We start from the raw sequence: 54781 nt of genomic DNA on the forward strand, positions 1-54781 counted from the left end.
AAACCGCGACCGCAGCGGTCTCTACGGCGTGGCCGTGCAGGAACTCTACCGGCCCGATCCCGGCAACCCGCTGCGCAACCTCTCCGCCTTCGTCCGCGTCACGCTGGCCAACTCCTCGACGTCGCTCATCGACAGGCAGGAGACCATCGGCCTCGTCTACAAGGGCTTCTGGGCCGAGCGGCCCTTCGATTGGATCGGCGTCGGCATCGGCCAGTCACATGCCAGTCGGGCCCTGGCGCAGAGCGTCCAGATGGCCAACCTGCTCGATGGTGGCGTCCGCGCGCTCCCCGGATACGAGCGCGCGTTGGAGGTCTTCTACAGCCTCGCCCTCTCTCCCGACGTGGTGGTCCGGCCCAACATCCAGTTCATCAACCGTCCCGGCGGCGTCGGCGGGCGGGACGACATCCTGGTCTTCGGCGTCAAGAGCGGCGTCACGTTCTGACCCGGACAGGCATGGGGCCAGCGCAGCAATGCGGCCCGCGCCGACGCAAACGCCCCGCCCTTCCACGATCAAACTCCATTCGGACCCGTCCTCCTCAAAGGTTCGCCGCCATGCCGATCAGCAAGAGAATTCGCTCGATCAATCTACGATCCATCAAGTCGAAAATCATCGGTACGTTCGCGATCCTGGTTGTGTTGTCCGGCCTGACCGGCGGCTTCGCGATCCTCAAGGTCGATCAGGTCTCGGCGATCGGCGCGGCGCTGGCCCGTCAGGTCGAGGCCGTGACCTTGCTGGGCGACCTCGCCCGGCTCAGCCAGCAGCTCCGTGCGCTGACGGCGCTGCAGCACTACAGCCCGAACGAGACGCAGCGCAGCGCCTATGCGCGGGAAGCCGAGGAGGGCCGCGTCGCCTTCTCGAAGGCCTGGGGCGACTACGCGACCCTGATCGAGGGCGCGCGCGAGACCCAGCTCGCCGAAACCCTGCGTAACGCGTGGCAGCACTTCCTGGCGATCGAAGAGGAGATCCTCATCCTCGACCGGGCCGGCCTGAACGAGACCGGAACAGCTGTGCTGCAGGGTGACATGCTCTCGGAGGCCGCCAACTTCTACACCGCGGTGCGGGCCGTGCAGGCCTATCGTCAACAGGAGGTCGAGATCGCCACGGCCGCCGCCCAGGAGATCCGCGCCTCGGCCCGCTTCTGGATCGTCTCGGCCTTGGCCTGTCTGCTGACGCTCTGCACGCTGGCCGGCTGGCTTCTGACGATGACGATCTCCCACCCGATCGGGCGCATGACCGGCGTGATGGGCCGGCTCGCGGATGACGACATCGGCGTCGAGGTCCCCGATCAGCGCCGCTCCGACGAGATTGGCCTGATGGCAGCCGCGGTTCAAGTCTTCAAGGACAACATGATCCGCAACAAGGCTCTCGAGGCCGAAGTGGCCGCCCAGCGCGCCGGGGCGGAGGCGCAGCGCCGGACCGCCATGCGCGAGTTGGCGGACGCATTCGACCAGTCGGTCGGCGGGATCGTCACGGCCGTCTCCTCGGCGGCCGTTCAGATGCAGACGACCGCCCGCCACCTCTCGGTGTCGGCCGAGGCCACCTCGGTGCGCGCCGTGGCGGTCTCCGCGGCGGCCGAGGAAGCCTCCGTCAACATCCATTCGATCGCGGGCGCTGCCGAGGAACTCGATGCCTCGGTGACGGAGATCGGCGTCCAGGTCGAGCGCTCCTCGGCGATGTCGCAGGCCGCCGTTCGGGAGACCGAGGGAATGACTGCGCTGGTGCGCGAGCTGACGGGCGTGGCCGCCAGCATCGGCGACGTCGTCGACACCATCGCCGGCCTTGCGGGCCAGACCAACCTGCTGGCGCTCAACGCCACGATCGAAGCGGCGCGGGCCGGGGAAGCCGGCCGCGGCTTCGCGGTCGTGGCCACGGAGGTCAAGGAACTCGCCAACCAAACCTCCCGTTCGGCCAGCGAGATCACGGCCAAAATCGAGGCGATCCAGTCCTCGACGGGACGGACCGCCACGGCCATCGATGGCATCTCCGCCTCGATCCGCTCGATCAACGAGACGGCGACCGCCATCGCGTCGGCCATCGAGGAGCAGGGGGCGGCGACGCGCGAGATCGTTCAGGCCATTGCCCAGGCCTCGAGCGGCACCGGCGAGGTGACCGCCAACATCTCCGGCGTGGCGAGCAACGTCGAGGAAACCGGGACCGGCGCCGCGCAGGTTCTGAGTGCCTCGGGCGAACTCGCCCAGCAATCCGATCTGCTGCGCCGACAGGTGCAGTCGTTCCTCGACACCGTCCGTGCCGCCTGACGTCCGCGCTTCCACCGAGGCTTGCCATGAAGCAACTCACCAGATCCCTGCCCGCCGCCCTGCTGCTGATCGCTCTCGCCGCACCGGCCGCCGCCGAAACGAAATTCACCCTCTTGATGTCGGAGGTGGGCGATCCCTTGCTCGACAGCCTGCAGGCCTCCGTCCTCAACACGGCCACCTCCAAGTTCTCCGCCTCGGTCGATGTGGCGCAGGCGGCCGGTAACGGGGGAACCCAAGTGGTCCAGGGTCGGGCCGCCCTCGACGCGAAGCCGACAGCCCTGATCGTCAATCCCGTCGACGACGCCAGCGCCAGGACGATCACCGAGATGGCCGCGGCGGCCGGGATTCCGGTGGTGTTCGTGAACAAGCGCCCGAGCGGTCCGGTGGCCCATAGGATGGCGATCGTCAGCGCGAACCACCTCGTCGCAGGTCGGGTTCAGATGCGATTGCTCGCGCAGGGTCTCGGGGATCGCGGCAACGTGGCCATACTGCGCGGCAAGGACAGCGACAACGCCGCCCAGGAGCGCACCGCCGGCATGAAGGAGATCCTCGGGCAACGGCCGGGGCTGAAGCTCCTGGCGGAGGCGAGCGCCGATTGGAGCCGGCGGCGGGCGCAGGATCAGGTGACGGCATGGCTGCGCAGCGGCCTGAAGCCTGACGCCATCGCCGCCAACAACGACGAGATGGCGCTCGGTGCGGTGGCCGCCCTCAAAGCGGCCGGCCTGTCGGGCAAGGTCTTGGTCGGCGGCGTCGACGGAACCTCGGACGGGATTGCGGCCGTGAAGAGCGGCGAATTGTTGGTCAGCGTCCTTCAGGATGCGCCGATGCAGGGGGCCCAGGCGGTGAACGATGCCGTGAAGCTCGCCCGCGGAGAGTACGTGCAGCCCTACGACTGGGTGCCCCATCGATTGATCCTGCCGACGCGCGGCGACTTGGCAAACGGACGATGACGTGTGCAGTTCATAGAATCGAAACCAAGCCAAGGCGTTGCGTTATCTGAGGGTCTGTGACTCTTGACCCCGATTCGCCAGATTGGCCGCGCCGGGCGAAAGTTGTCGATGCGATCGCCTTCTACCGGGCGCAGGAATTCGAACGCTGTTGGCCGATCAACATCGCCGATCGGCTATCGGTCAGGTCGGATCACCTCCATCGCGGCTGAAGCGCGAACGATCTCCCGATCGCCCACGCAGGTCGCGATGCCAATCGTCGATTGAACCGCGCCGGGTTTCCCGGCAACTGTAATCACGCAACGGTGGCGGGATCGTAATCGGTGCCGGTGGCGAGCATGGCGTTGAGCGTGATGAGGAGCTTGCGCGCAGTCGCGATCAGGGCCGCCTTGGTCGGCTTGCCGGCCAAGGCCAGACGCTCGCGGAACGTGCGGAAGACGGCGGAGCGGCGCGAAGCCTGGAGCGCCGCGAGATAGAGGATCGTTCGCACGACCGGCCGCCCTCCGCCGATGTTACGCGGGCCGACGCGCTTGCCGCTGTCACGGGCGATGGGGGCAAGCCGGCCAAGGCTGCGATGCGGCGTCGGTCGAGTTGCCCGAGTTCCGGCATCTCGGCAATCAGTGTCGCGGCGACGATAGGGCCGACGCCCGGCGCAGTCTGGAGCCGGCGGCCGATGGCCTGTGTCTCGGGATCGGCGTCGACCAAGGCGGCCATCAGCGCCTCGACCTTGGCGATGCGCCGGTCGAGAAGAGCGATCAGGCTGGTGATGTCGGCACGGGCCTGCTTGTCTGTAGTCTGCTGGAGCCGCGTGGCCTCCTGCTTGCGGATCTCGACAAGCTGACGGCGGCGCGTCGCCTGGGCCTGGAGCACGCGACGCGCCGCCGTTACCGGCTGCGTGGGTGCCGGTCGCAGCCGGGCACCCAGCTCGGCGAGCATGCGCGCGTCCACGCGGTCGGTCTTTCCGATTACCCCCATGGCCCGTGCGAAGTCGCGGGCTTGGCGCGGGTTCACGCGGCTGGCTCAAGCAGCATCGCCGCATCGCCACCCGCTAAGAGAAACGGGCCGCCAACTACCTCGCCATGGTCACGCTTGGCATCACCATGCTCTGGCTCACATGGCTTTGCAGAGACCGCCAAGGATCGAATTGCGGCAACAAATTCGACAAGAAAAGGCTCCTTCAAACTATCCAGCGGCATGTCAGCGGTTTACTTTGCAACAAATGTCGCATTCGAGCTTGAGACAAGTGTCGCAAGTTAGAGTCCGTCCGATAAGTCATGATGCTCGCCCGAGCCTTCGGACGAGGATCATGACGGCGGCGGCGTAGAGGAAGGCCTGGGCCGAGGCGAGGGTCGCTTCCGGGTCCTTCCAGAGGCGTCGGTTGCGGCTGATCCATCCGAAGAAGCGTTCCACCACCCATCGGCGTGGATGCACGGCGAAGCCGACCTGATCCTTCGGTTTGCGCACGATGTCGATGGTGATGACGGTGGCGGTCGCGGGTCTGTCGCCGGCATAGCCTGCATCGGCGAAAGCTCTGACGATGAACGGGAAGGTCCGCCGCGACAGGCGCAGCACCGGTCCAGCCCCATCGCGATCCTGAATGTCGGCGGTCTGCGGATCGAGCACGAGGGCGCGCCCGTCCGTGTCGACCAGGGCCTGACGCTTGCGGCCCTTGACCTTCTTTCCAGCGTCGTAGCCGCGCGGGCCGCCGCTCTCGGTGGTCTTCACGCTCTGGCTGTCGAGCACGGCCGCCGTCGGCGAGGCCTCGCGACCGGCCCGCTCCCGGTCGGCCATGACCAGGGCGTGGTTGATCCGCCCGAACAATCCCTCGTCCCGCCAGCGGCTGAAGTAGCCGAACGTCGTGCTGCGCGGAGGGAGATCCTTTGGGATCAACCGCCATGCGATGCCGCCGCGCAGCACGTAGAAGATCGCGTTCAGGACCTCCCGCATCGTCCAGACAGGCGGACGACCACGCGAGGCGGGCTCTGGCATCATGGGCGCGATCACCGCCCATTCCGTATCCGTCAGGTCGGTTTCGTATCGAAGGCGCGCACGGTTATGCTGCCGGCGAGTGGTCGGGGTCCACATGGCACGTCCAGATGAGGCTTCAGCACCCTTCTGGAATCACCGCCATTCCGGCCACTCAACCCCTGCCGGACGTTATCGGACGGGCTCTTAGGTGCGGGGCGCACCGAACGCATGATTTTGCTTCGATCGACCGGCTGACGATGTCGCAACAGCCGGCCGATCACGTTCGCGGGCTCCGATCCTCCGTAGCCCGCCCTGTACTTGATGCTAGCCCCGCCTTCAGCTCATCGTCGGCATGACGAAGTCGGCGCCGGCCCGGATGCCGGTCGGCCAGCGGGTGGTGATGGTCTTGAGCCGGGTGTAGAACCGGACGCCCTCGGGGCCATGCATGTGGTGGTCGCCGAACAGCGAGGCCTTCCAGCCGCCGAAGGAGTGGAACGCCATCGGCACCGGGATCGGCACGTTGATGCCCACCATTCCGACCTCGATCGCGTGGGCGAACTCGCGCGCGGCGTCGCCGTCGCGGGTGAAGATTGCCGTGCCGTTGCCGAACTCGTGTTCGTTGATGAGGCGCGCGGCGGTGGCGTAGTCGGGCGCCCGGGTCACGGCGAGGACGGGGCCGAAGATCTCCTCCCTGTAGATCGTCATGTCGGGCGTCACGCGGTCGAACAGCGTGCCGCCGAGGAAGAAACCGTCGTCATAGCCCTGGAGCTTGAGGTCGCGCCCGTCGACGAGGAGTTCGGCGCCTTCGGCCACCCCCTGGTCGATGTAGCCGCGCACCTTGTCGTAGTGCTGGCGCGTCACCAGCGGACCCATCTCGGAGTCCGGGTCGGTGCCGGGGCCGACCTTCAGCGCACGCACCTTCGGGATCAGCCGCTCGATCAGTGCGTCGGCGGTCTTCTCACCCACCGGCACCGCCACCGAGATCGCCATGCAGCGTTCGCCGGCCGAGCCGTAGGCCGCGCCCATCAGGGCGTCCACCGCCTGGTCGAGGTCGGCATCGGGCATCACGATCATGTGGTTCTTGGCGCCGCCGAGGCACTGGGCGCGCTTACCCTGGGCGGTAGCCGTGGCGTAGATGTATCGGGCGATCGGGGTCGAGCCGACGAAGCTGACGGCGGCGATGTCGGGATGGCGGAGGAGGGAGTCCACTGCCGCCTTGTCGCCGTGGACCACGTTGAACACGCCGTCGGGCAGGCCCGCCTCCTTGAGCCAGGCGGCCACCAGCAGGGCGGGGGACGGGTCGCGCTCGGAGGGCTTCAAGACGAAGCAGTTGCCGCAGGCGAGCGCCAGAGGGAACATCCACATCGGCACCATGACGGGGAAGTTGAACGGCGTGATGCCGGCCACCACGCCGAGCGGCTGGCGCAGGGAGTGGCTGTCGACGCGGGTGCCGACGTTCTCCGTCACCTCGCCCTTGAGGAGTTGCGGCGCGGAGGTCGCGAACTCCACCACCTCGAGCCCGCGCTGGATCTCGCCGCGCGCGTCGGAGAGCACCTTGCCGTGCTCGGCGGTGATGAGGGCGGCGAGCTCGTCGGTGCGGTCCTCGGCGATGCGCAGGAAGGCGTTGAGGATGCGGGCGCGGCGCAGGGGTGTGGTCTTCGCCCAGCCGGGGGCGGCGGCCTTGGCGGCCGCGACCGCGGCGTTCACGTCCGCCGTGTCGGCGAGGGCGACGCGGCCGGTCTCCTCGCCCGTAGCGGGGTTGAAAACGGGAGCGCTGCGCCCGCTGGTGCCGGCGACGGTTCTCCCGCCGATGTAGTGGTTGATCACAGTGGTCATTGAAGAATCCTTGAAGGGCAGAAACTGACGAAAGATCAGGCGGCGCGGGCGATGGCATCGCCCAGCATCGACGCCATCGTGTCGATTTGCTCGGGGTCCACGATCAACGGCGGCGACAAGGCGATGATGTCGCCCGTAACGCGGATGAGCAGGCCGCGTTCGAAGCAATCGACGAAGACGTCGTAGGCCCGTGCGCCCGGCGCACCGGGCCGGGGCGCCAGTTCGATTCCGGCGACGAGGCCGATGGTGCGGATGTCGATGACGTGGCCGGCGGCGCGCAGGCCATGCATCGTGCCGGCCCACGCGTCCGCAAGCTCGGCACCGCGCGTCAGCAGGCCTTCCCGCTCGTAGATGTCGAGGGTGGCGAGGCCGGCGGCGCAGGCCACCGGGTGCCCCGAATAAGTATAGCCATGGAACAGCTCGATCACCGCCTCGGGGCCGTGCATCATCGCATCGTGCACCGCCCGCGCGCAGAACACGGCGCCCATCGGCAGGGCGCCGTTCGTGAGGCCCTTGGCGGTGGTGACGAGGTCGGGAACGACGCCGAAGTAATCCGTGGCGAAGGGCGTGCCGAGGCGGCCGAACCCGGTGATGACCTCGTCGAAGATCAGCAGGATTCCATGCCGGTCGCAGATCGCCCGCAGACGCTCGAGATAGCCCTTGGGCGGCAGAAGCACGCCCGTGGAGCCGGCGACGGGCTCGACGATGCAGGCTGCGATGGTCTCGGCCCCGTGAAGGGCGACGAGGCGCTCGAGGTCGTCTGCGAGGTCCGCCCCATGCTCCGGCAGGCCATGGGTGAAGGCATTGCGCTCCAGGTCGTGGGTGTGGCGCAGGTGATCGACGCCCGGCAGAAGCGGAAAGACGCGACGGTTGTTGACGAGGCCCCCCACCGAGATGCCGCCGAAGCCGACCCCGTGATAGCCGCGCTCGCGCCCGATCAGTTTGGTGCGCGTGCCCTGGCCGATGGCGCGCTGGTAGGCGAGCGCGATCTTGAGGGCGGTATCAACGGATTCTGACCCCGAACCGGTAAAGAATACCCGGTCGAGCTTCGCTTCGGGGCCGCCCGGCGCGATGGCGGCCAGTCGCTCGGCGAAGTCAAAGGCGGCGGGGTGCCCCATCTGGAACGAGGGCGCGAAATCAAGGGTGGTGAGTTGGCGCTCCACCGCCGAGGCGATGTCCTGGCGTCCGTGCCCGGCATTGACGCACCAGAGGCCGGCGGTTCCGTCGAGAACGCTGCGCCCGTCTGTAGCCGTGTAGTGCATGTCCTTGGCGGATGCGAGCATCCGGGGTGCCGCCTTGAACTGGCGGTTGGCTGTGAACGGCATCCAGTAGGCGTCAAGGCCCGGTGAATTCGTAGCGGTGTGCGGGTCCATGGCAATCCTTCGGGTTGACGTCGATGGGCTGGGAAAAAGCACCGATCGTGCATCGCGAACAAGTCCTTTTCTCTGCCGCGCCATGTGCTTGAAAAGCTTGGGCCGCCATGACAGATGTTTGCAAATCCTGAACATCCCTAACACGGCTGCGGCTCAGCGAGGTTTCAATGAGCATCGATCTCGGTGCACGGCTTCGTTACGTTCGCGGCCTTCACGGCCTCTCGCAACGCGCCCTCGCCAAGCGCACGGGTGTGCCGAACTCGACGATCTCCCTCATCGAGTCGAACGGGGTGAACCCTTCCGTCGGCGCCCTGAAGCGCATCCTCGACGGCATCCCCATCGGATTGTCCGAGTTTTTCGCGGTCGAGCCGGAGAGCCCGCGCAAGGCCTTCTACCGGGCCGATGAACTCACCGAGATCGGCAAGGGACCGATCTCCTACCGTCAGGTCGGAGATACGTTGTTCGGCCGATCGCTGCAGATCCTCAGGGAACGTTACGAACCCGGCGCCGATACGGGCCGGGTGCCCCTCGTCCATGACGGCGAGGAGGGCGGCATCATCCTATCGGGCCGGCTCGAAGTGTTCGTGGACGACGAGCGGCGGATTCTCGGTCCCGGCGACGCCTACTTCTTCGAGAGCCGCCGTCCTCATCGCTTCCGCTGCATCGGTCCGGTCGCCTGCGAGGTGGTCAGTGCTTGCACGCCGCCAACGTTCTGATTGTTTCTCACAAAACTCCTGTTGCGCTGTCGTGTTCAGGGCAAGCGGCGATGATCGGGAGTTTTATGAGGCACTCTGAATCAATACGAACCACTTTGAACTTTTCGGCACCTTTGATCCCGGAGTGGGTGAGGCAATGAAGGAATGCCACCTTCGGCCGCCACGACCGTAGCCCGGCAGTTCGGCTCGGGCGCCAATCGGAACGCCCGTGCCGTATTGATAAAAGCGGATGCTATATTTGTTTTGACGCCGATTTTTTCGGATTTGCCGCCTGCAAGGGCGACCGTGCCTGAAATCAGAGCAATCGCTCAAATTTCATACTACTGGGGTGCCATACATAGCCTCCCCGCTTGACGGAGCGGAGCAAACATCATTCTATGCGTATAGTTCGAATCATTTCATAAAATTCAGAGTTCGAGGGAGGTGGGATGCAAGATCGTCGCGCATTTTTAAAGGGTTCCTTGGTTGTCGGTGCCGGCGCCGTTTCCGGCGTCGCGCTTCCTGGTTTGCTGCGAAGTGCCCGCGCGGCCGATGGGCCTCTCGTCATCGGGGCACCGCTGCCCATCTCCGGAGCTTTCGCCGCCAACGGCAAATTCGCATCCCTTGGCGCTGCGTTTGCCGCCCGGAAGGCTGCCGCGGCGCTCGGGCGCAAGATCGTGGTCACGGACATCGACACCGAGGGCAAGCCGGCACCGGCAGCTCGCAAGCTGCAGGAGGCCATGGCGCAGGGAACGCGTCTGTTCGCCGGCGGCATTCTATCATCGGAAGCCCTGGTGATGGGCAAGGAAGCGACGAAGTCTGAGGGCGTCTTCATCACCACGGCGGGGGCGGACGAGATCACCGGTTCGGACTGCAACCGCGGCACCTTCCGCTGGAGCGTGCCGACCTTCGGGGCTATCGCGCAGACCGTGCGGCCGCTGATCGAGCAGATGCCGCAGGCCAAGCGCTGGTACACCATCACACCGCAATACGTGTTCGGCGAGGGCCTGCTGAGCGCCGCCAAGGTGGTGTTCCAGGAGAAGGGCATCGAACATGTCGGCAACAGCTACCATTCGCTGGCCGAGAAGGAATTCAGCGGCTACCTGACCAATGCCATCGCAGCCAAGCCCGACGTGCTGTTGCTCCTCAATTTTGGTTCGCAATCTTCGGATGCGCTCCGTCAGGCCGTCAGCTTCGGCCTCAAGAAGCGCATGACCATTGTGCTGGCCTGGGCTTCAGGCCTGGAGCAATTCGAGGCTCTGGGAGCAGACCTGTGCGAGGGCGTATACTTCGGAGCGCAGTACTGGCACGGCATCGATTCGCCCCTCAACAAGGAGTTGGTGTCAAAGCTCCGTGAAAGCGCGAAGATGACGCCGAACTACTCCTTCGCCGGCTCCTACCAGATCACCAAGCTGCTCCTCGACGCAGTCGCGAAGGCCGGCTCTGCGGAAGGTCCTGCTGTCATCAAAGCTCTGGAGGGCCTCGGCTATTCTGGACTGACGGGGCATGAGGAGATTCGTGCCGCCGATCACCAGGTCATCAAGGACTACTACCTGCTGAAGGGCAAGGCGAAGTCCGCAATGAAGGATAAGGACGACTTTGCCAACGTCGTAAATGCCGGCAAGTCGTTCCTTTCTCCCGAAGCTGCCGGCTGCAAGATGCAGCAAGGGTGAGTGTTGAAGTCCAACATTAGGACCTTGCGTGACCTATCTCTTTCAGATCCTGAACGGCGTCGGACTTGGGTTGCTTTATTTCCTGCTAGCAGTAGGATTGAGCATCATCTTCGGGCTGCTGCAATTCGTGAACTTCGCTCACGGGGCATTCTACCTGCTCGGCGCTTATTTGGCCTACGAAGGGGTCGAGCGGGGTCTGAGTTTCTGGGTGGCGATGCCTATGGCGGCCGTGATCGTCGCGGCGCTTGCCGGAATGACGGAACGGCTGCTCCTACGCCGGGTCTACAAGCTGCCTCACACCTTCCACATCCTCGTCACCGTCGGGCTCGCGCTCGTGGTGCAGGAACTCGTCATCATCGTCTGGGGGCCGCTCGGCGGTAACGTAGCGGCGCCCGACGAACTGAGCGGCGTCATGATCCTCGGCGACTTCATCTATCCCGAGTACCGACTCTTCGTGATCGGCTTCACGGTGATTCTCGCCGCCGCCCTGTGGTGGCTCCTGGATCGGACGCGCCTCGGAGCCATCGTGCGGGCCGGATCAGAATCGCCGCAGAACATGGCGCTGCTCGGCTACGATACGTTGAGCATCAACACGGCCGTCTTCGCCCTCGGTGCGGGGCTCGCCGGGCTCGCCGGTGCGCTCGCGGCTCCGATCCGGGGCGTCGAGCCCTTCATGGGCGTCGAGGCGCTCGGGATCGCCTTCGTGGTGGTGGTGATCGGCGGGATGGGCAGCTACGCAGGGGCGCTCGCCGCCGGCATCCTAGTGGGCGTCGCTCAGAGCTTGATGGCGACGCTTTGGCCCGAGGGCGCGCGCCTCGTGATCTATCTTGGCATGGCCGGCATCATCATGGCGATGCCGCGCGGCCTGCTCGGCCGGGCCTGAGGAGAAATCTGTTATGATCCCCGTCCTCGACCGGCCCCTTGTCCAATTTGGCCTTGCAACTGCCGCCGTGCTGATCCTGCCGCTCGTTATGCGCTCAGGCACCCTCGCCAGCGAGATCCTGATCTTTGGGCTGGCGGTCGCTGCCTGCAACTTGCTGCTCGGCTATACCGGCCTCCTCTCCTTCGGCCAGGGCATCTTCTTCGGGATCGGCAGCTACGTGGCCGGCCTCGGCCTTGTCCGGGCCGGGCTGCCGGCCCCCGTGATGCTTGCGGTTTCGTTGAGCGTAGGCGCTCTCGTGGCGGCGGTGGTGGGCTGGATCTCGATCCGCCGCCAGGGCGTCTACTTCGTGATGCTGACGTTGGCCTTCTCGCAGATGTTCTACTTCCTGGCCTACACGTTCAGCGGCATCACGGGGGGCGACAACGGCTTCCTCGACATTCCGCGCCCGACCCTGGTCGGCACGCGCCTGACCGATCCGTGGACCTACTACGCCTACGTCGCGGTGCTCTTTCTCGTCCTCTTCGCAGCACTCCAGCGGGTGGCGTTGTCGACCTTCGGCCGAACCCTGCTCGCCATTCGCGACAACGAGGCCCGGGCAGGCGCCATCGGCTACCCGGTGCGGGCCTTCAAGGTCGCGGCTTTCGCGATCTCAGGCGCGGTCACCGCGTTTGCCGGCGCGCTCCACGCGATGTTGATCGGCGTCGCGCCCCTCTCCAACATCGACTACCACACCAGCGAGACCCTGCTGATCATGACGATCATTGGCGGCAGCGCGAATCTGTTCGCCTCGCTGCTCGGCGCTGGGGCCTATCTGCTGGCCGCCGACGCCCTCTCGGAGATCTGGCCGCGGTGGCTCCTTGCCCTCGGCCTCCTGCTCATCGTCATCACGCTGTTCCTCCAGCGCGGCCTCTGGGGCCTGATCGAGCGCGCCATCGCCCTGGTGACGCAGGCGCCCCCGCCCGACGACCCGGCCCGGCCGGTCGTAACGCCCCCCCCCGTCGCCCACGCACCGGAAGTCGCCCGATGAGTGCGCCCCTCCTCGCCACCGAAGCGCTCGGCGTCCGCTACGGCAGTTTCGTCGCCCTGCAAGACGTAACCCTTCGCATCGCCGAGAACAGCGTCCACTCGATCATCGGGCCGAACGGGGCCGGCAAGACCACGCTGTTCCACGCGCTGACCGGCCGGATCGCGCCCTCGGGCGGGCGCATCACGTTAGGCGGCCGGGACATCACCCGCACGTCGGACCACGAGCGCGTGCGCCTCGGCCTCGCCCGCTCCTTCCAGGTCACCAGCCTGTTCCCCACCCTGAGCGTGCGCGAGAACCTGCGACTGGCAGCGCAGGGCAAGACGCCCTGGCAGGCGCTGCCCCCCCTGGCGCCGGACCGAAGCCAACCGGCCGGCGCTGGCCATGGCCGAGGCGATGCTGGAGCGCCTCGACCTCACACGGGTGGCCCTGCGCGCGGCCGGCGAACTGTCGCACGGCCAGCAGCGGCGCCTCGAGGTCGGGATGGCGATGGCGGCGGCGCCGAAGGTCATCCTCCTCGACGAGCCGACCTCCGGCATGGGCATCGACGACATTGCGGCGATGACGGTGCTGATTCGCGACCTCGGACGCGACCACACCGTGCTCTTCATCGAGCACAACATGGGCATTGTGATGAACATCTCCGACACCGTCACGGTGATGCGGGCCGGCCGCGTGCTGGTGGAGGGGCCGCCGGGCCGGGTCCGCGACGACCCGGAGGTGCGCCGGGCGTATCTCGGCAACATGATCACGGGAGACCTCGTGCCATGAGCGGCCCCATCGCCCTCGCCCTGGACGGGGTCCAGGGTTTCTACGGCAAGAGCCATATCCTCCAGGGCGTCAGCCTGGAGGTGCGGGACGGCGAGATCGTCTGCCTGCTCGGGCGCAACGGCGCTGGCAAGACCTCGACCCTGAAGGCCATATGCGGCCTCATCACCCCGCGCTGGGGCAGCGTGCGCTTTCAGGGCACCGAGGTCGCCGGCTGGCCCGCCCACCGCATCGCCCGGGCCGGCCTCACCCTCGTGCCGGAGGATCGCGGCATCTTCAGCTTGCTCAGCGTCGAGGAGAACCTGGCCATCGCCGAGCGCAAGGGCTCGCCCTGGGCGCTCAAGGACATCTTCGCGATGTTTCCACGCTTGGAGGAGCGCCGCCGCAACGGGGGCGCGCAGCTCTCAGGAGGCGAGCAGCAGATGCTGTCCATCGCCCGCGCGCTCCTGAGCGGACCGAAGCTCCTCATGCTCGACGAGCCGGTGGAGGGCCTTGCCCCCGTCATCGTGGAGGAGATCGTGACGCAGATCCGTGCCATCCGGGCGGCGGGCGTGCCGATTCTGCTGGTGGAGCAGAATCTGGCCGTCTGCACCGCGCTGGCCGACCGCCACTACATCCTCGAACTCGGCCGCGTCGCCTACGCGGCCGCCAATGGCGAATTCATGGCCGACGAGGCGGCGCGCGACCGCTTCCTCGGCGTCAAGGCGGCGTGAACTGCAGCGAACCCAGGACATCCATGTCGAACCTCACCATCAACGCCGAGCGCCTCTGGGACACCCTGACCGAGACCGCCGCCATCGGTGCCACTTCCGACGGCGGCATTGCCCGCCTGACCCTGAGCGACGAGGACCGCCAAGTGCGCGACTGGCTCCGGGTCCAGGTCGAAGCGCTCGGCTGCACCCTCACGGTGGATGCGGTGGGCAACATGTTCGCCCTGCGCCCCGGCCGGAACCCGGACCTGAAGCCCATCGCATTCGGCAGCCACCTCGACACCCAGCCCACCGGCGGCAGGTTCGACGGTGTGCTCGGCGTGCTCGCCGGGCTCGAGGTGCTCCGCACCCTGGACGGGGCCGCCTACGTCACCGAGGCGCCGCTGCTGCTGGTGAACTGGACCAACGAGGAGGGCGCGCGCTTCGCCCCCGCCATGCTCGGCTCTGGGGTCTATGCGGGCATCTATGCCGGCGACTGGGCCGAGGCCCGTGAGGACGCGGCGGGAACCTGCTTCGGCGCAGCGCTCGACGCCATCGGCTATCGCGGCGTGGCGGCACCGGGCTCCGTGCCGTTCGGCGCGATGTTCGAACTCCATATTGAGCAGGGGCCGATCCTGGAGGCGCAAGGGGCTACCATCGGCGTCGTGCAGGGCGTGCAGGGCATGCGCTGGTACGAGGTTACCCTGGAGGGGCAGTCCGCCCATACCGGCTCGACCCCGATGGCGATGCGGCGCAATGCGCTCCTCGGCGCCGCGCGCCTCGTGGAAGCGGTGGATGCCGCGGCGCACGCGCACGCCCCCGACGCCGTCGGCACGGTCGGCCACCTCTGCGTGACGCCCAACTCCCACAATGTGATCCCCGGCCGACGTGTTTCTCACCGTGGATCTGCGCCACCCCGACGACGCCGTGCTCGACGCCATGGAGGCGGCCATGAGCGAGGTGCTCGACAGCATCGCCAGCGACCTGTCCCTCGCCTCGCAGCTGCGTCCCATTGCCCGGACCGCCCCGGTCGCTTTCGATCTCGACTGCATCGCCTCCGTGCGGCGCGCGGCCGATAAGGGCGGGCACGCCACCCGCGATATCGTTTCGGGCGCCGGCCACGACGCGGCGCATCTGGCGGGCCTCGTGCCGACCACCATGGTGTTTGTGCCGAGCGCCGGCGGCCTCAGCCACAACCCGGCGGAATCGACGACGCCATCGGAATGCGCGGCCGGCGCACAGGTTCTCCTCGACGCCGTGCTCGACTATGATTCCCGCACAAGCAGCTCGGCGGCCTGATGCGCCGCTCAAGAAGGCGCGTTCATGCGTATCGTCACAGCCAGGGTGAACCACGAGACCAACACGTTCTCGCCCCTCGCGACCCCGCTTACCAGCTTCAATCCGCTCTGGGGGGATGATGCCCTGGCGGCCGGGCGGGACGCCTCCACGGCGCTAGGCGCCTTCATTCGGTTCGCGCAGGCGCGCGGGGCAGTCGTTTCGGTGCCGGTGTCGGCTCAAGCGAATCCGAGCGGACCCGTGGCGGACTCCGCCTTCGAGGCGCTCTGCGCCGCGCTTCTCGAGGCGATCCGCCCCGGCTGCGACGCCATCCTCCTTGACCTTCACGGGGCGATGGTGACCGAGAGCCACGACGACGGGGAGGGCGAGCTTCTCGCCCGCATCCGCGAAATCGCGCCCGGCACGCCCATCGGGGTCGCTCTGGATCTTCACGGCAACATCACCGGCCGGGTGGTCGACAATTGCGACGTGCTGGCAGGCTTCAAGTCCTACCCGCACGTTGACATGGCCGAGACCGGCGAGCGCGTGGCCGGCATCGTCGGACGAATGCTCGACGAGGGGCTACGGCCGGCTAGGGCCTGGATACATCCTCCGATGCTCGCCCACACCCTGCGCATGGACACCCGCGTGGCGGGACCGATGCGAGACGCCGTCCTGGCGGCTCAGACAGTCGAGACCCGTCCCGGCGTACTGGCGGCCACGATCTTCGGCGGCTTCTCCCTTGCGGATCTCGCCGAGACCGGTGTCTCCGTCACGGTCACGGCGGAAAGTCAGGAGGCCGCCGACGAGGCAGCCCGAGACCTCGCCGCAGGGCTCTGGGGCAACCGCGAAAGCTTCGTCTATGACGAGGCGCCCCTGGCCGAGTCCATCGCAGCGGCACAGGCTGCGCTAGCCGGGCCGGGCGACGGCCCGGTGCTTCTCCTCGACCACGGCGACAACTGCATGTCGGGGGGCACCTGCGACGTGATGGACGTGCTCGCCAACGCCCTCGAGGCCGGCCTCGAGGGCATCGTTGCCGGCCCGATCTGCGACCCCCGCGCCGTCTCCATCCTGCACGCGGCCGGCGTCGGCGCCCGGGTCGAACTGGAGATCGGCAATCGCGTCCCCCTGCCGGGTTTCGGCCCTAGGTTGCCCCTCACAGTCGCCGGCACCGTGGCAGCGGTCGGCGACGGCGAATATCGTATCACCGGCCCGACCTATACGGGACAGCGCTGCAGCATGGGCCGGGCGGCGGTGATCGATACGGGGAGGGCCCGCATCCTTGTCAGTGAGCAGCCGCACGAGCCATGGGACCTCGGCGTGTTCACCGCTTGCGGAATCAACCCGGCCACGGCACGAGTCCTGATCCTAAAATCGCGGATGTACTGTCGACCCGTCTTCGAGCCAATCGCATGTACCGTCGTGGAGTGCGCGAGCCGCGGCGTAACCAGTTCCGACTACGGGCTGTTCACGTTCGAGAAGCTCGCCCGCCCGATCTTTCCTCTGGACCAAAACGTGGCCTGGAATCCGCAATGACTGCGCCCGGTCCAAGGATGAAGCAGAACCCGGCGCCGATGCGCCGCATCAAACTCTCCGACCAGATTGCCGAGGACCTGTGTAGGCGCATCGCCCGCGACCGTTTGCTGCCGGGTGATCGCCTGCCGAACGAACGTGCCCTGATGCAGCATTATAGCTGCGCTAAGGGGACGATCCGAGAAGCACTGAAGGCTCTCGAGGTCCAGGGCCTTGTGGCGATGCAGTCCGGTCCGAATGGCGGCGCCGAAATCCGCCCGATCTCCACTGATGCCGCCGCACAACAATTGCGTCGCTTCTTCCACTTCCAGGAACTTGATTTTGCCCATGTCTACGCCTTACGCCGCAGTTTGGAGGTAGCGCTGAGCATCAGCGTGATCGGGCGCTTGAAGCCTCATGACTTCCAACGTCTGGAGGCAAATATTGCAGAGTGCGAGGCAGCTAACACGAGCGGTCAGCGCAGGATCGGCCGTATTATTGAGGTCGATTTTCACGACATGTTATGTGATGCAAGTGATAATCACTTGCTAGTGTTTATGTGTCGGTTCCTAAACAGCCTGCTACGCGACTTGGTTGAGTTTCGCAGTGAAAGCCTAGTTGAACACGAAGCCTTTGGAAGTCACAACGTTGCCAGCCATCGGGCACTTGTCACTGCCTTACGCGCGGAGGATGCAGATGCGGTCAGCGTTGAAATGCACAAACACATGTGCTGTGCTGAGCACTTCATGCAGCGTCTCGACGCAAAGTTTCGAGAGGATCTCCTAAGCTCGTCTAGTCCAGATCGAGCATAATCGCTCTTCAAATATAACCTTAGAATAATTTTTATAGTTAAGGCTGGGAGATCAATTGGTTCTGAGAACCAGGCTTGTTGCAGCTCGGCCGGACGTCAACTGTAAAATTCGAAAGCGTTCTATCCGCCTCTGACGGCGTCGACACCATGCAACACATCTATCCCTACTTTGAGCTGGAGCCCAAGCAACCAGTTCCGCTCGCGCACACTCCACGCGCCGGCAAACCCAAAGCCCTTGCGGAGCCAGAGCATGGCCTCGAAGCCCTGGATGGTGCGTCGGGCCGTATGGAAGGAGCGAAAGCCGCCGATCCGGGGCATGTTCTTCTTGACCCGGAAGTGATCGCTCTCGATGCCCTGCTGCAGGTGCTTCGTGATGTAGTGGGTTGGGGTACAGGCCAGGAGGCCGTCGGTCTTCACGGCCGCGATGGCAGGCGGATAGGTGCTGGCGCCGTCCGTGCCGATCCGGTCAGGTGCAAGAAGCGGCTGGTCCGCCAGCATCTTGCGGAAGAAGCGCTTCGCCGCGTCGAGATCCCGGTTGGCAGTTAGTAGGAAGTCGACCGGGTTGCCGTGCTTGTCGACGGCTCGGTACAGGTAGCGCCACTCGCCACGCACCTTGATGTAGGTCTCGTCGATCCGGACTGATCCGCAATGTGGTTTGCGGAACTGGCGCAGCCGCTTCTCGATCAACGGCGAGTAGGCGAGCACCCAGCGGTTCAGGGTGCTGTGATCGACCTCGACGCCGCGCTCCGTGAACAGCTCCTCGATGTCGCGGTAGCTCAGCGGGTAACGCAGGTACCAGGAGACGGCCTGAACGATCAGGGCCGCCTCGTAGTGCCGGCCCTTGAAGTCGGCGCGGGCACGCTGCTTCAGCTTTGCAGCGATGGCAGACAGGATCATGGGGTGGCCTCCGAAACGGGAGGGGCCATGCGGGCTCTATGCTCAACGCGGAGTAAACGTCGGCGCTATTGCGTTTGCGACAGGCCCCTTCGCATCACCGGCGTGCTCCTTCACGCGGAGCATGTCGAGTTCGATGTCATTCAGCGCGAACGCCAGAAGCCCGTCGTAGGGACCGACCCTCGAAATTCCCATGCCGAGATCGTCCGCTCCCCGCTTGCGCGCTTGGCGAGTCCCTCGTGCCGCGAACGGAGGGCGTCGCGTTCGCGCTCGTGATGCCCTCGGGAAGCGGATGAGACGCCCCCGAGCCTTCCGTCCTTGGTGTCTCTCACAAAACTCCCGCCGCGCTGTCATCGCCAGAGCGAGAACGGTCAGAGACCGGGAGTTTTGCGAGGCACTCTTACGCAGCCCGGGTCAGAACCCGATCATCCGGATCGCTAGGGCTGCCGCGGCGGCACCCACCAGGGGTGCGGCGAAGGGGATCAGGGCGTATCCCCAGTCCGAGCCGCCCTTTCCGGCGATCGGCAGGAGCGCGTGGGCGCAGCGGGGGCCGAAATCGCGGGCGGGGTTGATGCCGTAGCCCGTGGTGCCGCCGAGGGAGAGGCCGATGCCCCAGATCACCATGCCGACGAGATAGGGCGCAAGGCCCGTCGGAATGCTGCCCGCGTTGCCCACCGCCTTCGACAGCAGGGCGCCGACGATGAGGACGAGCATGAAGGTTCCGATAATCTCGGAGAGCCAGTTGGCGCCGGGCTTCCGGATCGCCGGCGCGGTGCAGAAGCAGGCGAGCTTCAGGCCCTGGTCCTCGGTCGCGCCCCAATGCGGCAGGTAAGTGCAGCCAGACCACCGCGGCACCGAGGAACGCACCGATCATCTGGGCCGGGACGTAGACCGGGAGCTTGCTCCAGTCGCCCGAGTTGATCGCGGCGGCCAGCGTCACCGCCGGGTTGATGTGGGCGTCGCCGCTGCCCGTGGCGGTGGCCACGAAGATCGCGCCGAGCACCGCGAAGGCCCACCCGGCGGTGATCGCGACCCAGCCGCTCCCCTCCGCCTTCGATCCCCGGAGCAGCGTGCCGGCCACGACGCCGTTGCCCATGATGATCAGGACCATCGTCCCGAGAAGTTCACCCAGAAATGGCGATGTCATGCTGTCCTCCCCCCATTCGATCGTTGTTTCGCGTCGTCCCAGCCGCGTCCGTTCCCGCTTCCCCCCGGGCGTAGGAGAGGCGCAGGCCGGCGCGTTCGCCGGGAGGCTTGTCCCCCGGCGTCCGTGTCAATGAGCGGTGATGGCGGGTCCGGCGGGCCGGTCAGATCTCGCCGCGGCTCATCCGTCCGGCGATGTGGTCGGCCTGGCGCAGGGCGAGGGCGACGATGGTCAGCGTGGGGTTCTCCGCCGCGCCGGTCGTGAATTGCGAGCCGTCCGAGACGAACAGGTTCGCCACATCGTGGGCTTGGCCGAAGCGGTTGACGACGCCGTCGCGCGCCTTCTCGCTCATCCGGTTGGTGCCGAGATTATGAGTCGAAGGATAGGGCGGGGTTTGGATGGTCCGGACCGCGCCCACCGCGTCGTAGATCGCGCTGCCCTGCCGGTAGGCGTGGTTGCGCATGGCCTTGTCGTTCGGGTGATCGTCGTAACGGACCGAGGCGACCGGCATGCCGAAGGCGTCCTTGTCCTCGGCGAGGGTGATCCGGTTCTCCGCCCGGGGCATGTCTTCGCCGACGATCCAGAGGCCGGCCGTGTTGCGGTAGTTGTCGAGGGCACTCGCGAAGTCGCGGCCCCATTTCGACGGGTCGAGGAAGGCCGCCATGAAGGGCAGGCCGAGGGAGACCGTCTCGAACTCGTAGCCGCCGACAAAACCTCGGCTCGGGTCGTGCCGGGCCTCGTCGCGCACGATCCCGGCCATGGTGGTGCCGCGATGCATGTTCACCGGCTTGTCGAAGATGCCGTAGACCGAGCCTGTGGTGTGGCGCATGTAGTTGCGCCCGACCTGGCCGGAGGAATTGGCCAGCCCGTCCGGGAACCGGGCCGAGTGCGAGTTCAGCAGCAGGCGCGGGCTCTCGAGGGAGTTGCCGGCCACTGCGACCGCGCGCGCCTTCTGCCGGTGTTCGACGCCCTGCTTGTCGGCGTAGACGACGCCCGAGACCTTGCCGGCGGCGTCGTGCTCGATCCTCAGAACCTGGCAGCCCGACCGAACTTCGAGCCGGCCGGTCGCCTCGCCCTTCGGGATCTCGGCGATGAGGGTTGACCATTTCGCGCCGGACTTGCAGCCCTGGAAGCAGAACCCGATCTGCATGCAGGAGGCGCGCTCGTCGCGCGGCTCGGAATTGATCGCCATCCGGCCGGTGCTGACCTCCTTGTAGCCGATCTTGCGCGCACCGGCCTCCATGACCTTGAAGTTGTTGTTGCCCGGCAGGCCGGGGATGCCGTTGGTGCGCGTCACGCCCATCCTGTCCTCGGCCATGGCGTACCAGGGCTCCATCTCGGACAGATCGATCGGCCAATCGAGCAGGGTGGCGCCCGCCACGTCGCCGTAATGCGTGCGCGTCTTGAACTCATGGGCCTGGAAGCGCAGGGAGGCGCCCGCCCAGTGCACCGTCGAGCCACCGACCGCCTTCACGATCCAGGCCGGCAGATTCGGGAAATCCTCGGCGACCTGCCAGGAACCCGTGGCAAAGCGCTTGTCCTTCCAGGCGAGCTGGGAGAACGAATCCCACTCGTCGTTGAGGAAATCGAAGGTCTCGTGCCGGTCGCCGGCTTCCAGGATAACGGTGTCGATGCCCTTGAGGGCGAGCTGCGTGCCGAGGGTTCCGCCGCCGGCACCCGAGCCGACGATGACGAACACCGAGCCGTCGTTGAGATCGTAAGGGGCTGACATGGTTTCCTCCTGCTCCGCGCCGGCCCGACCCCGTCTTCATGCGGGATCGTCGGTCCGGGCGGCGAACACGTGCGCGTCGGCGCGGGGGCGCCGGGTTCGGGTCAGAGCCAGTTAATGTCGTCGAAGCCGCGATGCAGGTAGCCGCCCTTGTCGAACGAGGCACCCTCGTAGCCGAAGATCGGCCACAGCTCCTTCTGGTTGTAGAGGCCGACGATGAGGTTGGAGCGCACCTTCTGGAAGAAGGGAGTCGGCTCGATCGCCTTGAGCAGGGCGTCCCGGTCCGCCTCTCGCTCGATCTTGGCGTAGGGCACGCGATGGCGGGCAGCGGCCTCCCTGTCGAGGGCGGCCATCCCGTCCTCGAGGAGGTCGAGTTCCACCGGGGCGGCGCGCGCCGCCTCGTCGAGGATCCGGACCGCGGCGGCATAGAACCGGTCGGCGACGCGAGCGTGAGGGTAGCAGTCGCGTGACATCTGGACGAGGGACGCCAACGTCTCGGGCTTCGTCGCCTTCGGCATCTGCGCCCAGGCCCTGCCGGTCACGAGCCCATCCGGCATGATCGCCACGGCCAGCAGCGTGGAACCGGCCGCCCCCAGGAACACGCGGCGGGATAGGCGCGCGGGCTCCTTGTCCTGCATCCTCATTCGCTTCCTCCCTCGTTCGTTCCGTGTCGTGCAGTCGCGTGGCGGGCCGGCGCCGTCCTTCGAAAGAGGACGCGCGCGGACGAGGCGCTCGCTTACTGTTTCTGCATCATCTTTTTCCCGAAAGTCGGCAGCGACCCTTCGGGATGATGCTCTAGGCGAAGCGCCATCCGCGTTCGAGGACCTCGATCTTGTAGCCGTCCGGATCCTCGATGAAGAAGAACCGTGCGGTTCCGCCGCTCGGATGGCGCAGGGACTTGATGTCCTTCGGCCCGAGGCCGGCCTCGCCCATGCGCCGGTGCGCCGCCTCGAGATCGGCGACCGAGACGGCGAGATGCCCGTAGCCGCTCCCGAGATCGTAGGCCCCGTCCTGGCCCTTGTTGACCGTCAGTTCCAGCTCGAAGCCGGATTGAGCGTTCGACATGTAGATCAGCGTGAAGCTCTCGAAGTCCAGCCGATCGGCAATGTCGAGGGAGAAAGCCGTTTTATAGAAAGCCACGGATGCCGCCTCGTCGCGGACACGGATCATCGAATGGATGAGCTTGGGAACGTCGTTCATGGGCTTTCCTCACCGCGGCGACCCGAACCTGCCACCGCCAACCATCATGACACACTAGAACTTCTCCAGAACGACGCGGTAGTAGCATGATACTGCATCGTAGCTTGCTGCGCTCCGGAGCTGAATCCCGGTATTTTGCAAGGTAAGCCGAGACCCCGGAAAACGAGGCCGCCCCCATATGTCGTATTGTGTCCACGCATTCGGGAGCGGGACGGGCTCGCGACTGTCGCGGCAGGGCTGCCGGGGCGAAGCGCGGCTCGGCTGGACCAGAACGCTGTCGTCCGGCACGAGCACGGTGCGCGCGAGCGTCTCGTCCAGCGCAAGCGCAGCCGGATGGAGAATATAGAATCAATAACGGCTCGGGTAGTATGATGTTACCACAGTATAAAATTGAGAGCTTTGCTGAAAACCATCGGTAACCCGCAATATTTCTCTGGACTGAATCCCCAAAATCGTAGATGGCAGGCGAGAGCCTCGCCGGTCTGCTGAGCCACCGGGCCATCGGGCTCCTCGCCTGCCGCGTCGCATGCGTGCGGTGAAAGACCAGTGTCGTCCGGCACCACGGAACGCCACCGTCCCCGGACCTCGACGAACCAGCAAGACCAGCAAGGGAGAGAACAATGGCAAAATGGGTCTTCGCGTCGCCCTCGCGCTACGTCCAGGGCGCCGGCATGATCGCCCATCTCGGCGAGCATCTGTCGGCCCTCGGCCGGAACGCCTTCATCCTGGCCGACGACACCGCCTGGGGCATCGTCGGGCGCGACGCCGAGGCGGCGATGCAGGACAAGCTCACCTTCCGCCGCGAGGCGTTCGGGGGTGAGGCTTCGAACGCCGAGATCCGCCGCATGGCGGGCTTGGCGCGCGAGGCGGGCGCCGAGGTGATCGTCGGCATGGGCGGCGGCAAGGCGATGGATACCGCCAAGGCCACTGCCGACGACCTCGGCCTGCCCGTGGCCATCGTCCCCACCATCGCCTCGACGGACGCACCCTGCAGCGCGCTGTCGGTGATCTATTCGCCGGACGGCGTGTTCGAGACCTACCGGTTCTATTCCAAGAACCCGGATCTCGTCCTCGTGGACACGGCCGTCTGCGCCAGGGCGCCGGTGCGGCTGTTCGCGTCGGGCATCGCCGACGGGCTGGCCACGAACGTCGAGGCCAAGGCCACGTGGCGCAGCCGCGCGCGCACGATGGCGGGGGGCGCACAGACCATCGCCGGCGGCGCCATCGCGCAGGTCTGCGAGGACACGCTCTTCGCCCACGGCTTGAGCGCCTACCGGGCTGTCGAGAAGGGCCTCGTAACTCCGGCGGTAGAGGCCGTGGTGGAGGCGGCCACGCTCCTGTCCGGCCTCGGCTTCGAGAACGGCGGGCTGGCGGCCGCCCACGCGATCCACAACGGCTTCACGGCGCTCGAGGGCGACATCCATCACCTCACCCACGGCGAGAAGGTCGCCTACGGCATTCTCGTCCAGCTCGTGCTCGACCAGCAGCCGATCGCGGATTTCGAGCGCTTCGTGCGCCTCTTCCGCGCGATCCGGATGCCGGTGTCGCTGCGGGAACTGCATATCGAGGGCGTCTCGCGCCGCGATCTCGTTAAGGTGGGCGAACTCGCCAACAGCCCGAACGACACCCTGCAGAACCTATCGCCGCACTTCACCGACGACGCTATCGCCGACGCCATACTGGCCACGGATCTCCTGGCGGCGGGCGTCTCGGCGGCCTGACCGGGCGCATCGATCCCCGCCCCGCGGAGCCTGCCTCGCCGCCCCGGCGCAGGCGGGCCTTCCGATTGAGCGAGGACCTTCAAACCGCCCCTGTGAGACGTGAGACAGATTTCGCGTCTCCAGTCTCACGGTCGGGACTTTCCTTCGACCGATTAACCCGCCCTGCGCCGGGATTTATCCACATCGCTGCGAAGTCGCGGAGCAGGCCGGCCTTCGCCGGTCCTTCCGCCTCATCGCGGCGCGGGGTCCGAGAGAAGCTAAACCCGTATATCGAGGCACTAAGCTGGATTCCGCATGACATACAGGCCGTGATTCTCCCGCTTCCCGGCGCCCGTCGCCGGAACCGCAATTGATCCGGCGCCCGGACCTCTCCTACTCTGCGTCATCGGATCCGGGACGAACGCGATGTGTGGACTGTTCTCAAATCTGCCCTCGACCCAGTACGACGGAGAAACGCGCTCGGTCCGCCTGGGCGGGCATTCGACCTCGATCCGGCTGGAGACGATGTTCTGGCGCGTGCTGGAGGACCTCGCGGCGTCCCAGGACGTCTCGCTCCCGCGCTTCCTCACGGTCCTGTACGACGAGGTACTCGATCGCCACGGTGAAGCGCGCAACTTCACCTCCCTGCTGCGGTGCGCCTGCCTCACGCATCTGGAACTGCAGGCGACGGGGGGAACCGTCTCCTGGCAATCGCGCGCCTGTGCCAATTCCCAGGACGCTCCCCGCTTCGGTCTGCGCCACGGTCGCCCACACGAGGCCAAAATCGCCTGACGCGGCCGGAAGCGCGTGATCCCTGCGCCCTGTAGCGGGCTCGATGCAAGAAGGAGGGGAGCGGGCGACCCGGATCATGCGTGGTCTCCTCGACGAGGATGCCCAGGCACCGCGCCGCCAGCCGGCCGATCAGCACGATCAGTCTCGCTCTCCGGTCCGAAGGCAGGTCGGACCAGGACGGGGCTCGCGAGGGGATCGTGTCGGCCATTCCGGAGGGCCCTCCAGCCGACCACCGCGAGCAGCGCCTGCGCGCTCACGACCGGTCCGGTGATGGAATCAACCTCCTCTGCAGAGGTTCCAAGGATGTGGGGCCCACAGGCCCTGGCCGTCCCGCCAAAGCCCCTTGATCAAGTGCCCCTGCGCCCGCGGAAGACGAAGGCCTGTCCCGAGAACGGAAACCACGCGAGGTGATCCTGCACGAGGCTGGCCAGGCCGTCGAAGCCCTTGCGCATGTCGGTGCGGCCGGTCGCCAGCCAGACCCGGGAACCGGAGGGGACCGGGATCATCGTCCCAGGAGCGCCGCAATCACGCCCTGCAGGAGGGCGACCTCAGCGCCCGCCTCGGCGCGCCCCCGATGATCGCCGGCCAGCTCGATCTCGATGCCGCCGGGATGGAGCGGCTCGTCCCGGACGCTGGAGGGGGGAGCCGGCAGCCCAAGCGGGATGAAGCGCGGGCGGGAGCCCGCCATCGGTGCAGGCGCTCCGGCCCGCAGGGCACGGCGCCAGCGGAACAGCAGGCTCGCATGAAGCCCGTGCCGACGTGCCACCTCGGAAGCCGTCGTCGCCGGATCGTCCGCCTCGGCGAGGATCGCGCGCTTCCGCTCGGGCGACCAGGTCCGTCGCGTTCCCGCGACGACGATGTGAGGCGTGCTCGTCATAGGTCCAGACACAGGGCCGATACAGCGCCATCCCGCGCCATCACCTGTATCCAGACCCGAGCCCTATCCGCACAAGGCAGCCGTCACCGACTTCCTATTACCCAGATCTGGGCCGACGTCGGGGACGTTGCGCGGCCTGCTCATGCATGATTCGCTGATGCGCACCTGATCCAGGAGGACGAGGTGCGCCATGAACGCCGTCGCACGGTGCTGGTGGGAGGATGAACTCGCTGCGTGCACCTTCAACGATGCCCGCCTGCGACAGCGGCTGCACCGCCTCGTCGCGCAGATGGACCGCAGCCTCGGCGCCAGCTTGCCGTTCGCCTGCCAGGACTGGGCCAACACCAAGGCGGCGTACCGGTTCTTCGCCAACCGGCGTGTCAGCGAGGCCCAGATCCTGTCGGGACACTTCGCAGCGACGGGTGAGCGCGTCCGGGCCAGCGATGGCCCCGTGCTGGTCTTGCAGGACACGACCGAGTTCACCTTCCAGCGCGAGAGCCGTGAGACGGTCGGGATCACCCGCCGCGTCAACAGCGGTCGGGACAAAGCGGGCCAGTTCCGCATGCACACGCTCTGCGGCCTGCTCATGCACGCCTCGCTCGCCGTGACCGCCGACGGTCTGCCACTCGGGCTGGCAGCGGTGAAGTTCCGGTCGCGCGACAAGTTCAAGGGCACGAACGCGCTCAAACGCAAGATCAACCCGACCCGCGTACCGATCGAACAGAAGGAGAGCTTCCGCTGGCTGGAGAACCTGCGGCAATCGACGTCGCTGTTCGGCGCGCCGAGCCGCTGCGTCCACGTCGGCGACCGCGAGAGCGACATCTACGAGCTGTTCTGCTTGGCCCACGGCCTCGGCACGCACTTCATAGTGCGCAGCTGCGTCGACCGGCTGGCCGGCGACGGTCGGCACACGATCACCGACGCGATGAGCGAGGTCGCCGTCCAGGGCCTGCATCGCGTCGAGGTCCGCGACCGGGCGGGGCGGCTCGGCACGGCCGCGGTCGAACTGCGCTACCGCCGCATCACAGTGCCGCCGCCGATCGGCAAGCAGCAATGCTATCCCGCGCTGTCGCTCACCGTCCTCCACGCCCGCGAGCCGGGGACGCCGAAGGACCGCCCCGCGATCGACTGGCGGCTGATCACCGACCTGCCCGTCGACGATCCCGACCAAGCCGTCGAGAAACTGCGCTGGTATGCCCGGCGGTGGAAGATCGAGGTGTTCCACCACATCCTGAAGACCGGCTGCCGCGCCGAAGATGCACGGCTGCGCACGGCCGAGCGCCTCGTCAAGCTGATCGCGGTGTTCTGCATCCTGGCGTGGCGGGTGTTCTGGACGACCATGGTGGGCCGCGCGGCGCCGGGTGCGGACCCGCGCTTGGCCGTCACCGCTGCCGAGATCGCGCTGCTCGATCGCCTCGTCCCCGATCGGGCGGCCGGCGGGCGAACTCTCTCGGCCTACGTGGTGAAGGTCGCGCGCCTCGGCGGCTACCTCGCCCGCTCACGGGACCCGCCGCCCGGCAATCTCGTCATGTGGCGCGGCTTCGCCCGGCTCGCCGACATCATGCTCGGTGCCACGTTCGCCCGAGCATCACCAGGATGTGGGTAATAGGAAGCCGCTTGAGGGCAAAGTCGGTCCCCTCGTCGCGCAGGAACGCGGCGAGCAGCGCACGGTCCTTCCCATCGATCAGCGCGGCTAGGCGTGACCTGTCGGATTCGACTGTCATCAGAGCACCGGATACAGCCCGAGGAACAGGTCCCCCAGCGCCCGGCGGCGCAGGAAGGTCAGGCGTCGCCGCCGGATGTGCTCCGGCCGGTCGTGCTCCAGGTGGCAGCGCTGGCACCAGGCGGCGAGATCGGCGGGGCCGTTGCGGCTGGTGTCGTGCTCGCGGTGGCAGGCGGCCAGGATCGGCCGGGTCAGCCGGGCACTCGCCAGGTCTGGCATGCGCCGCAGAATGCGCCCCCGGCCCGAGCGCCAGACGCCGCCGTCGGCATCGTACCAGCTCCCGTCATCGACGCAGACGATGACCCGCCCATGCGGGCGTCCGCAGCGCTCGCAGAACCCGCCGGCACGGCCGAAGCGGATCACCGCCGAGAGCTGCGGCCAGTCGATCGGGTAGAAGTGGCGGTGTTCGGGGCGGATCGGCACGGTCCGGCCACGCTAGCACGGCAGAGAGTCCGAGGAATCCCCCCGGCGCCTCGTCGTCCCTCGGAATTCGGTCGCCCGGCTCCTCAGCGCCGATCCGAGCGGCACCAGTGATCCGCCCGCTCCTCCCAAGCCTTCCGGCCCGGCCGGTAGGCCACCGCCAGGCCCTCGATCATCAGCCAAAGTGCGTCAGAGCCAAAGTTGCACGCCGAAACACAACTACGGCCGCTTCGCCGCAATCACGTTTGGAGCTTCGACTTCGTTCAGGCGCAAACCCATGACGGGCGAAGCCTGCGCATCCTGACGCTGATCGATGAGCACAGTCGGGCCTGCCTCGCGCTGAAGGTGGCGCGGCGCATCAACAGCCTCGGTGTGATCGAGGCGCTGGCCGACGCCATGTGCCTGCATGGCATCCCAGAGCACATCCGCTGCGATAATGGCCCTGAGATGATCTCGAAGGCACTGCGCAAGTGGGTCGCCAAAGCAGGCTCACAAATCCAGTACATCGCCCCGGGCTCGCCGTGGGAGAACGGGTACTGTGAGAGCTTCAACGGCAAGCTGCGCGACGAGTGCCTGCGCCAAGAGATCTTCTACTCGCTCAAGGAAGCCCAGGCCGTAATCGCCCTATGGCAGAACACCTACAACCGTGTCCGGCCGCATTCGTCGTTGGGCTACCGGCCGCCCGCGCCTGTCAGCTTCCCCGATCTGGCCTTCCGGCTACCCATGGCAGCGGCCATGCAGTAGCCTCTCACTCGGCTCGGTCCAAAATACCGGTCAGGTCAATCCCAGCCCTGGAGGGCTGCCGCCGCCGATCGTGGCCACCGCCTCGCCGAAGTCGACCTGGGCGTGACCGGGCGGGTGGGCCAGCGGCACGAAGGTCTCCTGCCCCTGTGCCCGGCAGATACGCACGTGATCCTTCACCACCGTGTAGCCGCCAGCATAGCCATGCTCGTCGCGCAGGCGCTCGAAGGTCCGCTTGGCCGTATGCCGTTGCTTGACCGGTGCGATCCGGTCCGCATCCAGGATCGCCGCGATCACCGGCAGCAGGGGCCCGAGCTTCGGCTTCTCGACCGGCTTCGAGCGTGTGTAGCCCGGCGGTAGCGAGAACCGACCCATCTTGGTGATCGTCTCCCGGCTCAATACGAACTGCCGAACGGCCGCGTAGACTTGCACGACGAACATCCTCGGCCCCTCTCGAAAGAGAAGCCTCTCCACTGGCCGGCTTTTACCCCGCCCGCATCAGCACTCCGCCGACGCTCCAGTGGATCGTTCTGTCACCGCCCTGCACAACGTCGCAGGGTGATAGCCGGGTCGACCGGTGGCGGCGGGCGTCAGGCCGGCAAAGCCGAGGGCCGTGAGATCGAGCTCATCGACGACGCGGGTCGGGTTATTTCGGGCAACCCAATCGTCCAGACAGGCAGAAATCAACGTAGCGTGATTGCGGTCTGCGGCTTTGACAAAGCGTGCCATATTTCATTTCCCGCCTTGGAAGAAAGAATATCCTATTTTACACGAAACTTTAACAAGAAGAGTTCTCAGGAAAATCGTTCGTATATACGAGATGAGACGGCATTTTTGATTTCGACCTGCGTGATATCCTGGCAGCGCTGCGGAACGCAGGCCATCGAATGCTCATGGATGGTGAGCGGTGTCGCCGCATACGATGCAGATTTCGATGCGACGGGCGGACAGGCCGGACGTCTCGATCAGCTTGCGACCTCCGGCAGGCGGATCAAAGGAGATCGGCTGCGAGACCTCGCGAACGGAACCCAGCAGGTCATCTGCGGCGAGTTTCAAGCTTACGCGGATGCGAGCACTACGGTGCCCGTGTTGATCGTGCGCGCCATCGACAGCAGCTTCTACGAGGTCGCCGCCGACGACACGCATGTCCTGCAAAACCTCAAGGCGACCTTCCGCGATGTAAGGTCAGCCTGATCATTAAGCGCGCTTTTCACACAGCCTGGGCCGTCAGCGGACCGCCTGTTCCAGCCAGGAGGACCGAATGCGGGGAACGACGGTGCGTCCTCGCACGCAGCGGAGACGATGCCGATGTGATCGGAAGTGCCAGAGATGCAGTCCGCAAATCCCTCTCATCGCGTAACCGGACCCGCCAGAGACGAGGCAGGAACGGCCTCGACCCCGATCCGGAGTATCCATAGGGGCGGCGTCCGCTCATGCCGCCTCGGATAGGAGGTGGGAGAGCGTCGGAGAAGTCTAAAGCATCGTTCTGGATACCTGATCCAGGACGATGCTTTAGGCTCTTGTTTTCGCATCATCTTTCTTCCGAAAGCCGGCAGCCACCTTTCGGGACGATGCTCTAATGGATGGATGGCCCGTTCAGAACACGGAGAAGCTCAGGCCAGCGAGGAACGAGGTGAACTGCGCGCCGGGCACGACGCGGGAATTGGCGCCGAGCAGGTTCTTCTGATGCAGGACGCCGATGAAGGCCTTCATGCGGTTGGGCTTTTGGTAGAGGAGGTCGCCGAGGTCGAGGACGAGGTTGCTGCGCATCAGAACCTCGGCCTTCAGCCGTCCGCCCTTCGGGTCGTCGCCGCGGGGCGGGTTGTAGGAGGCGAAGCCCGTCAGCGACAGCGGCAGGCCCGTGAACGTCAGGGGCACCAGATAGGTCGCTTCGACGCGGGGCACGATGTCCGTCCCGGTCTGGCGAAGGGGCGGCAGCAGATCGGCAAAGCGGAACCAGTCCTTCTGGGCGAACACCGCGAGGTTGAAGAAGCCGACCGGGACATCGAACGAGACGCTGAGGCCGCCCATCGCCCGGGTCCGCAGCAGCGACAGCCGCGTGTTGTCGCTCTGGTGATCGACGCCGTAGGCCAGCGACACGTCCTTGATGATGCCGGGCAGGACGAAGAGCGGCGTTCCCGCCATGGCGTTGCCGCTCAAGGTGCCGCGATAGGTCAGGAACAGGGTGGTCTGGCCGTAATCGAAGGTCGTGGCCGGTCCGGGATAGGGCGGCCTGCCGGCCGGGATCTGCGAACCGTAGCGCCGCAGGTCGAGGTTGACGAAATTGGTGCCGTACTCCCAGCCATTGACATGGGTGAGGCTCAGCATGTTGCCCGGCGCGCTGCGGCCTTCGATGGAGCGTCCGGCCCGGCCGCCGGTGACGCCCGGCTGCCGGAGATCGTTCAGGTATGTGTAGGTCACCTGCGTATCGCTGAACCGGAAGAAGGGCGAGGACGGTTTCGGCGGTTCGGGCCCCAGGGGAGCGCCCGACGGCCCCTGGATCAGGTCTTCCGCCTGCACCGCGCCCGGCGCAGCGCCGGCAAGTATCAAGGTGGTGGCCAGAAGAGCGGCGGCGCGTGCTGTTCTGCCGCGTGTGCTTCGCGAATTTTCCCGCCGGTAGTACGACAGGCATGAAATCGATATTTTAACTTTCATCCCTCTCCCCATTTGCTTGTGGTTGGCATCAACGGCCGTGGTCTATTCTTGATATTCGAGCGTGCCACGCTGTGCGGCTGCGTGCTCTTGCGTCACGGAAGCACGCTGTGGTTGCATTTCCGCGCATGGAGCGGGTTGAAACGGTTGGAAAACCGGCGTCCCGACGGGTCCCGACAAGTGACGCGATTTACGCTGACCGGATACGGAGGCTCAGGATCGTGGCCGCGCCGCCCGAGACCATCAGGATCGGAATGAGCGCGACGAGCACCTCGACGTCGCTCCGGCCGGCGCCGACGAGCGTTCCGGCCAGCATCGGCCCGAGGACGGAGCCGAAACGTCCCATCGAGACGGCAGCCCCGACTCCCGTGCCGAGGACATCGGTCGGATAACAGCTCGGCGCCAAGGCGTAGAGCACGGCCTGCGTTCCGGCCAGCGCGACCCCGAGGAAGAAGCCCGCGAAGACCAGCGCCGACAGGTCAGAGGGAACCAAGGCAATCAGGATCAGGGCGGCGACGCTCGCGCTGAACACGAGGGCCGCGGTCGTCACTTTTCCCCAGCGATCCATCAGGAGACCGGTCGCAGTGCTGCCCAGGGCGGAGCCGAGATTGAACACGAACTGCACCCAGGAGGCGTCGGCCCGGCTCATGCCACGGGCGATGACGAGCGATGGAAGCCAGTTGAGCAGGAGATAGAGGACCAGCAGTCCGAGCACGAAGGCAAGCCACAGGATCAGAGTCGTTGCTGCCCGTCCTTCGCCGAACAGGGCCGTCGGGACGCTCCTCACGCTGCCCCCACCCCGCTGTGCGCTGGCCGTGCTGCTGTGCGGCAGCCAAGCCCAGATCAGCGGCACGACCAGAAGCGGCGCGACACCCCCGGTGATGAAGATCGTCGACCAGTGGTGGGATTCCGCTCCGACAAGCGTGAACAGACTTGCCAGCGCGCCCCCGGCCGGAAGGCCTGCATAGAGCAGGGCCACGGCGCTCGCGCGCCGCCCCGGCGCGGTGCTCTCGGTGACGAGGGCGATCAGGTTCGGCAGGGCGGACCCGAGCCCGACACCCGTGAGAAGACGGGCGAGGAGCAGCACCTCGAAGCTGTGCGCCAGCCCCGTGAGGATCGACATGAGGCCGAACAGGGCGACCGAGACGATGAGGGTCTTCTTCCGGCCGAACCGGTCGGAGAAGCGGCCACCGAAGGCGGCGCCGATCAGCATCCCCATCGTGCTTGCCGAGAAGAACAGGCCGAGCTGGCCAGGGGTGAGGTTGAAGATGGAAACGAGCCGTGGGGCGACGACGCCGGCCGCCTGGAGATCGAACCCTTCGATCAAGGTCACGAGGCAGCAGAGGCCGACCGTCACCGCTCCTGCCCTCGGGGTGCTGCGCCCCAGTATCAATGCGTCAGCCATGCGTTCCTCTCCCTCTTCAAAGGTCTGATGAGCGGCCCTTGTTCGGGCTCTTCTCCGAAATCTGTCGTCCGGTCCGGAACCGGGCCGCGGCTCACGGCCCCTGGCCTCGCCGACAATCGGTTCCTGGTGTTCGGTCGCGGCGAGGACGGGCGCCCTCAGGGCGGCGCGAAGATCATGAGCGCATCGAGGGCGACGGCGCCTTCGCCGACGGGCCTCACCACGACGGGGTTGAGATCGATCTCCCGGATGCGCGTCTCGCTGAGGAGCGCTCGGCCCACGGCCGCGGCCACGCGGGCGACCGCCGCGACGTCGAGGGCCGGAGCGCCGCGGAACCCGTCGAGCAGGGCGGCGCTGCGCAGGGTGCGGATCTGGTCGGCGATGGCGGCCTCGTCCAGGTCCGGCGGCAGCAGGCACACGTCCTTGAGCACCTCCGCCTGGACGCCGCCGAACCCGACCAGCACCACCGGCCCCCAATCCGGATCGCTGCGGCCGCCGACGATCAGTTCGACGCCGCGCGCGCCCATCCGTTCGACGAGGACACCGTCGAGCACCAGGCCGGGCCGGTGATGCGCGATGTTGGCGGCGAGCTGCGCCCAGCCCCGGGCCAGGTCGCCCGGGTCGGCGAGGCCGACGATGACCCCGCCGGCATCGCTCTTGTGGGACAGCTCCGCCGACTGCGCCTTGAGGACGACCGGATAGCCGAGCTGTCCGGCCGCTTCGTGTGCCTCCGCCAGGGTCGTCGCCATGCGGCTCTCCGGGAACGGGATGCCCAGGGGTGCCAGCAGGGCCTTGGCCCGGTATTCCGGTGCGACGCCCCGGACGTCGTCGGCGAAGCGCGGTGGCAGGGGCGGCACCGGCACGGCCTCCGCGGGCGTCCCACCGCGCCGCGCCGCCACGGCTAGCGCGCGGATCACCCGCTCGCAGGTGGCGAAATAGGGGACCCCGAGGGCGCGCAGGGCCGCGATATGCTCCCCCGCCACAGCCGCGCCCTCGTCGAGGCCGCCGAAGACGACGGGCTTTCCCGGCTTCAGGGCGCGCAGGGCCGCGATGATCGGCGGGAATTTGAGGGCGCAGGTCGCCGTGTCGGTCTGGATGATGCCGAGCACCACGGCGGCGACTCGCGCGTCGTCCAAGAGCGCGGCTAGCGCACGCCGGTAGAGGTCGGGATCGACCAGGGCCTGAGCGGTGAGGTCGACCGGGTTGCTCACCGGCACGAAGTCTGGCAACGCCGCCCGCAGTGCCGGGCTGTCGGCGTCGCCGAGCGGCGGCAGGGCGAGGCCGACATCCTCCGCAAGGTCGAGGGTCAGCGCCTTGTAGGCGCCGGATTCGGTGAGCACCGCGGTGCCACCCGCGCCGAAGGGCGGGCAGCGCAGCAGCAGTTCGGCGACGTCGCCGAGTTCCTCCAGGGTGCCGACGACGCTGACGCCCGCCCGCTCGACCTTGAGGCGCATCACCGCGTAATCGCCCGCGAGCGCCCCCGTATGGGTCGCGGCCGAGCGGCGTGCCGCCTCGCCGCGCCCGGGATGGAGCAACACGACCGGCTTGCCGGCGGCGCGCGCCCGCTCGGCCGCGGCCAGGAAGCGGGCGGGTCGGCGGAACTGCTCGACGATCATCGCGATCACCCGGGTATCGGGGTCGTCGACGAGGTGGTCGACGTAGTCCTCGACGCCGCTCGCGGCCTCGTTGCCGGTCGAGATCGAGTAGGACAGGCCGAGATCCCGAGCCAGCAGCGTGACGCCGAGTACCGCCGCCATCGCGCCGGACTGCGACACGATCCCGATGCCGGGCCGGCCGGCCAGGGGCGTCACGGGCAGTTCCACGAAGGTGAGCGGCACGCCGTCCACGAAATTGATGAGGCCGAGGCAGTTCGGCCCCTCGACGACCATGTCGGCGTCCCGCGCGATCTGGGCGATCGCGCGCTGCTCGGCGAGCCCGGACTCCCCGCCCTCGGCGAAGCCGGCCGAAAAGATGATCGCTGCCCCGACCCGGCGCTCCGCCAGGGCGCGCACGGTCTCCAGCACCGCCGCGCGGGGGATGGCCAGCACCGCGACGTCGATGCCCTCGGGCAGCGCCTCGACCGAGGGCAGGCAGGCGCGGCCGGCGATCTCGGCGCGCCGGGGATTGATCAGGTGGATCGGGCCGGCATATCCGGCCCGCGTCAGGTTCGCGAGGACCGAGGAGCCGAGCGCGCCCGGCTTGTCGGACGCGCCGACGATCGCGACCGATCGGGGCCGGAGCAGGCGGGCAAGGTTGGGCATGACTCGGCTCTCCCTCGCGGCGCAGGCGATGCGCGCGGGCTCATCGGGATGGGTCGGGGATTGCGGCAGCGGCTGCCGACGGGCCGGGCGGCCTCCGCCGCCCAGGTGTCCGCCGGGGCGCTCTCGTCAGGTCTTATGCTTGGACAGGTCGTAGGCGCCGAGGCCCGGCTTGTAGCTCTTCTCGTCGATGAACTGCCGGATGCCCTCTTTCCGACCCTCATTGTCGAAGCTGTTCGCCGCTTCCTGAGCCCGGATCAGATAATCCTCGGCGTCATCGTAGGTCATGTCGGCGACCCGCCGCACTGCGTCCTTCGTGGCCTTCAGGGCGACCGGGTTCTTCTTCAGGAGCACGGCTGCCACCGCCGCGACGCGCGCCCGGAGTTGATCAGCCGGCACCGCCTCGTTCACGAAGCCCCAGGCGGCGGCCGTGCGGCCGTCGACGGTCTCGCCCATCATCGCGTGGTACATGGCGTTGCGGAACGAAGTCAGCGCCACCGCCACCTTCGTGGCGCCGCCGCCCGGCAGGATGCCCCAGTTGATCTCGCTGAGGCCGAACTGCGCCTCCTCGGCCGCAAAAGCGAGGTCGCAGGCGTAGAGCGGCCCGTAGCCGCCGCCGAAGCACCAGCCGTTGACCATCGCGATGGTGGGCTTTTGATACCAGCGCAGACGCCGCCACCAGCCGTAGCTCTCGCGCTGCGCCTTGCGGGTACCGGCCAGCCCCTGCGCCTCGGTTTCGCGGAAATACTCCTTCAGGTCCATGCCGGCCGACCAGGCCGTGCCCTCGCCGGTGAGCACCAGGACGCCGACGTCCTCGCGGAATTCCAGCGTATCCAGAACCTCCATCATACGCCGGTTGAGGGCGGGCGACATGCAGTTGCGCTTTTCGGGCCGGTTGAAGCGGACCCAGGCGACGCGGTCCTGGACCTCGTAGGCGACGGTGTCGTGATCGTTGGCCATGACTGTTGTTCCAATGAAGTCCGCGAGTGGATGCGGGACAAGATCCGAAATGAGATTCGCGACGGGAGTTCGGAGAAGACTTGAGACGGGTGCCGCGGGCCGGGACCGGTCCTCACCGCGACGCGGAGGAATCAACCGCGACGTGGTCGGGCCTGCGGAGGCCGTGCGCGACGAACAGGGTCCGGCGTATCCCGTCGTGCGGCCCCGGCGCGGCGGCGCCGGCCTCCTGCGCCGCGGCGGCGCCAGCCGCGAGCGCGAGCCGTTCGGCCGCGCAGCGTGTCGTGAGACGGTTCATCGCGCGCCTCCGTCAGATCGGAAAATGGCCGGGCTGGGTCTCGACCGTGATCCAGCGCAGCTCCGTGAAGGCGTCGATGCCGGCCCGACCGCCGAAGCGGCCGTAGCCGGAGGCCTTGACGCCGCCGAAGGGCATCTGGGCCTCGTCGTGCACGGTCGGCCCGTTGACGTGGCAGATGCCTGACTTGATCCGCCGCGCTACGCGCAGGCCCCGCGCAGTGTCGCGGGTGAAGATCGAGGCCGAGAGGCCGTATTCGGTGTCGTTGGCGAGAGCGATCGCCTCTGCCTCATCACGGGCCCGCACGAGCGCCACCACCGGGCCGAAGGTCTCCTCGCGGAACAGCCGCATGGCGGGCGTCACCCGGTCGACGACATGGGCGGGCATCAGCACGCCGTCGGCCGCCCCGCCGGTCAGCAGCGTCGCGCCGTCCGCCACCGCATCCTCCACGAGGCCCCGCACGTGATCGACCGTCTTCAGGTCGACGACCGCGCCGAGGGGCGCCCTGCCCTCCCGGGGATCGCCGACGCTGAGCGCGGCGGCCTTGGCGCGGAAGCGCTCGGCGAATTCGTCGGCCACTGCGTCGAGCACGATGATGCGCTCGGTCGACATGCAGATCTGGCCCTGGTTCATGAAGGCGCCGAAGGCCGCGGCCTTCACGGCCTCGTCGAGGTCGGCATCCTCCAGCACGAGGAGCGGGGCCTTGCCCCCGAGTTCCAGCAGCACCGGCTTCAGGTGCTCGGCCGCCCGCCGGGCGATGACCCGCCCGACCGACGTGGAGCCGGTGAAGTTGATGCGGCGCACGGCCGGGTGGTCGATCAGCGCGCCGACGACGGCGCCGGCCGCCTCAGGCCGGTTCGCCACGAAACCGAGCGCGCCGTCCGGCAGACCGGCCTCCCGGAAGGCTTCGACGATCAGCGCATGCGTGCGCGGGCACTGTTCGGAGGCCTTCAGGATTGCCGTGTTGCCGCAGGCGAGCGGCACCGCCACGGCGCGCACGCCCAGGATGATCGGGGCATTCCAGGGCGCGATGCCGAGGACGACGCCAGCGGGCTCCCGCACGCTCATGGCGAGGCAGCCCGGCTTGTCGGAGGGGATCACCTCGCCGCCGATCTGCGTGGTCAGCGCCGCCGCCTCCCGGGTCATGCCGACGGCGAGCTGGAGGTTGAACCGGGCCCAGGCCTCGGTCGCCCCGATCTCCGCCGTCATCGCCGCCACGAAGGCGTCGGCTCGCGCCGTCAGGCACTCAGCCGCCCGCAGCAGCACGGTGCGTCGGGCCGTCGGCCCGAGCTCGGACCAGGCCGGCAGGGCGGCCTCGGCCGCGTCGGCGACCGCACGGGCGGCGTCCACGTCGTGGGCGGGCATCCGGGTCGCGACCGCGCCGGTCAGCGGGTTACGCCGCTCCAGGTACGACGTATCCGCGGGCGCGGCGCCCGGCTCCGTGCTGGTGTCCAGCATGGTTTCCTCCCGATGATTCTCAACTCTTGTTATGTGACATAACATAATGGCGACGGCAGACAAGAGCGAAGTCGTCCGTAGTCCATCCCATCCCGACGTCTTCGCCGCCTTTTCGCGACAGCGCTTCTAGATTGTAATTCCGGGCGCGGGGTGCCGGTTCGCAGTCGATCGGCGCAGTCAGCTCCGGTCGGCGACGTCGATACTGAGGTTGCCGCCTGCCACCCGCGAGACGCAGGTGCAGATCTGCGCGTTCGTGTCCTTCTGGGCGTCGCTGAGGAAGACGTCGCGGTGGTCGAGCCGGCCCGCGAGGTCGAGGACCTTCACGGCGCAGAGGCCGCACTCGCCGCGGCGGCAATCGGAGATCACCGCGATCCCGGCCGCCTCCAGGGCGTCCAGCAGGCTCTGGTTGTGCGGCACGAGAATCTCCCGGCTAAGGCGCGGGATGCGGACCCGGAACGGCTCCGCGGGATAGCGACCGCTGCTGCCGAAGGTCTCGAAGCGCAGGCCGTCGATGGGCCGGCCGCTCGCCGCCCAGGCGCGCTGGGCGGGCCTCGCGCAGGCCGATCGGGCCGCAGATGTAGAGTTCGCCCCCTGAAGCGAGGCGGGCGGTCTCGGCTGCGAGGTCGATCCGCTCGCCCCGCTCGTCGAGGAAGATCCGGAGCCGCGCGCCGAGGCGCTCGCGCAGGCTGTCGGCGAAGGCGAGGTCCGCTGCGGCGCGCGCCGTGTAGAGAACGCGGACGGGCGCGCCCGCCTCGGCGAGCGCCACCGCCATGCCGTAGATCGGCGTGATGCCGATCCCGCCCGCGACCAGGAGGTAGTCCGGGCGTCCCCGGTTGAGCGGGAAGTGGTTTGCCGGCGCGGAGATCGTCAGCCGCGCGCCGGGCGCCAGGCCGTGGAGGTAGGCGGAGCCGCCGCGGCTGTCGGGCAGGCGTTTGACGGCGATCCGGTAGAGCCCGTCCGCCGCGAGTCCGACGAGAGAGTAGCGCCGCGTGTCGGGCCGTTCCCCGATCCGGACGCCGATCGCGATGTTGCTGCCCGGCGACGGGCGCTCGAAGCGCTCGGGTTCGATCGTGAATAGGCGGATGTCCGGCGTCAGATCGCGGATCTCCCTGAGCCGGGCGCCCTGCCATTCGGGTCTCGCGTGCATGTCCCACTCCCTCTCCTCCTCCGGCGGCGTCTGCGCGCCGCGGAAGGCCAGCCCTACTCGGCCGCGAGGCGCGGCGGGTCCCCGGCCGGGCCGCCCTGCTCGGCCGCCAGCATCGTGTCGATCAGGCGGCGGGCCCAGAGCGCGCCGGCATCGATGTTCAGGTTGTAGAAGGGCTGGCGCGGGTTGCGGTCGATCGCCCGCTGCTGCGCCTCCAGCACGGCGAAGTCCTGATCGTAGACGCCGTTGCCGTCGTTGACATGGGCGAGGTTGAGCGTCTTGGTGAGGGACTGGTCGTCGGTGCGGAAGTTGCGGACGAAGTTCCAGAAATAGTGGCAGCTCGTCTCGGTCTCGGGCGTGATCGCTGCCAGGAAGAAGCCGTTCACGCCTTGCGAGCGGTCGCCCGTCCGCGCGCCGGTCCCGGCCGGAGCCACGCCGACATCGCCCGCCACGATGCCGGGCGCCTCGAAATGGATGATCTGCCAGCGGTCCACGGGGCCGGGGCGGCCGAGCATCCGAGCCCAGAACGGCGGGGGCTCGATGCCTTCCATCCAGCGCTCCACCACGGCCTTGCGGCCGGCATGGGTGACTTCGAAGGGGTTGCGGGTGATGGCCTCGTCGCCGATCGAGCCGGCATGGACGTAGGTCTCGTGCGTGAGGTCCATAAGGTTGTCGACCACCAGCCGGTAATCGCATTTCAGGCCGTAATAGGTCCCGCCCTCGCCGACCCACGGCGCGTCGCTGTTCCAGTGGAAATCCGGCACCGTCGCGGGGTCGGCAAGCGCCGGGTCGCCCATCCAGACCCAGATCAGCCGGTACTTCTCGACGACAGGGAAGGCGCGGACGCAGGCCGAGGGGTTGATGGTCTCCTGCGCGGGCATGAAGGTGCAGCGCCCGGCCGGGTTGAAGACCAGACCGTGATAGCCGCACACCACCTCGTCTCCCCGGAGATGGCCGAGCGACAGCGGCAGAAGGCGGTGCCAGCAGGCGTCCTCCAGCGCGGCGACGCCGCCGTCGCCGCGGCGGTAGAGCACCACTGGGGTGTCGCAGATCCGGCGCGGGGTCAGCGCGCGCTTGATCTCGTAATCCCAGGCCGCGGCGTACCATGCGTTCATCGGGAACGGCTTCGGCGCAGTCATCAGGCCCTCCTTGCTGCCATCGCGTCGCCGGGCGGAGGGGCCGCGCGGCAGACCGCGGCCGGGCGGGACGCGGGGTCCCGCGGCGGTCGCGCCCCTGCCGTCGCGGCACGGGCCGCCCCGGACGCGATCCGGCCGCTCGCGCGTGCCGGCCGGCGGGGCGATCTCCTCCCGAAGTGTATCCGGTTCGTGTTCTGTGTTCCGGCTCCCGGGGCGTAGATCCCGGCCGAGAACAAGTTCACTCTAGCAATGGAGCCTACAGGTCCGGAATTCCGGATTCCTGCACGCCGCCAAGAAAGACTTGGACGAATTTGGGCGCCGAGACGCCCGCGCCATGGGGAGGCCAGGACCAGCGATGCAGCCGGACCACACGCGCGCGATTCCCGTCTTCCGCCTCTACGGCGAGGTGGCGGAGGCCGCCGCGCCGAATTTCGTGCACGCCGAGCGGATCGGGCCGAGCGCGCGCCTGCACGACTGGGAGATCGCCGCCCACCGCCACGACCACCTGACCCAGGCTCTCATGGTTACGGAGGGCGGCGGCCAGGTCCGAATCGACGCAGGCAACGACCGCTTCCGGGCGCCCTGGCTGCTCTGGATCCCCGCCGGCACGGTGCACGCCTTTTCGTTCCGGCCGGAGACAGAGGGGGTCGTTCTCTCCCTCTCCGACGACTTCCTGGGGTCCGTCATCACCCACGACCACGAGGCCGCGCGCCTCGACGCGACAGCCGCGGCGGTGTTCAGCGGCCCCCCAGGCGCGCCCGACGAGATCGACATGAACGTGGTCTCGCTGTTCGAGGGCCTGCGGCGCGAGGTCGGCGGCGCGCAGCCGGGCTCGTTCAGCGCTGTGGCGGCGCTGGTCAAGCTTCTGCTCGTCGGCGTCGTACGCACGCACGCCCTGCGTGCCTTCACCGAGCCCGCCGCGGCGGCGCGGGCCGGACTCTACCGACGCTTCCGCCGACTGCTTGAGGCCAATCTCCGGCAGAACTGGCCGGTCGCCCGCTTCGCGGCCGATCTCGGGGTCAGCCCTGACCGCCTTCACGCGGCCTGCACACAGGTCGTGGGTAAGCCGCCGCAGTCGGTGCTGCACGAGCGCCAGATGCTCGAGGCTCAGCGCGCCCTGATCTACACCGCGCTGCCGATCTCGAAGATCGCGTTCGATCTCGGCTTCAACGACCCGGCCTATTTCTCGCGCTTCTTCGCCCAGCGCGCGGGGATCAGTCCGGCCGCCTACCGCAAGCGGAATCGCCCGGCGGACCCCTCTGCCCGAGGCGCCCCGCCCCTGCGCGTCCGGTAACCGGCCCGGCGCGCGTCGGCGTCCGCTTGAACCCTGCTGCCCGCCTCGTTAAGCCACGCCGGTTCGGGAGGCTCCGCGTGGCGAAAGCGACAGAACTGGTTATTGCCCCGGCGGATCTCCAGCCGCGGCTCGGCGCGATCGAGGATCTTGTGGGCTACCATCTCCGGCGGGCCAGCACGGCCGTGCGGAACGACTTTGCCCGCGTCATCGAAGGCAGCGGCATGCGGCAGGTGCTGTTCGGCATCCTGTCGGTCGTCGAGGCCAATCCCGGCATCAACCAAGGGGCGATCGGCCGCGTGCTCGGCATCCACCGCGCCAACATGGTCGTGCTGGTGAACGAGCTGATCGAGAAGGGCTGGATCTCGCGCCGCGCCGACGAGGCCGATCGCCGCGCCTTCGTCCTCGACCTGACCCCCGAGGGACAGGCGGTCTTCGCGGAGGTGCGGCGGCAGCTGCACGCCCACGAAGCGACGCTGCTCGCCGAGCTCGATGCGGCGGAGTGCGCCCAGCTGATCGCGCTCCTGCGCCGCATCGGTAGCAAGGATGCCTGAGCCCTGCACCCGCGCTCACAAGCGGCGCCGGACCGCGACCCGCCCGGCGGCGCGCATCTGCGCCGGGCGGCGCAGGTTCCTGCCCCGGCCTCAGGGGCCGGCATCGGCGGCCTCGCCCAGCGTGTCCCGCACCCAGCGGAAGGCACCGTTGGCGGCCGGGACTCCGGCATAGATCGCCGTCTGCAGGAGCAGGGCCTGCAACTCGTCGAGGTCGAGTCCGTTGGCGAGCGCCGGACGGATATGGAGCTTGAACTCCTCCTCACGCCCCAGCGCCGCCATCAGGGCGAGGGTCACCAGGGAACGCGTCTTCCAGGGCAGGCGCGGATCGCCCCAGATCTCGCCCCAGGCCGTGCGGGTGATGAAGTCCTGCCAGGGTCCGGCAAAGCGCCCGGCCGCCGCCAGGGAGCGCTCGACATGGGCCGTGCCCAGCACGGCCTTGCGATTCTCCAGCCCCTCCGCGAAGGGCACGGCGCCGGTGGCGGCACGGTCGCCGCGCTGCCGGTCGAGGAAGCCGCCAAGATGGGCGGCCGTCGCCTCCGGGTGCTCGACGGCGAGGAGATGAGCGGCGCGCGGTAACAGGACCAGCTCCGCCTGCGGGATGCCCGCACAGATCGCCTCGGCCATCGCGGGCGGCGTCGCCGGGTCGTCGCGCCCGGCGATGACGAGGGTCGGCGCCCCGATGCGGCCGAGCACCGGCCGGAGGTCCATCCGGCCGATCGCCCCGCAGCACACGGCGTAGCCGACCGGATCGCAGGCCACGAAGGCCTCGCGGATCGCCGCGATGGCGGCGGGCGCGTGCGCCGAGAAGCCGGGGGTGAACCAGCGCCCGAGTGTCGCCTCGACGATCGCCGCAGTGCCCTGCGCCCGCACGGTGGCGGCCCGCTCGCCCCAGCTCTCGGGGCTCGGCAGGTGGGCCGAGGTCGCCATCAGGGTGAGGCTCAGGACCCGCTCGGGCGCGGCGGCCGCCGCTGCCTGGACGGTCATGCCACCGAGCGACAGGCCGGCGAGATGCGCCCGTGCGATGCCCAGGGCGTCGAGCAGACCGAGCAGGTCGGCGGCGAGATCTTCGATCCGGGTTTCGGCGTCGCGGGTCGCGGAGCCGCCGTGCCCGCGGGTGTCGTAGCGCAGGATCCGGTAGCGCCCGTGCAGCCGTCTGGCCACGCCGTCCCACATCGCCAGCGTCGTGCCAAGCGAGTTCGAAAGGACGAGGACCGGCGCGCCGCTCGGGCCAGAGAACTCGTAGGTCAGGTCGATATCGTTGATGCGGATCAGGGGCATGCGGGGTCGAGGCTCCGTCTCGGCAGGATCATTGCGATGCAGTCGAATCCGCGCGCGCCGCGATCTGTGCGAGCGCACGGTCGGTGGCCGCCGCTGCGGCGGCGACGGGGTGCGTGAGGTCGAAGGCGGCGCCGAGATCGATGCCCTGCGCCTCCGGCATCGCCGCGAGCACGGTGTGCAGGTCGCGGCCGGAAGCGTGCACCTCGGCGCAGGCGCGCTCCACCAGGGCGTGCGCCGCCGCGCCGCCGCAGCGGCGCGCGCAGGCCGCGGCCGCGGCATCGGCGAAGAGCAGGCCCCGCGTGAGATCGAGGTTGCGGCGCATCCGTCCGGGATCGACGACGAGCCCCTCTGCCACCGCCCGCGCCTCGCGCAACGCCCCGGAGGCGAGACCGAAGAGCTGGGGCAGGGCATGCCACTCGGCATGCCAAGCGCCGGCCGGCCGCTCGTGAGCAGCGGCCATCGTGTCGAGGAGCGTGCCCGCATGGCCCTTGGCGGCCCCGAAGGCGGCCAGGATGACGGTGGCGGAGACGGGGTTGCGCTTGTGCGGCATCGCCGAGGAGCCGCCCCGGCCGGGCACGAAGGGCTCGGACACTTCCGCCACCTCCGTCGAGGCGAGATGGGCGATGTCGCCCGCACATTTCGCCAGCGCCCCGAGAAGGCGGGCGAGCCAGCCTCCGGCCTCGGCGATGCGGGCGCGGCGGGTGTGCCAGGCGACCGTCTCGGGGCCGAGGCCGAGATGCCGGGCATAGGCGGTGGCCACGGCCTCGGCCTGCCCGCCGAGAGCGCCGAGCGTGCCGACGGGACCGCCGAGCGAGGCGGTGAGCACGCGCGCCCGGAGGCCCGGCAGTTGGTCGGTGACCTCCGCAAGGCCGAGCGCCCAGGTCGCCGCCTTGTAGCCGAAGCAGATCGGCGCGGCGTGCTGGCCGTAGGTGCGGCCGACGCAGGGGGTGGCGCGGTACTCCGTGGCGAGGCGCACGAGCCCGGCGACAACGGCCTCGCTCTCGGCCGCGATCAGGTCGAACCCCGACCGCATCTGCAGGACGAGGGCGGTGTCGGCGATGTCCTGGGTGGTGGCGCCCTTGTGGAAGGCCGGCTCCAGCTCGGGCGGCAGGCGCCTGCGCACGGCCGCGACGAACGGGATCACCGGCACCCCCGCCAGCGCGGTGCCGGCCGCCAGCGCGTCGATATCGAGCGTCTCCGGCGCGATCGCCGCGATGGCGTCGGCGAGGGCCGCCGGCGCGAGGCCGACCTCTGCCTCGGCCCGGGCGAGCGCCGCCTCGGCCCGCAGCATCCCGGCGAGGCGCGCCGCGTCCGAGAAGGCCTCGCGCATCGCCGCGCTCGCGAAGAGCGGCCCAAGCAGGCCCGAATCGAGGGCAGAGAAGCTCATCCTCAGGCCGCGAGCCGGAGGGCGGCGCGGGCCTCGGCGGGCGTCGCCGGACGCCGGCCGTGCCGCTGCACGGCCTCGACCGCGAGCCCGACGAGCTCGGCGTTGCTCGCCGCCAGCCGGTCCTTCGTGACCCGGATGTTGTCCTCGAGTCCGGTGCGCACCGCGTCCGCCCCGCGCGCCAGCGCCCAGTCCATCACCACCGCTTGGCTGCGGCCGATCCCGGCCGCCGTCCAGGTCGCCCCGGGGATGACCCGGCGGGTCTCGCAGAGCAGCAGGTCGAGCAGGTGCTCCTCGGCCGGCATCGCGTTCTGCACACCCATCACGAACTGCACGTGGGGGTGCGGGTCCATCAGCCCGGCCGCGATCAGGCGCCCGGCCCCATGGATGTGCGAGAGGTCAAAGATCTCGATCTCGGGCCGCACGCCGTGGCCCTTCATCTGCGTCGCCAGATCGGTCACCAGGGTGGTGTGGTTCTCGTAGACGATGCTCGGGAAGTTGACCGAACCGGTCGAGAGCGAGGCCATGTCGGGCCGGTGCCGGAGCGACAGCCCGCGGCTCGCCGGGTCGCGCCCGCGCCCGCCGGTGGAGAACTGCACGATCATCCCGGGGCAGTGGCGGCGCAGCCCCTCCTGCACGGCGGCGAACCGGTCCGGATCGGACGAGGGAGTCTCGTCGTCGTTGCGGACGTGGATATGGGCCAGCGTCGCGCCGGCCTCGAAGGCCTGATGGGTCGATTCGATCTGCTCCGCGACCGCAATCGGCACGGCCGGGTTGTCGGCCTTGCGCGGCACCGAGCCGGTGATCGCCACCGCGACGACGACGGAATTGCTGCTCATCTCTCTTGCCTCACGACCTTGCCTCACGAACTTGCCTCAGGCTTTCGCCTCACCACTCCCGCCCCATGACGCGTCTCCCGCCTCACAGCGCGAAGAACACGGTCTCGTCCGCCCCGCACAGCACGATGTCGAACCGATAGGTCGGCGGTGCCTCGGCGACGCGCGGGGCGATGAGCGTGCGGCGGCGCGCCTCCGGCACCAGGGCGAGGATCGGGTCCGCGTCGTTGTCGGTCCCGTCGGCGAAGTACATCCGTGTGGCGAGCCGCTTCAGCAGGCCGCGGCCGAAGACCCCGATGGCGAGATGGGGCGCCTGCCAGCGGTTGCTCTCGACCGCGACCGGCACACGGCCCGGCCGCAGGGTGAGGAAGCGGAAGCCGCCCGCGGCATCGACCGCCGCTCGCCCGAAGCCGATGAAGCCCGGATCGAGGGGGATCTCCGCCCGGGTGTCGGCGGCGCCGTGGTAGCGGCCGGCGGCGTTGGCACCCCAGATCTCGATCATCGCGTCGGTGACCGGCTCGCCCGCCCCGTCCCGCACCGTACCGACGACGGAGACGATCTCGCCCGTCACCGGCCCGCGCGGGGGGGCTAGGTGGAGGACGTCATGCTCCTCCGGAAACAGGTCGAGGCGCGCGCCGATGTCGGAAGCGCCGACGAGGTCGGCGCCCCCCTTCCAGGGCAGGCCGTAATGGAAGAACGGACCAACCGTCTGCGAGGGCGTCTGGCCGAACAAGGCTGGGTCCTGGTTGTCGGCGCGGGGAGCGGCGTTGCGGGGCAGGCCTTCGAGGGCGTCGGTCATCTCAATGCTCCCACGGCGTGGCGTCGCGCCCGCGCAGCACGATGTCGAAGATGTAGCCGAGGGCGTAATCCGGCTGCGTCGTGTCGATGTCGAAGCGCGCGACGAGGCGGTTGCGGTAGGGCATCGGCACGGCATTGGCGATCGGGTCGATCTCGATGAGCGGGTCGTCGGGGAAGTAGAGCTGCGTCACCAGCCGGGTGGCGAAGGCCGGCCCAAGCAGGGACAGGTGGATATGGGCCGGGCGCCAGGCGTTGCGGTGGTTGCCCCATGGATAGGCTCCGGGCCGGATCGTGGTGAAGCGGTAGCGCCCCTGCGCATCGGTGACGACCCGGCCGGTGCCGGTGAAGTTCGGATCGAGCGGCGCATCCCACTGATCGCGTCGGTGGATGTAGCGGCCGGCGGCGTTGGCCTGCCAGACCTCGACCACCGTGTCAGGCACGGGCCGCGCCGCCTCGTCGAGAACGCGGCCGGTGACCACGATGCGCTGACCGATCGCCACGCCCGGCCCCCGGTCGTGGCGGGTCAGGTCGGCGATGGCCGGGCCCATCAGGGCCTCCCAGGTCCCGGCCGGCCCGGTGGTCTCGGTAAGCGTGTGGGGGATTCGCACCAGCGGCTCGCGCGGGCTGCGCAGAACGGTCGAGCGGTAGGCGGGGAACAGCGAGGGCGGCTGGCCCGCATCCCGCGGGTGGTCGAACGTGGCGTCGGACATCGAAATCCTCGGGTCGCGTGAGGGCTGGGCGGCGCGGGCGGCCGGTGGGGCGACCCGCGCCGCCGGTCAGTGGCCGAGGGCGGCGGCGCGGGCCGGGGCCGCGCCGCGGCGGGCGTTGCGTTTGGTGGCGACGGCGGCGGCCGCGAGCAGGGCCGGAACCGCGACTAACGCGAAGGTCACCGGCAGGCTCGTCCCGGCAAGTTCCGCCACCAGGAAGGAGCCGGCGATGCCGCCGAACCGGTCGATCCCCATCAAATAGGCGGCCCACAGCATGACCAATCCGATCCGGTAGGCCGGCGAGAGGACGAGGCGGAGGCCGGCCGGCCGGCCGGGCCCCGCGGCCGCCGCGCCGAGGTCGTAGCCGGCGGCCGGTCCAGTCCCGGGGGCGATCAGGCGGAGCACCGCGTGGATGCGGGCCGGCGCCGCGCCGCGGGCCACGAGGTAGCGCACAGATTCCGGCAACAGCAGCGCCAGCAGCGCAGCCAGGGCCAGCGGCGCGGCGCCGCCGAGCAGGAGCACGCTGCGCCACCCCAGCGTCGGGATCATCCAGGCGGCGAGGAAGCCGCCGAGCGCCGCGCCGAGGGGGAAGCCCGAGAACATCATGTTGGTGAGCAGCGCCCGGCGCCGGACCGGGCCGTACTCGCTCGTCAGCGTCACGGCGTTCGGTATCGCCGCCCCGAGGCCGAGCCCGGTGAGGAAGCGCAGGGCCGCGAGTTGCGGGAGATCAGCCTCGAAGGCGGAAGCAAGGCAGGCCAAGCCGAGTTCGACCACCGCTGCGACCAGCACCGCCTTGCGCCCGTAGCGGTCAGCCAGCGGCCCCGCTGCCAGCGCACCCATCGCGAGGCCGAACAGGGCGGCGCTCAGCACCGGGGCGAGCGCGGCGCGGCCCACGCCCCACTCGGTCATCAGCGAGGGCGCGATGTAGCCGATGGCCGCGGTGTCGAACCCGTCGAGGAGCACCACGAGGAAGCAGAGGAGAAAGGTCAGGACCTGCGCCGCGCCGATCGGGCGGGCGTCGATCAGGGCGGGGACATCGAGGATCCCGGCGGCGCTCTCGTGGCTCATGCGCACATCCCGCGCAGGTTCGCGCTCGGGGCCGAGAAAAAGTCCGCAACAGAGGTCGAGACCGGGGGGGGATCGAGGGGCAGGCCGACATAGTTCTCGGCCAGCACCGTCTGGGCGGCGCGCGAGGTGCCGAGATAGGCGAGCTCCGCCAGCTGCATACGCCGGTCGAAGCCGGTCTCCTCGGGGAAGCGGTGCATCAGGCGGGTGAACCACCACGAGAACCGCTCCGCCTTCCACACCCGCGCCAGCGCCCGCGCCGAGTAGCCGTCGAGACCCGAACCCGTGCCGCGGGCGTAGAAGGCCTCCAGCGCCTCGGCCAGCATCACCACGTCCGAGACGGCGAGGTTGAGGCCCTTGGCGCCGGTGGGCGGCACGATGTGGGCGGCATCCCCGGCCAGGAACAGCCGGCCCCAGCGCATCGGCTCGCCGACGAAACTGCGCAGGGGCGCAATGCTTTTCTCGAAGGCGGGGCCGCGCACGATCCCGCCCGCGATGCCGGGGCCGAGGCGCAAGCAGAGCTCGTCCCAGAAACGTGTGTCCGGCCAGTCCTCCGGACGCTCGTCGATGCCGCACTGGATGTAGTAGCGGCTGCGTGTCGCCGAGCGCATGCTGGCGAGCGCGAAGCCGTTGGCGTGACTCGCGTAGACGAGCTCGTGCGCGGCGGGAGGCACGTCCGTGAGGATGCCGAGCCAGCCGAAGGGGTAGATCCGCTCGAAGGTTCTCAGCACGTCCGCCGGGATCGACCGGCGGGAGATGCCGTGGAAGCCGTCGCAGCCCGCAACGTAGTCGCAGACGAGGTGCTGCGGGCCCGCGGGCGTGCGGTAGGTCAGGCTCGGGGCGGCGCCGTCGAGATCGTGCAGGCGCAGGTCCTGGGCCTCGTACACCACCGCGAGGCCCCGCGCCTCGCCCGCATCGAAGAGGTCGCGCATCACCTCCTGCTGGCCGTAGACCGTGACTGCGGCGCCGGTCAGCGCGGCCATGTCGATGCGGAAGCTCTCGCCGTCCACCGCGAGGTTGGCGCCCGTGTGGACGAGGCCCTCGCTGCGCAGGCGCCCGTCGAGGCCGAGCCGCGCGAGCACGTCCACGGTGCCCTGCTCCAGCACGCCGGCACGCACGCGGCCCTCGACGTAGTCGCGCGTGCGGCGCTCCACCACGACGCTGGCGATGCCGGCCGCGTGCAGCAGATGCGCCAAGACCATCCCGGCCGGCCCGGCACCGACGATCGCGACCTGCGTGCGCATGGCCGGCCCTCCCTGATCCGTGACGGTCGATCCGCACCGGCTTGTGCAGGATCTTGCCGATGCCGGCGCCGCGCGGGTATGGAGGCGGCGGCGTTTTTCTTGTACTTTTGTGCCGTTTATCGAAAGGCCGCGTGCCCCATGCCGAAACCTGTCGTGCCCCGGTATTTCCTTTACGGCGAGCCACCGCAGACTGCGGATGACGGGTTTCTGCACCTCGAAGACCTGGACGATCGCAGCCGCCCGGCGGCCTGGCGGATTCGTCCGCACGCCCATGCCGACCTGCACCAAGTGTTCTGCATCCGGTACGGCCGCGGCACCGTCACGGCCGAGGGCGAGGAGACCGCTTTCGCGGCACCCTGTGCGCTGGTCGTCCCGGCGGGCGTGGTGCACGGCTTCGTCTACGAGGCGGGCAGCACCGGCCGCGTCCTCACCGTCTCGGACGCGGTCCTGCGCGGGCTCGGGCGGGACGAGCGCGCCTTTGCGGCCCTGTTCGAGGGGGTGCGCTGCCTCGCTCTGGACGGAACCGCGCACCTCGATGCGGCGCTCGACGGGCTGGACCGCGAGCGGGCCAGCGCGGCCCCGGCCCAGCGGGCCGCCCTGAAAGCGCATCTCACGCTGCTCCTCGTCGAACTGGCGCGCCTTGCCGACGCGCGGGCGGCCGATGGTCCCACTCGCCTGGCCGCCCATGCAAGGATCGTCGCCCGCTTCCGAGCGGCGATCGAGGAGCATTACCGCGCCGGCCTCAGCCTGGAGCAGTACTGCAACCGGATCGGCACCACGGTCGGGCGTCTGCGCGTCGCCTGCCGGGCTGTGGCCGGCGCGACGCCGGGCCAGCTCATCGCCGACCGGGTCATCCTGGAGGCCAAGCGCTCCCTGCGCTACTCCGACCTGCCGGTGGCGGAGATCGCCTACGACCTCGGCTTCCACGACCCTGCGTATTTCTCGCGCTACTTCTCGCGCGTCACAGGATCGAGCCCCTCCGCATTCCGTCGTGCCGACTGAGGTAGCGGCGGCTGGGTCAGGTGATTCTCCGCGCGTCCTGTACAGACCCAGTGAAGACTGATTCGATATGGCTGCCCGACCGACGTCCCCCTTGACCCTGACCCATCAAACTGGTCCGCGCTGAGCGCAAGTTTTTCGGGCATCCTGAACCCTGAAGGAGGGTGGATGCCATGCCTCGCAAACGCTTCACGATTGAACAGATCGCCTTCGCCCTGCGACAGGCGGAGAACGGCGCGACGGTGGACGAGGTCTGCCGGAAGATGGGCGTATCCGAGCCGACCTTTTATCGCTGGAAGAAGCAGTTCGTCGGCATGGGCGTGCCGGAGATCCGACGGCTCAAGCAACTGGAGGACGAGAACGGCAAGCTCAACTGGCCCCACTTTGTGGGAGGAATTTCGTATGCTATCATGATAGCAAGAGGAGATGCCATGGCCCAAATTCTTGTCCGCGACATCGATAACGGTGTGAAGGAACGCTTGCAGCAGCGCGCTGCCCGGAACGGTCGCAGCATGGAGGCCGAGTTGCGCGACATCCTGCGCTCCGCCGCCGCCGAGGATGAACTAACCACGGGGTTGGGGACGCAGATCGCGTCCCTCTTCGAAGAAATCGGCCTGAAGCCCGACGAGGAACTGACCCAGTTCCGCGGGCACAGCCTCGCTGATCCCTTCGCATGATCATCCTCGACACGAACGTCGTATCCGGTCTGATGCGCGCGTCGTCGGATCCGATTCTCGTCAGTTGGCTCGACAGCCAACCCAGAAACTCCGTCTGGATCACCACGATTACCGTCCTCGAGATCCAGTTCGGCCTCGACCTCATGCCGGATGGCCGGCGCGCCGCAGGCCTGCGCACTGCGTTCGATCGCCTCGTCGCAGAAATGCTCCAAAGGAGGATCGCCCCGTTCGATGCCGCTGCGGCCGGCGAGACGGCAACCCTCATGGCGGCTCGACAGAGACGGGGCCAACCGCAAGAGCTGCGCGACAGCATGATCGCTGGTACCGCCATCGCGCGGCGGGCCACCCTCGCAACCCGCAACGTCCGGCACTTCCCCGACCTGGTCGTACCTCCCGTCAATCCCTGGGACGAGTGAGGCGGTCCCGCCTAAAATCCCACGCTTTAAAACGTACCACATCCGCCAGGACGTGACGCGGCTGCCGGCCGGCAGCGACGCCCGCTGGCGGGCCGATTACCGCCAGGCGCAGTACGAGCGAGCCTTGATCGGTATCCAAACCGACCTGCTCGGCGGGCCGGTCGTCGAGGTGTTCCGCGCCTCGCCCAAACAGCCGGCACCGCCGGCCTGGACCCCCAACTACGAGGTGAAGTTCTTCCACGATCTGTCCCCCGAGCAACAGGGGCGGCGGCTCGCTACCGACCCCCAGACGCCCTTCGCCCGCACCATCTGAAGGCCTTCCCGCCTCGCCGTGGAGGCGTAGCTGAACAAGGGAGTCCTGAGGTCGGTCGGTTCCGAGGATACGTCGGCGTTGCTTGGTCCGACGAGGCGAGTGATCGGGGGGATATAACCCGCCTCGTCGGTTCTCCTCGGCGCGAACGCGGAGGCCGAGCGGCACCGTAGACAGCAGTCCCTCTCAGTCAACGAGGGTTCACAACCTTTGTTCGTTTTTACAGCGTATGCCGCCTCAAGCTGTTGTGGCTCGGCGGTTGATGTTGATGGATGAAACGTCCAGCGTGAGCCCGGCCGGCGTGATCCGGAGGTGCGTCGGAGGATCTCCATCGAGCAGGCCACGCTTGACGAGGCCGCGGCAGATCCCGAGGGCCACAAGGTAGTCGAGCGGGCAGATGCCCCAGGGCGCGTGAAAATCGAACGTCTCCTTCGGATGCTGCTGGCCGTAGGCCACCATCCGCAGGGCCGACAGGGAGAGCGGCTTCGGCTCCTTGCTCCGCGGCCGCGTCGGCGGCTCGCCCCGCAGGAGGCGAGCGACCTTCCGGCCGTCGGTCGTCAGGCGCACTGTGAGGGATCTGATGGGCCAGCGGCTGCGCGTGTCAATCAGGCCGGTATGGGCGTAGCTCGTGCTCAGAAGACCGCGCTCGGCCAACGCCGCCCAGGTGGCGCCGGTGCCCTAGCTGACCATGCCGGACTCGGCCAGCTTGGCCCGCAGCAGCCGAGATCCCGGCCCGTCGAGTCATCTGTGGCCAACGGGGCCATACTCGATCCAGCGCCACTGCCGAGCCGGCGGCCCGCCAGGTCGCTGGTGGGAGGCCTCGCGGGCCTGATCCTCATCGTAAGCCGCGAGCAGATTGGCCTGCTGCCGCTCGTTCAGCCCAGTCGCGATCGCTGCGAGGGCCGCGGCGCCCGCCATCGCCTCAACGTACCAGCTCGACCACGAGGCCGGGGATCTTCAGCTTCGCCCAGGCCCGATCGGTGGTGAGGACCGGCACGCCGAGCTTTATCGCGAGCGCCATGCAGCTCCGGTCACCGAGCCCACTGCCGTGCTGTCGCGTCGCCTCCGTGATCTGCGCGGCGGCGAAGGCGGCCTCGCGATCATGCGAGTACAGATCGAGGCGCAACTCCTGCACCACCTCCTCAATCACCGGGAGCGCCAACCCGCGCAGGATCAGGGCCTTGACGAGTTCCTGAAGATTGACGGCTGACATGGCGGCCTGACCGACACGCGCGGCGACCACGGCCGCTCCCGGCTCGCTGCGCAGGAGCGCGATCACGGCAGAGGTATCGAAGACGACGGCGCTCACGCTTTGGCACCCACGGTGTCGCTGTCATCCGCGCGCCGCTCTTCCAGGAACGAGGCGGCGTCGGCATCGTCTTTGACATGCTCGCGGTACAAAGCCTGGAGCTTGGTAACGACGTTCGCGATCGGAGACAGACGAACCTCGGTGCCATCGACCGTCACAATGATCCGCGTCTCGCCGGATACGCCCATCGCCTCGCGGACCGCCTGAGGTAGAACCATGCGGCCGTTAGCGGCCAATTTTACATCAGTGACAAACGACATTAGAGGGCCACCGCTTTATTGGGTTCAAACAATCATATCGTTTCGATCACGCACTGTCATCTATGCTCGAATGACAGTGCGACGGATATGCGCCATGGCGACTAAGTGTCACTCCGTCATCAGAGGATGACTTTCGCGCCTCAAAAGGGTATACCCGAATGAGGCGTGGCCGTGAGACGCGGGAAGGTGTCTCATTAGGGTTCCTTTTCGGGTTTTTGGACGCTAAGCACGATGGGTCTAGACCCGCACGGGACGTTTCATGGCTCGCATCGGCTACGCACGCGTCTCCACCCTCGATCAGGACCTCTCGATCCAGCTCGAAGCCCTTAAGGCCGCCGGCTGCGACCCGATCCGGGCCGAGAAGGCCTCCGGCACCTCGACCAGCGGCCGCACCGAACTGTCGATCGTGCTGGACTTCATCGGCAAGGGCGACACCCTCGTCGTCACACGCATCGATCGCCTCGCCCGCTCCATCGGCGATCTGCAGGACATCGTGCGCTCCCTGAAGGCCAAAGGAGCTCGCCTGCAAGCGACCGAGCAGCCGATCGACACCGGCACGGCTGCTGGCAAGGCCTTCCTCGACATGCTCGGGGTTTTCGCCGAGTTCGAGACCAACCTGAGGCGCGAGCGCCAGATGGAGGGGATCGCCAAGGCTAAGGCCGCCGGCGTCTACAAGGGCCGTCCCACCTCGATCGACCCTGCCAAGGTGCGCGCTCTGAAGGCCGAAGGCCTGGGCCCGGCCGAAATCGCGCGCCGCCTCGGGATCGCCAGGGCCAGCGTCTACCGCGCACTCGGCACGAACGGCCCAGACGATGCCACCGATCAATGAATGTGAGGGCGCGTCCCTGCGTATCCTATAAAATGTTTTGAGTGAAAACCTTCGCGTCGGCAGCAGGGGAGGGGGCTTTCACCATCTCTCGTCTTACATCTATAAAATCACTTTGAGTGTTCTGACATTTTCTTTCGCGCTGCTGCGATGATCAGGTTGCGTTCATGTGCGCGTTCTTTTCTCCGTAGCCGAATTGCCGATATTGCTACGATCGTAATGGCGATCATTAGTCCTGTCATAGAGTAAAACAGCATCGTCAAATCAACGCCGCGTCTTGTCTTGCGTGCGGCATTCATGGATTGCATAAAAAATCCTGCTCCATAATTTGTTGCTAGAATGGCTGATGCTGTGATGAGAAATCGTATCGCGGTCTTAAACCCTTGTTCGATGCAGAGATATATTACGTAAATAATCGGAATCGCGAAGGGGCCAATAAATATGATTATTGTTGAAAAAGGGTGGGCGATATATATAGCTGCGAGAGCAAGTACTTGGATTAATGTTATAATCAGGCCTATGGTCCCAATGATGTAGAGAATAATTGTCTCGACCATATCCGAATACTCTTTAGGTGAGCCGGTTAGGCGCG

Annotated in this window: 56 protein-coding genes and 8 pseudogenes; 28 read left to right on the top strand and 36 right to left on the bottom strand. The window is 68.0% G+C overall.

Annotation, left to right across the window (positions count from 1 at the left end):
* The 3 genes from M2437_RS00005 to M2437_RS00015 form a co-directional block, all read left to right on the top strand.
* Positions 1–442: carbohydrate porin (locus M2437_RS00005; protein ID WP_499006265.1), on the top strand; the 442-nt coding region annotated here is incomplete at its 5' end.
* A 110-nt stretch (positions 443–552) separates the two neighbouring features.
* Positions 553–2259 carry a methyl-accepting chemotaxis protein gene (locus M2437_RS00010; protein WP_060769338.1) on the top strand — a complete coding sequence of 569 codons (1707 nt, stop codon included), beginning with the start codon at positions 553–555 and terminating at the stop codon, positions 2257–2259.
* 26 nt (positions 2260–2285) lie between these two features.
* Positions 2286–3209 (top strand): substrate-binding domain-containing protein, encoded by a 924-nt coding sequence (locus tag M2437_RS00015; protein WP_060769339.1) that lies wholly within the window; start codon positions 2286–2288, stop codon positions 3207–3209.
* A 292-nt stretch (positions 3210–3501) separates the two neighbouring features.
* Here M2437_RS00015 and M2437_RS00020 read toward each other — a convergent pair.
* Positions 3502–4181 (bottom strand): annotated as a pseudogene (locus M2437_RS00020) (transposase).
* A 44-nt stretch (positions 4182–4225) separates the two neighbouring features.
* On the opposite strand from M2437_RS00020, the pseudogene M2437_RS00025 reads away from it, so the two are divergent.
* Positions 4226–4321: pseudogene (locus tag M2437_RS00025) on the top strand (IS5-like element ISMra2 family transposase); the annotation flags it as partial.
* A gap of 157 nt (positions 4322–4478) precedes the next feature.
* Here the strand turns inward: M2437_RS00025 and M2437_RS00030 are convergent.
* The 3 genes from M2437_RS00030 to aptA form a co-directional block, all read right to left on the bottom strand.
* Complete coding sequence (locus M2437_RS00030; protein ID WP_060768287.1) at positions 4479–5291, bottom strand: IS5 family transposase; 813 nt, start codon at positions 5289–5291, stop codon at positions 4479–4481.
* Between the two features lie 219 nt (positions 5292–5510).
* On the bottom strand, positions 5511–7010 hold the full coding sequence (locus M2437_RS00035; RefSeq protein ID WP_209688060.1) for a CoA-acylating methylmalonate-semialdehyde dehydrogenase: 1500 nt from the start codon (positions 7008–7010) through the stop codon (positions 5511–5513).
* A 35-nt stretch (positions 7011–7045) separates the two neighbouring features.
* Positions 7046–8383, bottom strand: a complete 1338-nt coding sequence (gene aptA / locus M2437_RS00040) for an omega-aminotransferase AptA (RefSeq protein WP_209688061.1) — start codon at positions 8381–8383, stop codon at positions 7046–7048.
* 167 nt (positions 8384–8550) lie between these two features.
* On the opposite strand from aptA, the gene M2437_RS00045 reads away from it, so the two are divergent.
* The 11 genes and pseudogenes from M2437_RS00045 to M2437_RS00095 all read left to right on the top strand — a co-directional run bounded on the left by M2437_RS00045 (position 8551) and on the right by M2437_RS00095 (position 17714).
* A complete protein-coding gene (locus tag M2437_RS00045; RefSeq protein WP_209688062.1) occupies positions 8551–9099 on the top strand; it encodes a cupin domain-containing protein in 549 nt (182 codons plus the stop codon).
* Between the two features lie 428 nt (positions 9100–9527).
* On the top strand, positions 9528–10751 hold the full coding sequence (locus M2437_RS00050; RefSeq protein WP_209688063.1) for an ABC transporter substrate-binding protein: 1224 nt from the start codon (positions 9528–9530) through the stop codon (positions 10749–10751).
* 28 nt (positions 10752–10779) lie between these two features.
* Positions 10780–11634, top strand: coding sequence for a branched-chain amino acid ABC transporter permease (locus tag M2437_RS00055; RefSeq protein ID WP_209688064.1), 855 nt, complete (start codon positions 10780–10782; stop codon positions 11632–11634).
* Positions 11635–11647: 13 nt separating this feature from the next.
* Positions 11648–12661, top strand: coding sequence for a branched-chain amino acid ABC transporter permease (locus M2437_RS00060; protein WP_209688065.1), 1014 nt, complete (start codon positions 11648–11650; stop codon positions 12659–12661).
* Positions 12658–12921, top strand: a pseudogene (locus M2437_RS00065) (ATP-binding cassette domain-containing protein); the annotation flags it as partial. The gene M2437_RS00060 and the pseudogene M2437_RS00065, both read left to right, overlap by 4 nt.
* Before the next feature lie 121 nt (positions 12922–13042).
* On the top strand, positions 13043–13429 hold the full coding sequence (locus M2437_RS00070; RefSeq protein ID WP_499006345.1) for an ATP-binding cassette domain-containing protein: 387 nt from the start codon (positions 13043–13045) through the stop codon (positions 13427–13429).
* Positions 13426–14139 carry an ABC transporter ATP-binding protein gene (locus tag M2437_RS00075; RefSeq protein WP_209688067.1) on the top strand — a complete coding sequence of 238 codons (714 nt, stop codon included), beginning with the start codon at positions 13426–13428 and terminating at the stop codon, positions 14137–14139. The genes M2437_RS00070 and M2437_RS00075 overlap by 4 nt, the downstream gene beginning before the upstream one ends.
* 23 nt (positions 14140–14162) lie before the next feature.
* Positions 14163–15194 (top strand): Zn-dependent hydrolase, encoded by a 1032-nt coding sequence (locus M2437_RS00080; RefSeq protein ID WP_499006271.1) that lies wholly within the window; start codon positions 14163–14165, stop codon positions 15192–15194.
* Positions 15175–15414 carry a M20/M25/M40 family metallo-hydrolase gene (locus M2437_RS00085; RefSeq protein ID WP_499006273.1) on the top strand — a complete coding sequence of 80 codons (240 nt, stop codon included), beginning with the start codon at positions 15175–15177 and terminating at the stop codon, positions 15412–15414. The genes M2437_RS00080 and M2437_RS00085 overlap by 20 nt, the downstream gene beginning before the upstream one ends.
* A gap of 24 nt (positions 15415–15438) precedes the next feature.
* Entirely contained in the window at positions 15439–16926 is a 1488-nt protein-coding gene (locus M2437_RS00090; protein ID WP_209688069.1) for a M81 family metallopeptidase, read from the top strand.
* 17 nt (positions 16927–16943) lie between these two features.
* Positions 16944–17714 carry a FadR/GntR family transcriptional regulator gene (locus M2437_RS00095; protein ID WP_209688070.1) on the top strand — a complete coding sequence of 257 codons (771 nt, stop codon included), beginning with the start codon at positions 16944–16946 and terminating at the stop codon, positions 17712–17714.
* 119 nt (positions 17715–17833) lie between these two features.
* Here M2437_RS00095 and M2437_RS00100 read toward each other — a convergent pair whose 3' ends face one another.
* The 6 genes and pseudogenes from M2437_RS00100 to M2437_RS00125 all read right to left on the bottom strand — a co-directional run bounded on the left by M2437_RS00100 (position 17834) and on the right by M2437_RS00125 (position 22680).
* On the bottom strand, positions 17834–18610 hold the full coding sequence (locus M2437_RS00100; protein ID WP_209688071.1) for an IS6 family transposase: 777 nt from the start codon (positions 18608–18610) through the stop codon (positions 17834–17836).
* A 411-nt stretch (positions 18611–19021) separates the two neighbouring features.
* A complete protein-coding gene (locus M2437_RS00105) occupies positions 19022–19462 on the bottom strand; it encodes an MIP/aquaporin family protein (protein WP_253386689.1) in 441 nt (146 codons plus the stop codon).
* A gap of 34 nt (positions 19463–19496) precedes the next feature.
* Positions 19497–19754, bottom strand: a pseudogene (locus M2437_RS00110) (aquaporin); the annotation flags it as partial.
* A 160-nt stretch (positions 19755–19914) separates the two neighbouring features.
* Positions 19915–21483, bottom strand: coding sequence for a GMC family oxidoreductase (locus M2437_RS00115; RefSeq protein WP_209688072.1), 1569 nt, complete (start codon positions 21481–21483; stop codon positions 19915–19917).
* A 101-nt stretch (positions 21484–21584) separates the two neighbouring features.
* Entirely contained in the window at positions 21585–22124 is a 540-nt protein-coding gene (locus M2437_RS00120) for a gluconate 2-dehydrogenase subunit 3 family protein (RefSeq protein WP_083530768.1), read from the bottom strand.
* A 151-nt stretch (positions 22125–22275) separates the two neighbouring features.
* A complete protein-coding gene (locus M2437_RS00125) occupies positions 22276–22680 on the bottom strand; it encodes a VOC family protein (protein WP_060768969.1) in 405 nt (134 codons plus the stop codon).
* 620 nt (positions 22681–23300) lie between these two features.
* Here M2437_RS00125 and M2437_RS00130 point away from each other — a divergent pair.
* Together M2437_RS00130 and M2437_RS00135 are read left to right on the top strand one after the other, a co-directional pair.
* Positions 23301–24401, top strand: a complete 1101-nt coding sequence (locus M2437_RS00130) for a glycerol dehydrogenase (RefSeq protein WP_209688074.1) — start codon at positions 23301–23303, stop codon at positions 24399–24401.
* Positions 24402–24806: 405 nt separating this feature from the next.
* Positions 24807–25172 carry a ribbon-helix-helix domain-containing protein gene (locus M2437_RS00135; protein WP_209688075.1) on the top strand — a complete coding sequence of 122 codons (366 nt, stop codon included), beginning with the start codon at positions 24807–24809 and terminating at the stop codon, positions 25170–25172.
* A gap of 347 nt (positions 25173–25519) precedes the next feature.
* Here the strand turns inward: M2437_RS00135 and tnpB are convergent, their stop codons facing one another.
* Positions 25520–25678, bottom strand: a complete 159-nt coding sequence (gene tnpB, locus M2437_RS00140; RefSeq protein ID WP_209688076.1) for an IS66 family insertion sequence element accessory protein TnpB — start codon at positions 25676–25678, stop codon at positions 25520–25522.
* Positions 25675–26049: an IS66-like element accessory protein TnpA gene (gene tnpA / locus M2437_RS00145; RefSeq protein ID WP_253386688.1), complete on the bottom strand. Its 375-nt coding sequence runs from the start codon at positions 26047–26049 to the stop codon at positions 25675–25677. The genes tnpB and tnpA overlap by 4 nt, the downstream gene beginning before the upstream one ends.
* 190 nt (positions 26050–26239) lie before the next feature.
* On the opposite strand from tnpA, the gene M2437_RS00150 reads away from it, so the two are divergent.
* Positions 26240–27655 (top strand): IS4 family transposase, encoded by a 1416-nt coding sequence (locus M2437_RS00150; protein WP_253386687.1) that lies wholly within the window; start codon positions 26240–26242, stop codon positions 27653–27655.
* Between the two features lie 117 nt (positions 27656–27772).
* Here M2437_RS00150 and M2437_RS00155 read toward each other — a convergent pair whose 3' ends face one another.
* Positions 27773–28195, bottom strand: a complete 423-nt coding sequence (locus M2437_RS00155) for a hypothetical protein (RefSeq protein WP_209688079.1) — start codon at positions 28193–28195, stop codon at positions 27773–27775.
* A 213-nt stretch (positions 28196–28408) separates the two neighbouring features.
* On the opposite strand from M2437_RS00155, the pseudogene M2437_RS00160 reads away from it, so the two are divergent.
* Positions 28409–28936, top strand: a pseudogene (locus tag M2437_RS00160) (integrase core domain-containing protein); the annotation flags it as partial.
* Between the two features lie 60 nt (positions 28937–28996).
* Here M2437_RS00160 and M2437_RS00165 read toward each other — a convergent pair.
* Positions 28997–29374: pseudogene (locus M2437_RS00165) on the bottom strand (IS21 family transposase); the annotation flags it as partial.
* 99 nt (positions 29375–29473) lie between these two features.
* Positions 29474–29662, bottom strand: a pseudogene (locus M2437_RS00170) (IS5/IS1182 family transposase); the annotation flags it as partial.
* Positions 29663–29767: 105 nt separating this feature from the next.
* On the opposite strand from M2437_RS00170, the gene M2437_RS00175 reads away from it, so the two are divergent.
* The gene (locus tag M2437_RS00175) at positions 29768–30127 is read left to right on the top strand and encodes a hypothetical protein (RefSeq protein ID WP_499006279.1); all 360 of its coding nucleotides are present in this window, start codon (positions 29768–29770) and stop codon (positions 30125–30127) included.
* A gap of 402 nt (positions 30128–30529) precedes the next feature.
* On the opposite strand, the gene M2437_RS00180 is transcribed toward M2437_RS00175, so the two are convergent.
* The 9 genes from M2437_RS00180 to M2437_RS00220 form a co-directional block, all read right to left on the bottom strand.
* A complete protein-coding gene (locus M2437_RS00180; RefSeq protein ID WP_277570166.1) occupies positions 30530–31483 on the bottom strand; it encodes a hypothetical protein in 954 nt (317 codons plus the stop codon).
* Between the two features lie 292 nt (positions 31484–31775).
* Complete coding sequence (gene mhpT / locus M2437_RS00185; protein WP_253374213.1) at positions 31776–32990, bottom strand: 3-(3-hydroxy-phenyl)propionate transporter MhpT; 1215 nt, start codon at positions 32988–32990, stop codon at positions 31776–31778.
* 155 nt (positions 32991–33145) lie between these two features.
* Entirely contained in the window at positions 33146–35248 is a 2103-nt protein-coding gene (locus M2437_RS00190) for an acetate--CoA ligase family protein (RefSeq protein ID WP_253374214.1), read from the bottom strand.
* A gap of 126 nt (positions 35249–35374) precedes the next feature.
* Positions 35375–36205 (bottom strand): p-hydroxycinnamoyl CoA hydratase/lyase, encoded by an 831-nt coding sequence (locus M2437_RS00195; protein WP_060771147.1) that lies wholly within the window; start codon positions 36203–36205, stop codon positions 35375–35377.
* 112 nt (positions 36206–36317) lie between these two features.
* The gene (locus tag M2437_RS00200; protein WP_253374215.1) at positions 36318–36500 is read right to left on the bottom strand and encodes a hypothetical protein; all 183 of its coding nucleotides are present in this window, start codon (positions 36498–36500) and stop codon (positions 36318–36320) included.
* 12 nt (positions 36501–36512) lie between these two features.
* Positions 36513–37955: an aldehyde dehydrogenase gene (locus tag M2437_RS00205; protein WP_253374216.1), complete on the bottom strand. Its 1443-nt coding sequence runs from the start codon at positions 37953–37955 to the stop codon at positions 36513–36515.
* Between the two features lie 177 nt (positions 37956–38132).
* The gene (locus M2437_RS00210) at positions 38133–38372 is read right to left on the bottom strand and encodes a 2Fe-2S iron-sulfur cluster-binding protein (RefSeq protein ID WP_499006286.1); all 240 of its coding nucleotides are present in this window, start codon (positions 38370–38372) and stop codon (positions 38133–38135) included.
* Between the two features lie 13 nt (positions 38373–38385).
* Positions 38386–39102, bottom strand: coding sequence for a ferredoxin reductase (locus M2437_RS00215; protein WP_499006288.1), 717 nt, complete (start codon positions 39100–39102; stop codon positions 38386–38388).
* A gap of 53 nt (positions 39103–39155) precedes the next feature.
* A complete protein-coding gene (locus M2437_RS00220) occupies positions 39156–40238 on the bottom strand; it encodes an aromatic ring-hydroxylating dioxygenase subunit alpha (RefSeq protein ID WP_253374218.1) in 1083 nt (360 codons plus the stop codon).
* Between the two features lie 352 nt (positions 40239–40590).
* Here M2437_RS00220 and M2437_RS00225 point away from each other — a divergent pair, with 352 nt between their 5' ends.
* Positions 40591–41529 carry a helix-turn-helix domain-containing protein gene (locus M2437_RS00225; protein WP_253374219.1) on the top strand — a complete coding sequence of 313 codons (939 nt, stop codon included), beginning with the start codon at positions 40591–40593 and terminating at the stop codon, positions 41527–41529.
* A 77-nt stretch (positions 41530–41606) separates the two neighbouring features.
* The gene (locus M2437_RS00230; protein WP_201026749.1) at positions 41607–42080 is read left to right on the top strand and encodes a MarR family winged helix-turn-helix transcriptional regulator; all 474 of its coding nucleotides are present in this window, start codon (positions 41607–41609) and stop codon (positions 42078–42080) included.
* Between the two features lie 90 nt (positions 42081–42170).
* Here the strand turns inward: M2437_RS00230 and pcaDC are convergent, their stop codons facing one another.
* The 7 genes from pcaDC to pobA all read right to left on the bottom strand — a co-directional run bounded on the left by pcaDC (position 42171) and on the right by pobA (position 49392).
* Positions 42171–43358: a bifunctional 3-oxoadipate enol-lactonase/4-carboxymuconolactone decarboxylase PcaDC gene (gene pcaDC, locus M2437_RS00235; protein ID WP_253374220.1), complete on the bottom strand. Its 1188-nt coding sequence runs from the start codon at positions 43356–43358 to the stop codon at positions 42171–42173.
* A 28-nt stretch (positions 43359–43386) separates the two neighbouring features.
* The gene (locus M2437_RS00240) at positions 43387–44745 is read right to left on the bottom strand and encodes a lyase family protein (protein ID WP_253374221.1); all 1359 of its coding nucleotides are present in this window, start codon (positions 44743–44745) and stop codon (positions 43387–43389) included.
* Positions 44746–44747: 2 nt separating this feature from the next.
* Positions 44748–45581, bottom strand: coding sequence for a 3-oxoadipate:acetyl-CoA acetyltransferase (locus M2437_RS00245; protein WP_253374222.1), 834 nt, complete (start codon positions 45579–45581; stop codon positions 44748–44750).
* An 82-nt stretch (positions 45582–45663) separates the two neighbouring features.
* The gene (gene pcaG / locus M2437_RS00250) at positions 45664–46377 is read right to left on the bottom strand and encodes a protocatechuate 3,4-dioxygenase subunit alpha (protein ID WP_253374223.1); all 714 of its coding nucleotides are present in this window, start codon (positions 46375–46377) and stop codon (positions 45664–45666) included.
* A 1-nt stretch (position 46378) separates the two neighbouring features.
* A complete protein-coding gene (gene pcaH, locus M2437_RS00255) occupies positions 46379–47086 on the bottom strand; it encodes a protocatechuate 3,4-dioxygenase subunit beta (protein WP_253386686.1) in 708 nt (235 codons plus the stop codon).
* Positions 47087–47152: 66 nt separating this feature from the next.
* The gene (locus M2437_RS00260) at positions 47153–48151 is read right to left on the bottom strand and encodes an MFS transporter (protein ID WP_253386685.1); all 999 of its coding nucleotides are present in this window, start codon (positions 48149–48151) and stop codon (positions 47153–47155) included.
* The gene (pobA, locus tag M2437_RS00265) at positions 48148–49392 is read right to left on the bottom strand and encodes a 4-hydroxybenzoate 3-monooxygenase (RefSeq protein ID WP_253374226.1); all 1245 of its coding nucleotides are present in this window, start codon (positions 49390–49392) and stop codon (positions 48148–48150) included. The genes M2437_RS00260 and pobA overlap by 4 nt, the downstream gene beginning before the upstream one ends.
* Positions 49393–49530: 138 nt before the next feature.
* Here pobA and M2437_RS00270 point away from each other — a divergent pair, with 138 nt between their 5' ends.
* From M2437_RS00270 to M2437_RS00290, 5 genes and pseudogenes are all read left to right on the top strand, one after another.
* Positions 49531–50394, top strand: coding sequence for a helix-turn-helix domain-containing protein (locus M2437_RS00270; RefSeq protein ID WP_277570165.1), 864 nt, complete (start codon positions 49531–49533; stop codon positions 50392–50394).
* 170 nt (positions 50395–50564) lie between these two features.
* A pseudogene (locus M2437_RS00275) lies at positions 50565–50762 on the top strand (transposase); the annotation flags it as partial.
* 60 nt (positions 50763–50822) lie between these two features.
* The gene (locus M2437_RS00280; protein WP_437179884.1) at positions 50823–51068 is read left to right on the top strand and encodes a FitA-like ribbon-helix-helix domain-containing protein; all 246 of its coding nucleotides are present in this window, start codon (positions 50823–50825) and stop codon (positions 51066–51068) included.
* The gene (locus M2437_RS00285; RefSeq protein WP_253374228.1) at positions 51065–51484 is read left to right on the top strand and encodes a type II toxin-antitoxin system VapC family toxin; all 420 of its coding nucleotides are present in this window, start codon (positions 51065–51067) and stop codon (positions 51482–51484) included. The genes M2437_RS00280 and M2437_RS00285 overlap by 4 nt, the downstream gene beginning before the upstream one ends.
* Positions 51485–51536: 52 nt before the next feature.
* On the top strand, positions 51537–51797 hold the full coding sequence (locus M2437_RS00290) for a hypothetical protein (protein ID WP_253374229.1): 261 nt from the start codon (positions 51537–51539) through the stop codon (positions 51795–51797).
* 234 nt (positions 51798–52031) lie between these two features.
* Here M2437_RS00290 and M2437_RS00295 read toward each other — a convergent pair whose 3' ends face one another.
* From M2437_RS00295 to M2437_RS00310, 4 genes are all read right to left on the bottom strand, one after another.
* Positions 52032–52361, bottom strand: a complete 330-nt coding sequence (locus M2437_RS00295) for a hypothetical protein (RefSeq protein ID WP_253386684.1) — start codon at positions 52359–52361, stop codon at positions 52032–52034.
* A 174-nt stretch (positions 52362–52535) separates the two neighbouring features.
* Positions 52536–52712, bottom strand: coding sequence for a hypothetical protein (locus tag M2437_RS00300; protein ID WP_277570164.1), 177 nt, complete (start codon positions 52710–52712; stop codon positions 52536–52538).
* A 4-nt stretch (positions 52713–52716) separates the two neighbouring features.
* The gene (locus M2437_RS00305; RefSeq protein ID WP_253374231.1) at positions 52717–53103 is read right to left on the bottom strand and encodes a type II toxin-antitoxin system VapC family toxin; all 387 of its coding nucleotides are present in this window, start codon (positions 53101–53103) and stop codon (positions 52717–52719) included.
* Positions 53100–53363, bottom strand: coding sequence for an AbrB/MazE/SpoVT family DNA-binding domain-containing protein (locus M2437_RS00310; protein ID WP_253374232.1), 264 nt, complete (start codon positions 53361–53363; stop codon positions 53100–53102). Before M2437_RS00310 ends, M2437_RS00305 begins: the two co-directional genes overlap by 4 nt.
* Before the next feature lie 259 nt (positions 53364–53622).
* Between M2437_RS00310 and M2437_RS00315 the strand changes: the two genes are divergently transcribed.
* Positions 53623–54192 (top strand): recombinase family protein, encoded by a 570-nt coding sequence (locus M2437_RS00315; RefSeq protein WP_253386682.1) that lies wholly within the window; start codon positions 53623–53625, stop codon positions 54190–54192.
* Between the two features lie 107 nt (positions 54193–54299).
* Here the strand turns inward: M2437_RS00315 and M2437_RS00320 are convergent, their stop codons facing one another.
* Positions 54300–54746, bottom strand: coding sequence for a hypothetical protein (locus M2437_RS00320; protein WP_253386681.1), 447 nt, complete (start codon positions 54744–54746; stop codon positions 54300–54302).
* Between the last annotated feature and the right edge of the window lie 35 nt (positions 54747–54781).

Origin of the sequence: Methylorubrum pseudosasae, assembly GCF_029504475.1 — a bacterium.
Lineage (GTDB): Bacteria > Pseudomonadota > Alphaproteobacteria > Rhizobiales > Beijerinckiaceae > Methylobacterium > Methylobacterium extorquens.

Excerpts from the sequence above, each read along its gene's own strand:
- M2437_RS00010 (WP_060769338.1), top strand. The coding sequence starts at position 553 with ATGCCGATCAGCAAGAGAATTCGCTCGATCAATCTACGATCCATCAAG.
- tnpB (WP_209688076.1), bottom strand. The coding sequence starts at position 25,678 with ATGATCCCGGTCCCCTCCGGTTCCCGGGTCTGGCTGGCGACCGGCCGC.
- M2437_RS00060 (WP_209688065.1), top strand. The coding sequence starts at position 11,648 with ATGATCCCCGTCCTCGACCGGCCCCTTGTCCAATTTGGCCTTGCAACT.
- M2437_RS00200 (WP_253374215.1), bottom strand. The coding sequence starts at position 36,500 with ATGAACCGTCTCACGACACGCTGCGCGGCCGAACGGCTCGCGCTCGCG.
- M2437_RS00115 (WP_209688072.1), bottom strand. The coding sequence starts at position 21,483 with ATGTCAGCCCCTTACGATCTCAACGACGGCTCGGTGTTCGTCATCGTC.
- M2437_RS00120 (WP_083530768.1), bottom strand. The coding sequence starts at position 22,124 with ATGAGGATGCAGGACAAGGAGCCCGCGCGCCTATCCCGCCGCGTGTTC.
- M2437_RS00150 (WP_253386687.1), top strand. The coding sequence starts at position 26,240 with ATGAACGCCGTCGCACGGTGCTGGTGGGAGGATGAACTCGCTGCGTGC.
- M2437_RS00320 (WP_253386681.1), bottom strand. The coding sequence starts at position 54,746 with ATGGTCGAGACAATTATTCTCTACATCATTGGGACCATAGGCCTGATT.
- M2437_RS00035 (WP_209688060.1), bottom strand. The coding sequence starts at position 7,010 with ATGACCACTGTGATCAACCACTACATCGGCGGGAGAACCGTCGCCGGC.
- M2437_RS00125 (WP_060768969.1), bottom strand. The coding sequence starts at position 22,680 with ATGAACGACGTTCCCAAGCTCATCCATTCGATGATCCGTGTCCGCGAC.
- M2437_RS00050 (WP_209688063.1), top strand. The coding sequence starts at position 9,528 with ATGCAAGATCGTCGCGCATTTTTAAAGGGTTCCTTGGTTGTCGGTGCC.
- pcaG (WP_253374223.1), bottom strand. The coding sequence starts at position 46,377 with ATGACCGACGCCCTCGAAGGCCTGCCCCGCAACGCCGCTCCCCGCGCC.
- M2437_RS00205 (WP_253374216.1), bottom strand. The coding sequence starts at position 37,955 with ATGCTGGACACCAGCACGGAGCCGGGCGCCGCGCCCGCGGATACGTCG.
- mhpT (WP_253374213.1), bottom strand. The coding sequence starts at position 32,990 with ATGGCTGACGCATTGATACTGGGGCGCAGCACCCCGAGGGCAGGAGCG.
- M2437_RS00215 (WP_499006288.1), bottom strand. The coding sequence starts at position 39,102 with ATGCACGCGAGACCCGAATGGCAGGGCGCCCGGCTCAGGGAGATCCGC.
- M2437_RS00195 (WP_060771147.1), bottom strand. The coding sequence starts at position 36,205 with ATGGCCAACGATCACGACACCGTCGCCTACGAGGTCCAGGACCGCGTC.
- M2437_RS00130 (WP_209688074.1), top strand. The coding sequence starts at position 23,301 with ATGGCAAAATGGGTCTTCGCGTCGCCCTCGCGCTACGTCCAGGGCGCC.
- M2437_RS00310 (WP_253374232.1), bottom strand. The coding sequence starts at position 53,363 with ATGTCGTTTGTCACTGATGTAAAATTGGCCGCTAACGGCCGCATGGTT.
- pcaDC (WP_253374220.1), bottom strand. The coding sequence starts at position 43,358 with ATGCCCCTGATCCGCATCAACGATATCGACCTGACCTACGAGTTCTCT.
- M2437_RS00095 (WP_209688070.1), top strand. The coding sequence starts at position 16,944 with ATGAAGCAGAACCCGGCGCCGATGCGCCGCATCAAACTCTCCGACCAG.
- M2437_RS00090 (WP_209688069.1), top strand. The coding sequence starts at position 15,439 with ATGCGTATCGTCACAGCCAGGGTGAACCACGAGACCAACACGTTCTCG.
- M2437_RS00045 (WP_209688062.1), top strand. The coding sequence starts at position 8,551 with ATGAGCATCGATCTCGGTGCACGGCTTCGTTACGTTCGCGGCCTTCAC.
- M2437_RS00280 (WP_437179884.1), top strand. The coding sequence starts at position 50,823 with ATGGCCCAAATTCTTGTCCGCGACATCGATAACGGTGTGAAGGAACGC.
- M2437_RS00075 (WP_209688067.1), top strand. The coding sequence starts at position 13,426 with ATGAGCGGCCCCATCGCCCTCGCCCTGGACGGGGTCCAGGGTTTCTAC.
- M2437_RS00245 (WP_253374222.1), bottom strand. The coding sequence starts at position 45,581 with ATGAGCAGCAATTCCGTCGTCGTCGCGGTGGCGATCACCGGCTCGGTG.
- M2437_RS00135 (WP_209688075.1), top strand. The coding sequence starts at position 24,807 with ATGTGTGGACTGTTCTCAAATCTGCCCTCGACCCAGTACGACGGAGAA.
- tnpA (WP_253386688.1), bottom strand. The coding sequence starts at position 26,049 with ATGACGAGCACGCCTCACATCGTCGTCGCGGGAACGCGACGGACCTGG.
- M2437_RS00190 (WP_253374214.1), bottom strand. The coding sequence starts at position 35,248 with ATGCCCAACCTTGCCCGCCTGCTCCGGCCCCGATCGGTCGCGATCGTC.
- M2437_RS00015 (WP_060769339.1), top strand. The coding sequence starts at position 2,286 with ATGAAGCAACTCACCAGATCCCTGCCCGCCGCCCTGCTGCTGATCGCT.
- M2437_RS00225 (WP_253374219.1), top strand. The coding sequence starts at position 40,591 with ATGCAGCCGGACCACACGCGCGCGATTCCCGTCTTCCGCCTCTACGGC.
- M2437_RS00285 (WP_253374228.1), top strand. The coding sequence starts at position 51,065 with ATGATCATCCTCGACACGAACGTCGTATCCGGTCTGATGCGCGCGTCG.
- pcaH (WP_253386686.1), bottom strand. The coding sequence starts at position 47,086 with ATGTCCGACGCCACGTTCGACCACCCGCGGGATGCGGGCCAGCCGCCC.
- M2437_RS00315 (WP_253386682.1), top strand. The coding sequence starts at position 53,623 with ATGGCTCGCATCGGCTACGCACGCGTCTCCACCCTCGATCAGGACCTC.
- M2437_RS00100 (WP_209688071.1), bottom strand. The coding sequence starts at position 18,610 with ATGATCCTGTCTGCCATCGCTGCAAAGCTGAAGCAGCGTGCCCGCGCC.
- pobA (WP_253374226.1), bottom strand. The coding sequence starts at position 49,392 with ATGCGCACGCAGGTCGCGATCGTCGGTGCCGGGCCGGCCGGGATGGTC.
- M2437_RS00030 (WP_060768287.1), bottom strand. The coding sequence starts at position 5,291 with ATGTGGACCCCGACCACTCGCCGGCAGCATAACCGTGCGCGCCTTCGA.
- M2437_RS00220 (WP_253374218.1), bottom strand. The coding sequence starts at position 40,238 with ATGACTGCGCCGAAGCCGTTCCCGATGAACGCATGGTACGCCGCGGCC.
- M2437_RS00080 (WP_499006271.1), top strand. The coding sequence starts at position 14,163 with ATGTCGAACCTCACCATCAACGCCGAGCGCCTCTGGGACACCCTGACC.
- M2437_RS00070 (WP_499006345.1), top strand. The coding sequence starts at position 13,043 with ATGGCCGAGGCGATGCTGGAGCGCCTCGACCTCACACGGGTGGCCCTG.
- M2437_RS00300 (WP_277570164.1), bottom strand. The coding sequence starts at position 52,712 with ATGGCGGGCGCCGCGGCCCTCGCAGCGATCGCGACTGGGCTGAACGAG.
- M2437_RS00270 (WP_277570165.1), top strand. The coding sequence starts at position 49,531 with ATGCCGAAACCTGTCGTGCCCCGGTATTTCCTTTACGGCGAGCCACCG.
- M2437_RS00240 (WP_253374221.1), bottom strand. The coding sequence starts at position 44,745 with ATGAGCTTCTCTGCCCTCGATTCGGGCCTGCTTGGGCCGCTCTTCGCG.
- aptA (WP_209688061.1), bottom strand. The coding sequence starts at position 8,383 with ATGGACCCGCACACCGCTACGAATTCACCGGGCCTTGACGCCTACTGG.
- M2437_RS00260 (WP_253386685.1), bottom strand. The coding sequence starts at position 48,151 with ATGAGCCACGAGAGCGCCGCCGGGATCCTCGATGTCCCCGCCCTGATC.